At 39.2% G+C, this 57,671-nt stretch carries 47 protein-coding genes (1 of these 47 running past the window's edge); 31 read left to right on the top strand and 16 right to left on the bottom strand.

Annotated features, from left to right (window positions below):
• The 3 genes from der to ACHWSC_RS07370 form a co-directional block, all read left to right on the top strand.
• On the top strand, nt 1–1,051 hold the 3' portion of the coding sequence (der, locus tag ACHWSC_RS07380; RefSeq protein WP_070569188.1) for a ribosome biogenesis GTPase Der. It extends 251 nt beyond the left edge of the window; the window shows 1,051 of its 1,302 coding nt (coding positions 252–1,302); its start codon lies off the left edge, out of view; it ends in the stop codon at nt 1,049–1,051.
• Between the two features lie 21 nt (nt 1,052–1,072).
• Complete coding sequence (gene cysS / locus ACHWSC_RS07375) at nt 1,073–2,539, top strand: cysteine--tRNA ligase (RefSeq protein ID WP_120333619.1); 1,467 nt, start codon at nt 1,073–1,075, stop codon at nt 2,537–2,539.
• A 121-nt stretch (nt 2,540–2,660) separates the two neighbouring features.
• Complete coding sequence (locus ACHWSC_RS07370; RefSeq protein WP_070569123.1) at nt 2,661–3,545, top strand: DUF4440 domain-containing protein; 885 nt, start codon at nt 2,661–2,663, stop codon at nt 3,543–3,545.
• A gap of 78 nt (nt 3,546–3,623) precedes the next feature.
• On the opposite strand, the gene ACHWSC_RS07365 is transcribed toward ACHWSC_RS07370, so the two are convergent.
• Nucleotides 3,624–4,973, bottom strand: a complete 1,350-nt coding sequence (locus ACHWSC_RS07365; protein ID WP_145329853.1) for a peptidylprolyl isomerase — start codon at nt 4,971–4,973, stop codon at nt 3,624–3,626.
• A gap of 482 nt (nt 4,974–5,455) precedes the next feature.
• On the opposite strand from ACHWSC_RS07365, the gene ACHWSC_RS07360 reads away from it, so the two are divergent.
• The gene (locus tag ACHWSC_RS07360) at nt 5,456–6,547 is read left to right on the top strand and encodes a lactonase family protein (RefSeq protein WP_394676332.1); all 1,092 of its coding nucleotides are present in this window, start codon (nt 5,456–5,458) and stop codon (nt 6,545–6,547) included.
• A 61-nt stretch (nt 6,548–6,608) separates the two neighbouring features.
• Here the strand turns inward: ACHWSC_RS07360 and mnhG are convergent, their stop codons facing one another.
• Genes mnhG through ACHWSC_RS07325 form a run of 7 tightly spaced genes read right to left on the bottom strand, consistent with a single transcriptional unit; the run spans nt 6,609 to nt 12,348 of the window.
• Nucleotides 6,609–6,959 carry a monovalent cation/H(+) antiporter subunit G gene (gene mnhG / locus ACHWSC_RS07355; protein ID WP_046671613.1) on the bottom strand — a complete coding sequence of 117 codons (351 nt, stop codon included), beginning with the start codon at nt 6,957–6,959 and terminating at the stop codon, nt 6,609–6,611.
• On the bottom strand, nt 6,952–7,227 hold the full coding sequence (locus tag ACHWSC_RS07350) for a monovalent cation/H+ antiporter complex subunit F (protein WP_046671612.1): 276 nt from the start codon (nt 7,225–7,227) through the stop codon (nt 6,952–6,954). The genes mnhG and ACHWSC_RS07350 overlap by 8 nt, the downstream gene beginning before the upstream one ends.
• Nucleotides 7,224–7,682, bottom strand: coding sequence for a Na+/H+ antiporter subunit E (locus ACHWSC_RS07345; protein ID WP_227550155.1), 459 nt, complete (start codon nt 7,680–7,682; stop codon nt 7,224–7,226). The genes ACHWSC_RS07350 and ACHWSC_RS07345 overlap by 4 nt, the downstream gene beginning before the upstream one ends.
• A 19-nt stretch (nt 7,683–7,701) precedes the next feature.
• Nucleotides 7,702–9,210 (bottom strand): proton-conducting transporter membrane subunit, encoded by a 1,509-nt coding sequence (locus ACHWSC_RS07340; protein WP_394676331.1) that lies wholly within the window; start codon nt 9,208–9,210, stop codon nt 7,702–7,704.
• A complete protein-coding gene (locus ACHWSC_RS07335; protein WP_046671609.1) occupies nt 9,207–9,563 on the bottom strand; it encodes a Na+/H+ antiporter subunit C in 357 nt (118 codons plus the stop codon). Before ACHWSC_RS07335 ends, ACHWSC_RS07340 begins: the two co-directional genes overlap by 4 nt.
• Complete coding sequence (locus ACHWSC_RS07330) at nt 9,563–9,982, bottom strand: Na+/H+ antiporter subunit B (RefSeq protein ID WP_343320672.1); 420 nt, start codon at nt 9,980–9,982, stop codon at nt 9,563–9,565. Before ACHWSC_RS07330 ends, ACHWSC_RS07335 begins: the two co-directional genes overlap by 1 nt.
• 56 nt (nt 9,983–10,038) lie before the next feature.
• A complete protein-coding gene (locus ACHWSC_RS07325; RefSeq protein ID WP_394676330.1) occupies nt 10,039–12,348 on the bottom strand; it encodes a putative monovalent cation/H+ antiporter subunit A in 2,310 nt (769 codons plus the stop codon).
• Nucleotides 12,349–12,759: 411 nt separating this feature from the next.
• Here ACHWSC_RS07325 and ACHWSC_RS07320 point away from each other — a divergent pair, with 411 nt between their 5' ends.
• From ACHWSC_RS07320 to ACHWSC_RS07220, 21 genes are all read left to right on the top strand, one after another.
• A complete protein-coding gene (locus ACHWSC_RS07320; RefSeq protein WP_112374928.1) occupies nt 12,760–13,281 on the top strand; it encodes an RNA polymerase sigma-70 factor in 522 nt (173 codons plus the stop codon).
• Between the two features lie 52 nt (nt 13,282–13,333).
• Nucleotides 13,334–14,485 carry a FecR family protein gene (locus tag ACHWSC_RS07315; protein ID WP_112374927.1) on the top strand — a complete coding sequence of 384 codons (1,152 nt, stop codon included), beginning with the start codon at nt 13,334–13,336 and terminating at the stop codon, nt 14,483–14,485.
• A 233-nt stretch (nt 14,486–14,718) separates the two neighbouring features.
• Nucleotides 14,719–18,339 carry a SusC/RagA family TonB-linked outer membrane protein gene (locus ACHWSC_RS07310; protein ID WP_172462405.1) on the top strand — a complete coding sequence of 1,207 codons (3,621 nt, stop codon included), beginning with the start codon at nt 14,719–14,721 and terminating at the stop codon, nt 18,337–18,339.
• An 11-nt stretch (nt 18,340–18,350) separates the two neighbouring features.
• Nucleotides 18,351–19,823, top strand: coding sequence for a RagB/SusD family nutrient uptake outer membrane protein (locus ACHWSC_RS07305; RefSeq protein ID WP_286802946.1), 1,473 nt, complete (start codon nt 18,351–18,353; stop codon nt 19,821–19,823).
• 4 nt (nt 19,824–19,827) lie between these two features.
• Complete coding sequence (locus tag ACHWSC_RS07300; protein WP_394676329.1) at nt 19,828–21,198, top strand: substrate import-associated zinc metallohydrolase lipoprotein; 1,371 nt, start codon at nt 19,828–19,830, stop codon at nt 21,196–21,198.
• 3 nt (nt 21,199–21,201) lie between these two features.
• Nucleotides 21,202–22,533, top strand: a complete 1,332-nt coding sequence (locus ACHWSC_RS07295; RefSeq protein WP_394676328.1) for a DUF4302 domain-containing protein — start codon at nt 21,202–21,204, stop codon at nt 22,531–22,533.
• 70 nt (nt 22,534–22,603) lie between these two features.
• Nucleotides 22,604–23,647: a hypothetical protein gene (locus ACHWSC_RS07290; protein WP_394676327.1), complete on the top strand. Its 1,044-nt coding sequence runs from the start codon at nt 22,604–22,606 to the stop codon at nt 23,645–23,647.
• A gap of 102 nt (nt 23,648–23,749) precedes the next feature.
• Nucleotides 23,750–24,490, top strand: a complete 741-nt coding sequence (locus ACHWSC_RS07285; protein ID WP_394676326.1) for a hypothetical protein — start codon at nt 23,750–23,752, stop codon at nt 24,488–24,490.
• A 29-nt stretch (nt 24,491–24,519) separates the two neighbouring features.
• Entirely contained in the window at nt 24,520–24,960 is a 441-nt protein-coding gene (locus tag ACHWSC_RS07280; protein WP_394676325.1) for a PH domain-containing protein, read from the top strand.
• Nucleotides 24,961–25,430: 470 nt separating this feature from the next.
• Nucleotides 25,431–25,958 (top strand): RNA polymerase sigma factor, encoded by a 528-nt coding sequence (locus ACHWSC_RS07275; RefSeq protein WP_394676324.1) that lies wholly within the window; start codon nt 25,431–25,433, stop codon nt 25,956–25,958.
• Between the two features lie 46 nt (nt 25,959–26,004).
• Nucleotides 26,005–27,156 carry a FecR family protein gene (locus tag ACHWSC_RS07270; protein WP_394676323.1) on the top strand — a complete coding sequence of 384 codons (1,152 nt, stop codon included), beginning with the start codon at nt 26,005–26,007 and terminating at the stop codon, nt 27,154–27,156.
• A 258-nt stretch (nt 27,157–27,414) separates the two neighbouring features.
• Nucleotides 27,415–30,993 carry a SusC/RagA family TonB-linked outer membrane protein gene (locus tag ACHWSC_RS07265; protein ID WP_394676322.1) on the top strand — a complete coding sequence of 1,193 codons (3,579 nt, stop codon included), beginning with the start codon at nt 27,415–27,417 and terminating at the stop codon, nt 30,991–30,993.
• A gap of 3 nt (nt 30,994–30,996) precedes the next feature.
• Nucleotides 30,997–32,595: a RagB/SusD family nutrient uptake outer membrane protein gene (locus ACHWSC_RS07260; protein WP_394676321.1), complete on the top strand. Its 1,599-nt coding sequence runs from the start codon at nt 30,997–30,999 to the stop codon at nt 32,593–32,595.
• A gap of 1 nt (nt 32,596) precedes the next feature.
• Nucleotides 32,597–33,511, top strand: a complete 915-nt coding sequence (locus ACHWSC_RS07255; RefSeq protein ID WP_227550153.1) for a putative zinc-binding metallopeptidase — start codon at nt 32,597–32,599, stop codon at nt 33,509–33,511.
• 5 nt (nt 33,512–33,516) lie between these two features.
• Nucleotides 33,517–34,380 (top strand): DUF4302 domain-containing protein, encoded by an 864-nt coding sequence (locus ACHWSC_RS07250; protein WP_394676320.1) that lies wholly within the window; start codon nt 33,517–33,519, stop codon nt 34,378–34,380.
• A 196-nt stretch (nt 34,381–34,576) separates the two neighbouring features.
• On the top strand, nt 34,577–35,239 hold the full coding sequence (locus tag ACHWSC_RS07245) for a hypothetical protein (RefSeq protein ID WP_394676319.1): 663 nt from the start codon (nt 34,577–34,579) through the stop codon (nt 35,237–35,239).
• A gap of 246 nt (nt 35,240–35,485) precedes the next feature.
• Nucleotides 35,486–36,496, top strand: coding sequence for a hypothetical protein (locus tag ACHWSC_RS07240; protein WP_394676318.1), 1,011 nt, complete (start codon nt 35,486–35,488; stop codon nt 36,494–36,496).
• A gap of 684 nt (nt 36,497–37,180) precedes the next feature.
• Nucleotides 37,181–37,963 carry a hypothetical protein gene (locus ACHWSC_RS07235; RefSeq protein ID WP_394676317.1) on the top strand — a complete coding sequence of 261 codons (783 nt, stop codon included), beginning with the start codon at nt 37,181–37,183 and terminating at the stop codon, nt 37,961–37,963.
• A 232-nt stretch (nt 37,964–38,195) separates the two neighbouring features.
• On the top strand, nt 38,196–38,627 hold the full coding sequence (locus ACHWSC_RS07230) for a nuclear transport factor 2 family protein (protein WP_394676316.1): 432 nt from the start codon (nt 38,196–38,198) through the stop codon (nt 38,625–38,627).
• Nucleotides 38,628–39,059: 432 nt separating this feature from the next.
• Complete coding sequence (locus tag ACHWSC_RS07225; RefSeq protein ID WP_394676315.1) at nt 39,060–39,878, top strand: energy transducer TonB; 819 nt, start codon at nt 39,060–39,062, stop codon at nt 39,876–39,878.
• A gap of 258 nt (nt 39,879–40,136) precedes the next feature.
• Nucleotides 40,137–41,129 carry an energy transducer TonB gene (locus ACHWSC_RS07220; RefSeq protein ID WP_394676314.1) on the top strand — a complete coding sequence of 331 codons (993 nt, stop codon included), beginning with the start codon at nt 40,137–40,139 and terminating at the stop codon, nt 41,127–41,129.
• A gap of 150 nt (nt 41,130–41,279) precedes the next feature.
• On the opposite strand, the gene acs is transcribed toward ACHWSC_RS07220, so the two are convergent.
• Nucleotides 41,280–43,196: an acetate--CoA ligase gene (acs, locus tag ACHWSC_RS07215; RefSeq protein ID WP_394676313.1), complete on the bottom strand. Its 1,917-nt coding sequence runs from the start codon at nt 43,194–43,196 to the stop codon at nt 41,280–41,282.
• 184 nt (nt 43,197–43,380) lie between these two features.
• Between acs and ACHWSC_RS07210 the strand changes: the two genes are divergently transcribed.
• Entirely contained in the window at nt 43,381–44,259 is an 879-nt protein-coding gene (locus ACHWSC_RS07210) for a hypothetical protein (RefSeq protein WP_145329921.1), read from the top strand.
• A gap of 174 nt (nt 44,260–44,433) precedes the next feature.
• Here ACHWSC_RS07210 and ACHWSC_RS07205 read toward each other — a convergent pair whose 3' ends face one another.
• From ACHWSC_RS07205 to rsmA, 3 genes are read right to left on the bottom strand one after another with little or no spacing between them, the layout of a single operon-like run.
• Complete coding sequence (locus tag ACHWSC_RS07205) at nt 44,434–45,366, bottom strand: NAD(P)-dependent oxidoreductase (protein WP_394676312.1); 933 nt, start codon at nt 45,364–45,366, stop codon at nt 44,434–44,436.
• A gap of 59 nt (nt 45,367–45,425) precedes the next feature.
• On the bottom strand, nt 45,426–46,610 hold the full coding sequence (locus ACHWSC_RS07200; RefSeq protein ID WP_394676311.1) for an FAD-dependent monooxygenase: 1,185 nt from the start codon (nt 46,608–46,610) through the stop codon (nt 45,426–45,428).
• A 1-nt stretch (nt 46,611) separates the two neighbouring features.
• Nucleotides 46,612–47,391, bottom strand: a complete 780-nt coding sequence (rsmA, locus tag ACHWSC_RS07195; protein ID WP_394676310.1) for a 16S rRNA (adenine(1518)-N(6)/adenine(1519)-N(6))-dimethyltransferase RsmA — start codon at nt 47,389–47,391, stop codon at nt 46,612–46,614.
• Nucleotides 47,392–47,472: 81 nt separating this feature from the next.
• On the opposite strand from rsmA, the gene pdxA reads away from it, so the two are divergent.
• From pdxA to miaA, 4 genes are read left to right on the top strand one after another with little or no spacing between them, the layout of a single operon-like run.
• The gene (gene pdxA, locus ACHWSC_RS07190; protein WP_070560760.1) at nt 47,473–48,528 is read left to right on the top strand and encodes a 4-hydroxythreonine-4-phosphate dehydrogenase PdxA; all 1,056 of its coding nucleotides are present in this window, start codon (nt 47,473–47,475) and stop codon (nt 48,526–48,528) included.
• Between the two features lie 55 nt (nt 48,529–48,583).
• Entirely contained in the window at nt 48,584–50,017 is a 1,434-nt protein-coding gene (locus ACHWSC_RS07185) for a CCA tRNA nucleotidyltransferase (protein ID WP_394676309.1), read from the top strand.
• A gap of 45 nt (nt 50,018–50,062) precedes the next feature.
• Nucleotides 50,063–50,656: a hypothetical protein gene (locus ACHWSC_RS07180; protein WP_070560757.1), complete on the top strand. Its 594-nt coding sequence runs from the start codon at nt 50,063–50,065 to the stop codon at nt 50,654–50,656.
• A 46-nt stretch (nt 50,657–50,702) separates the two neighbouring features.
• A complete protein-coding gene (gene miaA, locus ACHWSC_RS07175; protein ID WP_394676308.1) occupies nt 50,703–51,623 on the top strand; it encodes a tRNA (adenosine(37)-N6)-dimethylallyltransferase MiaA in 921 nt (306 codons plus the stop codon).
• A gap of 154 nt (nt 51,624–51,777) precedes the next feature.
• On the opposite strand, the gene ACHWSC_RS07170 is transcribed toward miaA, so the two are convergent.
• Complete coding sequence (locus tag ACHWSC_RS07170) at nt 51,778–52,848, bottom strand: branched-chain amino acid aminotransferase (protein ID WP_046672808.1); 1,071 nt, start codon at nt 52,846–52,848, stop codon at nt 51,778–51,780.
• Nucleotides 52,849–53,172: 324 nt separating this feature from the next.
• Between ACHWSC_RS07170 and ACHWSC_RS07165 the strand changes: the two genes are divergently transcribed.
• A complete protein-coding gene (locus ACHWSC_RS07165) occupies nt 53,173–53,331 on the top strand; it encodes a hypothetical protein (protein WP_157698580.1) in 159 nt (52 codons plus the stop codon).
• 192 nt (nt 53,332–53,523) lie between these two features.
• Here the strand turns inward: ACHWSC_RS07165 and ACHWSC_RS07160 are convergent, their stop codons facing one another.
• From ACHWSC_RS07160 to recJ, 3 genes are all read right to left on the bottom strand, one after another.
• Nucleotides 53,524–55,038: a GH3 auxin-responsive promoter family protein gene (locus tag ACHWSC_RS07160; RefSeq protein WP_394676307.1), complete on the bottom strand. Its 1,515-nt coding sequence runs from the start codon at nt 55,036–55,038 to the stop codon at nt 53,524–53,526.
• Between the two features lie 22 nt (nt 55,039–55,060).
• Nucleotides 55,061–55,795, bottom strand: coding sequence for an LPS export ABC transporter ATP-binding protein (lptB, locus tag ACHWSC_RS07155; protein WP_028072074.1), 735 nt, complete (start codon nt 55,793–55,795; stop codon nt 55,061–55,063).
• A 155-nt stretch (nt 55,796–55,950) separates the two neighbouring features.
• Nucleotides 55,951–57,651, bottom strand: coding sequence for a single-stranded-DNA-specific exonuclease RecJ (gene recJ / locus ACHWSC_RS07150; RefSeq protein ID WP_070560747.1), 1,701 nt, complete (start codon nt 57,649–57,651; stop codon nt 55,951–55,953).
• Between the last annotated feature and the right edge of the window lie 20 nt (nt 57,652–57,671).

Raw genomic sequence — 57,671 nt, 5'->3', positions numbered from 1 at the left:
AGTAGTTATATTCATGGTGGATGTCACAACTGGTATTACCGACTTGGATGACGAAATCGCTGATATTCTGAGAAGAAGCTCCAAACCTGTGTATGTAGTGGCCAATAAAGTCGATCACGCGAAATTGCATCATGAATCGGCAGAGTTTTATGCCTTTGGTTTAGGAGAGGTCTTCAATATCTCGTCGGCTACAGGATCGGGTACAGGTGAACTGTTGGATGCTGTGGTTTCTCATTTCGAAGTGGAGGAGGAAGAAGAAGAATCCTTACCTAAATATACCATCGTAGGCCGCCCGAATGTGGGTAAATCTTCTTTGACAAATGCTTTGATTGGCAAAGATCGCAACATTGTAACGCCAATGGCAGGGACAACACGTGATTCAATCCGTATACATTACAATCAATATGGACATAACTTTTTATTGATCGATACTGCAGGTCTTCGTCGTAAGTCCAAAGTAAATGAAGATATTGAGTTTTATTCGGTGATGCGTACCATCAAAGCCTTGGAAGATTCTGATGTGACGATTTTAATGTTGGACGCACAGGATGGATTAGAAGCGCAGGATGTTAATATTTTCAACCTGGCAGAGAAGAACCGTAAAGGTATCGTAATTGTTGTCAATAAGTGGGATTTGATCGAAAAGGACAACAAAACAATGAAGGCTTTTGAAGATCGCATCAAAGAGAAAATAGCACCATTTACAGATGTGCCTATTATCTTTACTTCCGTAACCGAAAAACAACGTGTTCTTAAGGTGTTGGAAGTTGCCGACAAGGTATATGCCAACAAAACCAAAAAGATCCCTACTTCCAAATTGAATGAAGTGATGTTGGATATTATCGAGAATTATCCACCGCCATCCTTAAAAGGTAAATATATCAAAATTAAATATGCAACACAGTTGCCAGGACGGACACCGATGTTTGCATTCTTCTGTAATCTGCCACAATACATCAAAGATCCGTACAAACGTTTTATTGAAAACAAATTGCGTGAGAACTTTGACTTTACAGGTGTGCCAATTCAAATATATTTCAGACAAAAATAGATTTCCAAGCAGCGATTAAACATGGACCATAATCTCTATTTATACAATACGCTTTCGCGAACAAAAGAAAAATTCGAACCTATTCATCCCAACCTTGTTGGTATGTATGTATGTGGACCCACAGTGTACAGTGATGTGCATTTGGGGAACTGTCGGACGTTTGTGTCTTTTGATTTGATTTTTAGATACTTGCGTCACCTTGGTTATAAAGTGCGTTATGTGCGCAATATTACCGATGCGGGGCACTTGGAAGGCGATCGTGATGAAGGGGATGACAAATTTGCAAAAAAAGCAAAATTGGAACAATTGGAACCGATGGAAATCGTTCAAAAGTATACGATAGGTTTTCATGACGTATTGCGTCTTTTCAATACGTTGCCGCCCAGTATTGAGCCTACTGCGACAGGACATATTTCCGAGCAGATTGAAATGATCGAACAGATTATAGAGAATGGCTATGCCTATGAGCGGAACGGTACAGTCTATTTTGATGTTGAAAAATACGTTGAAACATACGATTATACGATATTGACCAATCGTAAATTGGAGGATATGCTCAATAATACCCGTGAATTGAGCGGTCAGGATGAGAAAAAGGGGCGTTTGGATTTTGCCTTATGGATCAAAGCAAAACCTGAAACGATTATGCGTTGGCCTGCACCTTGGAGTGTTGGCTTCCCAGGTTGGCATATTGAATGCTCGGCCATGAGCAGAAAGTACTTAGGTGATCAGTTTGATATTCATGGCGGTGGAATGGATTTGGCAGCTACACATCATACCAATGAAATTGCACAGTCTGAAGCATGTAACCATACGAGCCCTGCCAAATATTGGATGCACACGAATATGTTGACTGTAAATGGTGCGCGTATGTCCAAATCTGCAGGAAATGGATTTTTACCGGGCGAACTATTTACTGGAAATCATCCCTTATTGAATAGAGGTTATTCGCCGATGGCCGTACGCTTCTTTATGTTACAGGCGCATTATAGAAGTACGTTGGATTTCTCCAATGAGGCATTGGATGCGGCCGACAAGGGGTATAAAAGACTCATGACTGCAATCAGTCTTTTAGACAAATTGAAGGTGTCGAAAGGTGCTGATTCATTCAATTTAGCTGAAATCCGCCGCAAGTGTTACGCAGCTATGGATGACGATTTTAATAGTCCTGTACTCATTGCCGAATTGTTTGAAATTGTCCGTATCATCAACTCGATTTATGATGGTAAAGCGAAAGTAACCGCTGAAGGATTGGAAGGTCTTCAAGTATTCATGAAAGAATTTGTTGAGGATATCCTAGGGCTTAGAAACGATCAGACTTCAGCATCCGATGATATCGATGACGTCATGAATCTGGTCATTAAACTACGTAATGAAGCCAAAGCAAATAAAGACTTCGTCACCTCTGACCGTATTCGTGATGAGCTTAATTCTATTGGAATTCAATTGAAAGATAGCAAAGAAGGAACACTTTGGAATAAGATTTGATAGATAAGAAATCGAATTTATAAAAAAGGAATAAAATGGAATATTACTATTGGGAAAACACATTATCCGTGGAAACCAAAGGATATTCCATATAACCTTTAAAAGAAAGATCAATTTGCATATGAATTTTTGGAATAGGCTATCCGTCGTCGCATTCATGAGTGTTGCTGGTACAACACTATATGCGCAGATACCTGAGAAAGTTGGAAGCCTATTGCAGGCCGATAAGGATGCTGCCGCATTGGCTAAAGCGTCTACTCCGCATCAAGCGTTTCTTTCGATCATTGATAAGGAATCTACGTTTTACGTCCCATCGGCAGTAAATGCTTATAACTATCTTAATAATAGACCAAATATTCCCGATGTTTTAAATTGGCAGCCTACGTTTGCGTTGATTGCTAAAAGTCAGGAGTTTGGTGTGACTTCGGGATCTATGGACTTTCAGAAAGTAGGTGCAAGATTGCGTCATGGAGAATACTTGACTGTCTGGAAACGCAACAAAAAGGGTAAGTGGCTGGTCGATATTCGGGCCGAAGTTGAAAACAACGGGAAGGATGGGGAATTTGATCTTGAATATATCGAACCTACCGATTCGTGGTATCTGAAGCATCGCTCTAAAGTGCGATTGAATCAACGTGAAGATATTGTCCTGGAGACAGACAAATTGATGTCAACAGTTCTGAAGGCCGATAACCCAACCGCATATAAGGAGTTCTTAAGTGAGGATGTCCGCTTTTTGTTCCCTTGGACCAGTCCTATGGAGGGAAAGGCCACAATGATGGCTTACCTCAAAAAACAACGGATGACGATAGAAACAGTGCCCGAAGAAGTAAAACGTTCGTATAGTGGCGATTTTGCCTATACCAAGGGAACTGCAACGGTACGACAAAAGGATAAGGTGGTGAAGTATAATTATATTCGTATCTGGCAACTGAGCGAATTGGCGAAGGATGATGTTAAGAAAGCGAACTGGAATATTCTGATCGAGATGATGTTTGAGAAATAATAGGACGATTACCAAATAAAAAAAGGGCTTGAATATATACTATTCAAGCCCTTTTTTTATAGGATAAGTGTTGCACACTTATTGTTTTTTCCATTTTTTCAATTCATCGCATGAACCAAACTCGTCACTGATATTGATAAATGTTGTTTTCGATTTATCATCGAACCATTTACTTAGATTGCGATTGATTTTATCTTGTCTGGCAGCCTCTTTGATTTTGGTGAAATCCTCGTCCAAATTTGCTTTGTGCGGCGGAATACGTGTTTTCAAGTAATTGAAACGGTAACCAACATCTCCCATTTTGTCTGTAAATTGCTCTGGTTTGGAGTATTCTCCTGGTTTTAGTGGATCAATTGCAGTAAATACTGATTTTTCCAAGCCATCCATAGGAATTACGGTTGTGCGGCTTGAGCCTTCTTGATTTAGGATCATACCCCCATTGAATTTACTTTCCTCTGCATCTGAATAATTTGTAGCAGCGTGATAAAAGTCCATTTTTTTGTCAACTACCAGTTTATAGATACTGTCCAATTTATTTTTGGTTCGTTCCAACGCTGCCGCACCAGGATTGATCTTCATGAGGATATGGCGTGTATGCACCTCTTCGCCTCGTCTTTCCAACACCTGAATGATATGAAAGCCAAATTTGGATTCTACAATTGGTGAAATTTCTCCCGGTTTTAATTTAAAAGCCATCGCGGAGAATTCCTTTACGTAGTTGTCACGTGTTCCGAAACCTAAATCACCTCCATAAGGAGCAGATCCGGGATCTTGCGAGTATATACGAGCCATTGTACCAAAGTCCGATCCATCTACAATCTGCTTGCGGATACCTTCAATCTTATCTCGCTGCTCTTTTTTTTCTGCATCTGTCAATTTGGGCATCATCACAATCTCACCAATTTCTACCTCGGTATTGAAGTAAGGCAGACTGTCTTTATTTAATCCTTCAAAATAACGCTTTACTTCCAATGGTGTTACGTCTACTTTTTGAACAATGTTTTGCTGCATTTTGTTAGCTTTCAATTGCTCAAAAACACTTGAACGCATTTCTTCTTTGTATTGCAATAAAGAGCGGTTGAGGAATTTTTCAAGACGTTCTTGCCCTCCTGCCTGTTGTGACATATGACGTAGGCGGGAGTTAAGGTTATCGTCAACTTCGGTTTCCGTTACATCTATAGAGTCAATTACTGCCTGTTGGGAAAGCAGCTTCTGAATGATTAACTGCTCAAGTACGCCGCATTTAAAATTTTCATTAGGTTTATTCCCTTGCGCTAACCATTGAGAATATTGCATATCCACGTCGGACTGTAAGATAATGCCCGATCCAACCGTTGCTACAACGCGATCAATAACTTGACGTTGCGCAAGACTGGCCTGAATTGATGCAAACAGCAATAAAAACAATATATAAATGTTTTTTTTCATCCGTATAAATTATTTATGATATTTATGAGTGATCTTCATTTGTATAAATGAACTCGTTTCACTCGGTTATTTGTTCATCATTTATTTTTTTGTCACAAGCATTCACGCTGCCTTCGGCAGTATGCGTAGTAATTGTGTTCAATATATACTTTTTTGAACAACAGCACAAAATTATCAGATTATATGAATTATTCGTACTTTTATTTAACAATATTTTTGTATTCCCAATATTTTAAATGGGTGATTTTAGAATTGTTAAAATTGATGTGCTAAAATACGCATTTGCCTATTAGAAAGGACGGTTTTAACCAAATTTAACAAGTCTATTGACGATATTTACGCCTGTAAAATGGAGGGGGTTTAGATCCTCACACGGAGGAATGAATGGGAAAATTTAATTGGGTTCCCGTATAATTTAGCAACAAACTTGATGTAACGGTCTCATTCAACAAATGAGTAGCTACATCTATAAAATAATTTCAATGAAAAAAGCATTTATTTATTTGATGACAATTTTACCTCTGGCTAGTTTTGCGCAACAGATTCCCATGTTTGTGGGCACATATACGAGCAAAACCGCGAGCAAAGGCATCTATATTTATAATTTTGATGTTAAAACTGGTGAAACAACCTTGTCGAGCACGCAAGAAAGTAAAGATCCATCCTTTTTAGCGCGAAATAATAACTTTATTTATGCTGTTAATGAGGTTCCAAATCAAGAGGGGACTGTTTCTGCCTATTCTTTTAAGGACGGTCATTTAACTTTTCTAAACTCACTTCCTTCCGGAGGGGAGTCGCCTTGTTTTGTTGAAGTACATCCTAAGGGTAGCTTGCTCGCTGTGGCAAATTATACAGGCGGCTCTGCAGCGCTGTTTGATTTAGAAAGTAATGGTGTTTTAAGCAAAAGAGCACGATTAATACAACATGAGGGCAAGGGGGTAGATCCCGTACGCCAAGAAAAGCCACACGTACATTCTACTTTTTTCTCCAATAAAGGGGATAAGTTGTACGTCCAAGATCTTGGTTTGGATGAGATTTCTATTTATCCGGTGAATAAAACTGGAAATGCCTATAGTCTTGCAGATGAATCAGAAAATATCTTTACACCAGCAGGAGGGGGACCACGTCATATCGTGTTTGATAAGAAAGAGAAATTCCTGTATGTCGTATTGGAAATGACCGGCCAAATTGCATCGTATAAGAAAGATGGTGATGCATGGATGTATCAAAGTACCTTTGATATCAACCCCGAAGGTTTTAAAGGAAGTAACGGCGGTGCTGATATGAAGATCTCTGCTGATGGAAAATTCCTGTATGCGACCAACCGTGGCGATGCCAATACGATAGCTACTTTTTCGGTAGAGAAGGATGGGGAATTGAAGAAAATAGCGAATCTTTCAGTAAAAGGTAAAGGTCCGCGTAATTTTAACCTTTCTCCGGATGGGAAATATCTTTTGGTCGCCAATCAATATACCAACAACATTGTTTTGTTTAGCCGGGATGCTAAAACGGGTTTGTTGACAGATACTGGAAAAGAAATTGCTGTACCAGCGCCAGTTTGCATTATCTTCTAATCCAAAAAAGAAGTTCGAATAAGAAAAGAAGATTTTTAGGAAAAAGCGCATACGGTTTTTCTTAAAAATCTTCTTTTCTACAATCTAATTTACCTTCCTTTTCAAGGTCATTTAAGGTGGTTCCCTTCCATGTTTTTACCCGCTGTATATAGGCAGCTCTGCCAATCATGTGTGCTGCAACCGGAGCCGTGAGGATAAGAAAAAATCCAATAGCTATAGCCTTGGTCGTTACGGAGACATCCGGGAAGGTCATTGCCGCACAGATAAGTAAAAGTCCCACACCCAGCGTTGCCGCCTTTACCGTAACCGAAAGACGTAAATAAAAATCGGGCATCCGCAAGATGCCAATAGACGCAAAAAGTATGGCCAATGCCCCGATGGTACTGAGAATGGCTAAAGTAATATCAATCATCTTTGCTTTGTTTTTCTAAATAAAATGAAAATGCGATCGTACCAAGAAATGCGATAAGCGCCAAGATCATGGCAATGTCTAAAAACACTTCCTGCGAAGTTCGTATACTATAAACGGTAATAATGCCAATTCCGATGGTGATAATGAGATCTAGGGCAATAACACGATCAAATATCTGGGGACCTTTATACAGACGAATAAAAGCCAGTATGACTGAGATAGTCAAGATCGGAAGGATCACATAATCAAAATAGCTATTTAAAGTCATCTTAAGAGTTCTAAAAGTCTTCGTTCAACATTATTTTTAAGGGTAGAAACAAACTGTTCCTTGCTTTTCATGTACATGACGTGAATAAAGAGCGTTTTTTTATCTTCACTTACGTCGAGGATAAGTGTGCCAGGTGTCAACGAGATAAAGGTTGAAAGCAGGTTAATTTCCAAATCGGTTTTTGCATCCATGGGATACTTGACAATCGCAGGTTTGATAAAAAACTTGGGGGTTATCACGTCGTAGGCAACCTGCACATTGGCGACAATCATTTCCCACAGGAAAAAAAGAATAAAACTCAATGTTTTGGGGACCCGATAAAAGTAGCGTTGATCCACCTCATTCCTGTTCATAAGCCAAAGGATGCCAAATCCCAGCATAAAGCCGAAAAGGAAGTTGGTGTAATACATCGATCCCGTCAATGCGACCCAGATAAAGGATAACATGAGGTTCATTAAAAACTGTTTTATCATATCATTTCTGCCCTCCTAATACAGCGTTTATGTAAGGTGATGTGTCCAATAATTGTGTAGCGATCTGATCCGCGACATGGATAATCGCTTCGGCATTGAGTCCGATATACAGGGACGCAGATGCTAAAATAATGACAGGGAGTATGAGCATTGTTCTTTTATAGCCGATCATACCCGCAAATTTGTCCTCAATGATTTCCGGATCAGGTGCATCTTTCCAGAATACTTGCGCCCACATTTTGGCGATGACAAACAAGGTGATAAAGCTGCCAATAATCAGGGCTCCCGCGAAAGCATACTTCTCTAAGTGGAAGGCATCTTTGAATAGATAGATTTTAGGCCAGAAGCCCGAGAGAGGCGGGATGCCCACCAGTGAAAAAAGAACAATGGCAAAAAGTAATGAAATCTTTGGGTATTGGGCATAAAGTCCACCCAGTTTAGTCATATCCATGGTGCCGCGGAGTTGCCGTATAACACCGGCTATGAGGAATAAATTCGTTTTGACCATGATATCATGGATCAGATAGAATACTGCGCCCAATAAAGCCCATTTGCTATACAGGCCCAATCCGCCAATCATAAAACCAATATGACAAACGATCAAATAGGAAAACAACCTCCGGATATTGGTTTTGATCAATGCACCAAAGGCGCCCGTCAGAATTGTCAATATGGCTAGTACGATAAGGAGTTCTTTGGTAAAATGATTGGGAATAAATAGTAAGGAAAATACCCTGAACAAGGCGTAAATCCCAACCTTGGTCAATAAGCCTCCAAATGTCGCTGCTACGGCCGAAGGTGGCGTATGGTAAGAGGACGGTAACCAAAAATAGAGTGGAAATACGGCGGATTTAATCCCAAAACCGATCAGGAAAAATGTTGCTGTAATTTCTACTAAAGCCTGATTTTGTATTTTAGGAATACGCAGGGCCAGGTCGGCCATGTTTAACGAGCCTGAAATACCATAAAGTATACCTATTCCGGTTAGGAAAAATGTGGAAGCCAGGATATTCATGGCCATATATTTTACTGCTCCTTCCAACTGGGATTTTCTACCCCCCAAGGTCATGAGTACAAAAGACGAAATAATAATGACTTCAAACCATACGTACAGGTTGAAGATGTCACCTGTCAGAAAGGCGCCGTTAAGTCCCATCATCAAGAAGTGAAAGATCGGGAAATAGCCATAGAGGATGCGCTGACGCCCCACACCGACACAGGAAAAGATGGAGACCGCCAGACCTGCTATAGAAGTCAGGAGAACAAGGGTACTGCTGAATAGATCGGCAACAAAAACGATCCCAAAAGGAGCTTTCCAATTGGCTGCATTCATGGTCAAAATACCATCATCATAAACTTTGAAGAACAGTTTAAAGGCAAGAATGAGTGCGAGCAAGCTTCCGCCAACGCTCAGAAAACGTTGTGCAGTGGATTTGCGCCACAACATCAGTTGGACAATAGCAATAAATAAATGCACGATGATCGTGGCAATAATGTGGTTGTCTATCATATATCTTCTTCCTCAGGCGTGTTCAAATCATCCAGATCATCTGTACCCAGCAATGCATATACACGCTTGAGTAAAACGATGGCAAAGGAGGTTAGGCCAAAGCTGATCACGATGGCCGTTAAAATAAGTGCTTGCGGAATCGGGTCCGCATAAATATCGGTGAATACCTTCAGATCGGGGCCAATGATGGGTGGTTTACCTTTAATAATGTTTCCCAATAAGAAGATCAATATATTGGTACCATTGCCCAGTAACATAATCCCCAGCAACAATTTCACCATGCTTCGACGCAAGATGAGGTATATTCCGGCCGCATAAAGGATGCCGATCAATAACACGAGTATCAGTTCCATTATTCTTCTTCAGTAGTTAAAGCAATTGTAAATAAAATCGTCAGGACGACACCGATGACAACAAAGTATACACCAAGGTCAAAAAATAAGGCGGTTCCTATCATCCCGATAACGGGAATTTTCTCTTCCAGCCAAAGCCCGGTCATGACGGGATAGCCAAAAAATGTAGGTAAGAACATGCTTATGGCCGAAATCCCCAATCCTATGGGAATAAGTGACAAGGGTTTGTACTGAATCAGTTTCATGGTATTTTGAGGGCCAAAGGCAAAACTATGCAGCACAAAGGCAATCGAAGCAACTAAGCCGCCAACGAAACCTCCGCCGGGGTAATAATGCCCCCTGAGTAGAAGGAACACCGAGAAAAGTAAGAGTATCGGTAATAAATACCGCGTAGCGGTCTGTAATATTGTACTGTTCATTTGTTACTATTTAGCAAGGAGTTATCAGCTCATTTGTGCATAACCTTTATCTATCATTATTCTTTATCAGAGGATTTTAAACGTAATTTTAGTAAGCTATATACCCCTAATGCAGCAATACTCAATACTACAATTTCAAACATGGTGTCAAAACCTCTGAAATCCACAAGTATTACATTGACGACATTTTTTCCTTTAGCAAGCACATAAGCATAATCGCCATAGAAATCACTGATATTGGTTGTTGTTGGTTCATGGAGTACACGGAGTGCGACCATGGATAGCAAAATTCCAAAAACGATAGCGACCACGGCGTCGCGAATGATGGTGCGTCGGTTGGCCAAATTCAGAAAAGAAGGGAGCTTAAAGAGTACTAATACGAAGAGTACCACCGTGAGTGTATCAATGGTGAATTGCGTCATCGCTAGATCTGGGGCACTGTAAAACACGAAAATAAGACATATGGCATAGCCTACAACACTGGTGGCTACTACGGCTGTTAAACGGGATGAGGTGCGGATGGTGAGTACAATGGCGCCGATCAAAATGCAGACTGTGGTGACTTCGTAGAAACTCACTGGAGATAAGGTTTCCCATTTAATATGGAGTGGCCCGCCCAAGTATAACTGGTAGGCGATCAATAATTCGGCAAATAAGATAATTTTCAACAGATACGAACGCAAATAGCCGTTGTGCATTTTGTTGGTGAAGAAAGTAGAGAACAAAACAATTTCCTGCGCACATAATTGAATGATATATTCAGGAGAAATCTTATTGAAATTTGCAATCCAAGCCAATTTTTTCTCGTTGGGCCTGTTTGTGAAATAAAGTAACGTACCAGCGGCAATTGTAATAGTGCTTAATAGCAGGATTAAATTAAATCCATGCCAGATTTTCAGCTGAAATGTTTCGGGTTTTGCGAGTATACTTGCTGCGGTAGGTCCAGCAATCCATTCGCCGACAAGTCCTGGGATGCACCCAAAGACAACTCCTGATATCGCTAAAAGCAGAGGTGGGATCCACATGGCTTTATAGGGCAGGTGGATTGTATTAAATTGCTCGGGTAGCTTACCCATAAAAGGTTTGATGCCGGCCATAAATCCAGCAGAGACCAAGAGTATATTTGTTACTACTGCAGCGATGGTCAAATAAAGAAATAAATCGGGTGTGGCATGTAGTGTTGCCTCGTAAATCAGATCCTTTCCAATAAATCCAAATGTAAGTGGAATACCTGCACTGGAAAGTGCCGCTAGGAAACCTGCGATAGCGACAGGCATTAATACCTTGCGTAGCCCCCGCAAGACTGTCAGATCCCGCGTTCCCGTTTCATGGTCTATAATCCCCGTAATCAAGAATAATGCGGCTTTATATAGGGCATGTACGAGTATAAAGACACTTGCAGCGATAATGGCATCCTTGGTACCGAGACCCAATAAGAAAACCAAAATACCGAGGGCGGATATGGTTGAATAAGCGAGTACTCCTTTGAGGTCTGTTCTGAAAAGCGAATGGAATGCGGCATAAAGCATCGTGAGGCCACCAATGGCCATGAGGGAATACATCCAGATCGGGTTGCCCCCAAGTATCGGTGAAAAACGGGCCAAAAGGTAGATTCCTGCCTTTACCATAGTTGCCGAATGTAAGTAGGCCGACACAGGTGTTGGCGCCTTCATGGCGCCAGGTAACCAAAAATGGAAAGGGAATTGTGCTGATTTCGTAATCGCTCCAAGTGCTACGAGGCCAAAGACCAGGGGAAAGAGTGGATGTTGCTGAATGATTGATACTTTGCCGATGAGTGCTGTAATATGGTAAGTACCAGCAATATTACCCAGCAAAATAAAACCTGCCAGTAGAAAAAAACCACCCAACCCAGTAATGGATAGTGCAGTCAGTGCGCTTTTGCGTGAATCATTTTTGTCATTGTTAAATCCAATGAGAAAAAATGAGCTGATCGAGGTCAGTTCCCAGAAGATAAACAATAGTAACATGTTGTCCGATAGGACAAGCCCCAGCATAGCCGACATAAAAAGGCAGAGGTAGCCAAAGAATCGATCGATATATCGATGACCTTTGAGATAGGCATTCGCGTAAAAGAATATACAGGAGCCGATCCCAGTAATCAATAAGGCAAAAAGTAGTGACAGTCCATCTAATTTAAAATCCAGATTGATGCCTAAGGAGGGCACCCACGACGTTGATTGTACGAAATAGGAGCCTTGACCAATAGGTACAATATATTGAGCAAAGTATAGAAATAGAAGTACCGGTAAGAATGCGAGAATAAAACCCCATTTGGTTTTTAGGAATCGACCAAATGGAACAATAAGGCTCGATGATATTAGTCCTGACAGAACAGTAAATAGCATTTAGTCTTTGTTTTAATTTTTTATTGAAGTGTTTGTTTTATTTGTCAATAAGAACCTTCTATATTTCATCGTTGCCAACGCTTATATGGCGATGAAGGTTTTTTGAAAGTTTACAATATAGTAAAAAAAAGCGAAAAAATGCTAGTTTTTAACGGTTTTCTCTCTCTATAAATAATAAAAGCAGGGATTTTGTTTTGAATTCGGGGGAAAAATCAAGGTTAAAAATTCTTAAAAAAATGAATGAAAAAACACTAATTTATTGAGAAATATGATTTTTACGCGATGATATTCATATTTTATGTAATAAAAATGTTAAATCTTGTTAAACAAAATTTAAAAATTCTATCTTTAGAGTAGTTAATCAGCCGCCAAGGACTGTTTCTAATCAATTTTGTTATACCCGTTGGAATTATGGGCCCTGAAGAGAAGTTATTTAGAACGCATTATAAAAGCTTGTGTCATTTTGCATGGAAATTTGTAGGAGAATCTGCTATTGCAGAAGATTTGGTTCAAGAGGCATTTATTACATTCTTTAGAGAGCAGCAACGAATGGATGAATCCGAAACTTTTGTACGGAACTATTTATATACTGCGGTGCGGTTTTCTTGTCTGAAGCATTTAAGGCATGAAAAAGTAAAGGAAAAGTATTGGACCCGAGTAAAGTTCATTGAGGAAGATGCGCATTCAGTTGAGCTTTCTATGATTCATACTGAAGTGATCAATGAAGTCTATCGAATTATTGCTGAAATGCCAGTTGCTTGTCAGAAAATTTTTAAGATGGGTTATTTGGAAGGATTGTCGAATCTTGAAATTACTGAAAAACTTCAGATCAGCGTAAATACAGTGAAAACGCAAAAACAGCGTGGTATGAAGATTTTATTAGATAAGCTACACCCCGAATTTTTACCCTTTATTATTTTTTTATTAAAATAATTTTAATTTCCTGTCACCCTTGACGAATCTATAGGGTTTCTAACCTATAGATATGAAAGCTAATACCAATTACATAGCCAAACTCATCAATAAGTTGCTTCGTGGTCAAGAAACCATGACGGATCGGGATGCTATTGAGCAATGGCGGAAATCGGACAAAAGTAACGATGATTTGCTTGAAAGCTTTCGAGACGCAAAAAATATTGAGGAGGATCTTATCTTTTTGGACAATTTGGATGAAGATGGTGCTTGGCATAAAATTCAACATGTTTCCGCTAAAGCAAAGAGAAATTATAGACCACTTCTTCATGCGGCAGCCATTCTCGTGATATTGCTGGGAACATCGCTCTTTTATATCCTTCAGCAGAAAGGTAAAGTTTTAGAGAAAGTAGCAATTGTACATCCTGTAAAAGGGGATATTTCACCGGCGAAATCTGGAGCTTTACTCGTCCTGGCGGATGGATCGATCATGCCTTTGGAGAAATCTAACAAAGCTGTTGACCCGAAAATAGTTGCCTTAACGAATAAAGACAGTGTTGATCAACTGAATAATCCGAAAGCAGAGACTCGAATACAATTTAATACGCTGGTTGTTCCTAAGGGTAATTTTTATAAATTAAATTTAGAAGATGGCACCCAGGTTTGGGTAAATGCCAACTCTCAGCTTAAATTTCCTGTAAAATTTAAAGAAAATGAGCGTCGTGTCATTTTGGAGGGAGAGGCTTACTTTGAGGTCGCTCATGAAGCTAAGCGTCCTTTTGTTGTGGAATCTAGAGGAAGCGAAGTGAAGGTGCTGGGGACACATTTCAATGTTAACGCTTATAGTAGTAATGTCCGTACGACATTATCCTCGGGAAGAGTTCAAGTTAGCCATTCAGGAAATATTATTGTTCTTGAGCCCGGAGAGTATGCGAATCTCAAAGGTGAACTTCTCAGCAAAGGGAAGGCAGACTTAGATCACGATCTTTCCTGGCATAATAATCAGTTTTATTTTAAGAAAGAAACGATTGTAGAGATTGCCTCTACACTATCTAAATGGTACGATGTTCAGGTTCGATTTAAGAAAGATGTGGCGCTGGATAAGGTGTATAACGGTAATTTTAAACGCGATGTTAAGCTGTCCGAAGTTTTGGAAATGTTGACTTACGTCTGTGATTTGAAATTTGAGCTTCAAGGAAAAGAATTAATTGTCGAAAACAAATAAAAAGGAGTGCTTATGTAAGAGAAATAATACCTAACCTAAAGGTCTTACATGCAAAGTAGAACAGGAATGTTGCAGCATCCCTGTTCCGAAATGATCAAAAGGCCTAGAAATTTTTAAAGCGAATTAAGTAAACCCAATTAACCACAAAGAGTAAATGTATGAATAACTTACCATTTGGCAAAACGTGGCGACTGATACCTCATGACCCACGGTTTTGTAAACCTTTACGTATTATGAAAATTAGTACCTGCCTTCTTTTCGCCTTTGTGACCGGAGTTCAAGCCAATGGCCTTGCACAGAAAGTTACTTTGAAGATGAAAAATGCAAGGATTGAAGAAGCATTGAATGCGATTTCCAAACAATCCAATTTGCAATTATTTTATGGGGAGAATATTGATTCTAAGGTGAGGGTCAATGTGAACTTAAAAAATGCTTCAGTAGAAGAAGCATTGAATTCTGTCCTACGCAACAATCATATAGACTATAAGATTATAGCAAATACGATTTCAGTTAATGGCGAGGAAGGCAGTCGTTCGGATCGAAATGCGCTGCAACAGGGTATCTCTGGAACTGTTAAGAGTCAGGATGGAAAAGGGTTGAGCGGTGCAACAGTAACCGTAAAAGGAACCTCTATTTCAACACAGACTGACGACTTGGGCCATTTTAAAATCAATGCTTCTACATCGGCTGTTTTGGTTGTTCGGTATGTAGGATTTGGCACCCGGGAAGTCTCAATGGACGGTAAGTCAACCGTAAATATTACACTGACGGCTAATGATTTAAAATTAGACGAAGTCAACGTCGTTGCGACCGGATATCAGAATCTTGATCGTAAGTTTTTCACGGGGGCATCCACGAAAATTGATGCGAAAGAAGCCGAACGAGCTGGGGTTCCTGATGTTTCCCGGATGCTGGAAGGCCAAGCAGCGGGTGTCTCTGTTCAAAACGTATCTGGGACATTTGGTGCAGCACCAAAAATTCGGGTACGGGGCGCAACCTCATTAACTGGGGATAATAAACCCTTATGGGTAATTGATGGTGTTATCCTGGATGAGGCCGTCAATATCTCCAACGAAGCATTATCTACAGGAGATGCTAATACATTATTAGGGTCTTCTGTAGCAGGGCTAAACCCCGACGACATCGAATCGATTACTGTGTTGAAAGATGCTGCCGCAACTGCGATGTATGGTGCTGCTGCGATGAATGGAGTGGTCGTCGTGAATACAAAAAAAGGTAAAAATACAGATGGGCAGGTACATTTTAATTATTCTGGAAACTTTACGACCTATATTAAACCCAACTATAATCAATTCGATATCATGAATTCTGCTGAGCAGATGCAGTTGGTAATTGATATGGAAAACAAAGGTTATCTCAATCACTCTCAGGTTTCGAGAGCTGGAACAGGAGGAGTATTTACCAAAATGTATAACCTTATGTATGAGTATGACCCTAGCACTGATTCTTTCAAACTCAGAAATGATGCACCTTCTCGTTATAATTTCTTACAACGTTATGCAAATGTAAATACAGATTGGTTTGACCTATTGTTTAGAAACAGTTTTGTACATGACCATTCGTTAAGTATGAGTACCGGAACTGCAAAGGCACAGACCTATGCTTCAACGAGTTTTATGAATGATCCAGGTTATACGCTTGGCAATCAGGCAAAACGTTTTACGGCGAATATTCGTAACAACTATAAGATCAATGATAAATTGAGTACAGAGTTTATTTTTCAGGGAAATATCCGTGATCAACGTACGCCTGGAACTCTAAATCGTAACTCCGATGCAGTTTATGGTAGTTATTCCCGGGATTTTGACATTAACCCATATTCCTATGCGCTCAATACCAGTCGTATAATTACACCATACGATGAAAATGGTGATCTGGAGTATTTTACGCGAGATTATGCGCCATTTAATATCTTCAATGAACTCGATAACAATTACATCAAACTAAAATTGATGGATATTAAAGTTCAGGCGGGTTTAACGTATAAGATTTTGCCCTCCTTGACCTATTCAGCAACCGGAATGTATCGTTATTATAATTCCGAAAGGCAACATATGATCACTGAGAATGCCAACCTTTCTAAAGCCTATCGGGCAAACCAAGACCAAACTGTCAATAGCGGAAATCGCTTTCTTTACGCTGACCCCGATTTTCCAAATACCGATAAATATGTTATTCTTCCCAATGGAGGATTTTTTAATGTCGCCAATAACAATATGATCAGTTATTATATGCGGCACAATTTGGAATTCAACAAAAAGTGGAATGACCATACCATGAACTTGTTTGGAACCTATGAACTCCAATATGCAGATAAGCAGAGCCACGATTTTAATGGACCGGGAATCGAATATGGAAATGGCAATCTGGTTTTACCTGCCTATAGGTATTATAAAAAGCAGATTGAATCTGGCGATTCACCATTTGCGATGAATTATACCTACGACCGTAAACTCGCTTATGCATTGCGCGGTGCTTATAATTATAAAGATAAATACTCATTTAACTTTACAACCCGTTATGACGGGGCCAATAAAATGGGCCGTACGAATGTCGCAAGGTGGTTACCTACATGGAACGTATCTGGAGCATGGGATATCGATCAAGAGAATTTCTTTAATAGAGATAATAAGATCTTGTCACGCGCTAGGTTAAGGGGAACTTATGGTCTGGTTGCTAATATGGGGAATGCTTCTAATTCTTCGGCTGTTTTCTATAATGCTATTACTTATAGACCTTACGACGGAGAAAAAGAAGGCAAGATTAGCATAAATGGCCTGGAAAATTCCGAGCTAACCTGGGAGAAAATGTACGAACTTAATATTGGTACAGATTTAGGATTTTTGAACGATCGAATCGATCTGAATTTTGATTATTATAGGCGTAATATATTTGATTTAATTGGGCCAATTCGTACTTCAGGGATTGGTGGACAATTTGAGAAATTAGCAAACTACGCTGATATGAAAGGTCATGGGGTTGATATTCAGCTTGGCGGATATCCATTTAAAGACCCGAATGGTTTTACCTGGCGTACACAGCTTACACTTGGTTTTAACAAAACGAAAATTACCAAATTAAATGTAACCCGCAATATCTGGGATCTGATTTCAGGCGAAGGTGGAGCAATGGTCGGCAAACCCCATAGAGGTTTGTATTCTCTGGACTTTGATAAATTGGCAGCCAATGGAGGTTATCCGACCTATATCGGTACGGATGGTACTCCTGGTGAAACTTATTTCTGGTTTCAGGACAATCAAACGGAATTTCTTAAATATGAAGGACCTGTGGATCCGACGCTTGCCGGAGGCTATTACAACCGATTGGAATATAAAAATTTTAGTTTTTCCTTTTTGTTGAAGTTTGGTTTGGGCAATATGGTTCGTCTACAGCCTAACTATTCTCCTGTGTATCTAGATATGTATAATGTATCAAGGGAACTGATCAATCGTTTTATTTACAAAGGCGACGAATATTTAACAGTAATTCCTTCTACACTCGATGGGCTAACTGCAGAATTTGATGTCCAGAATGCTGCTGGTGACCGTACGGCATCTGTTTATTCTTATAATGCTTACAATTATTCATCAGAACGTGTAGCAAAAGGTGATTATCTACGTTTATCGCAAATTTCCGTGGGATATAATATTCCCAAATCTGTTGTCAGTAAAATTAAATTTAGAACTGCGCAAGTAAATTTGGTGGGTAATAACCTCTGGCTGATTTATTCCGATAAAAAATTAAATGGAGTCGATCCTGAGTTCTATAACAATGGAGGGGTAGCCTTACCCGTTCCGAAGCAAGTAACTCTATCTGTAAAATTGGGATTTTAAACGACTAAATTATGAAACTTACAAATCTTAAATATTTATTCATTTCTTCTACGCTGCTACTCAGCAGTTGTAACAAATATCTGGATCAGCAACCAGATATGCGCGCCGAGATCAATACGGTTGATAAAGTCAAAAGACTGATTACGTCAGCTTACCCTTTTGGTAATTATCTTGCTATGGCCGAAACCTATTCAGATAATGTGGAAGATAAAGGGGTAGGCGGTCTATACCAGCCAGTTCCTTTCTTATATTTTTGGCAAGACATCAACAACAATGATACAGACAGCCCCAATAGCTACTGGAATAATTGTTACGCAGCAATTGCAGCTGCAAACCATGCTTTGGCAGCAATTGAAACGAATAACTTCGGAAAAGAGATTGCAGCGTTCAAAGGCGAGGCTCTAGTTGCAAGGGCGTATGCACATTTTATGCTCGTCAATTTCTTTGCAAAAGTCTACGACTATAAAAATCCGGAGGCTAATACTTCACCTGGTATTCCATATGTTACTGAACCGGAGACAGTTGTAATTAAGAAGTATGATCGTGGAACGGTGAAATCTGTTTATGATAATATTCGGAAGGATCTGGAAGAGGGATTAGCACTTTTAGACGGGAATCCAGCAGAATGGAATGTGCCAAAATACCATTTTACACCAGCTGCTGCGCATGCCTTTGCATCTCGATTCTATTTGTTTACAGGCGAATGGCAAAAAGTGGTTGACAATGCCAACAAAATTTTTGCAGGAGGAAATTTTGCAGGAAAATTAATCCCCTATAATTCCACATTCAAGAAAATGACCTTCGAGGAGGTGCATACGGTCTTTTCCAAAGCCGATCAACCTTATAGCTTGCTGATTAACGAAACTTACAGTGGTTATCAACGCTGGTGGAATAATCGTTATGCTATGGGTATCAATGTGTTTCAAAAGATTTATAATGGTACTACGGCTGCAGGAGCGAAGTTTTATAATTTCGGTGTCTCCTATGGTGCTCCACACTATACTACTTATATCTGGAAGGAATTTTGGTACGTAACAAATGCAACCGCAAATACAGGATTTCCTATGCTTATGGTCCCGGTATTAATTACAGATGAGGCACTAATGAATCGAGCAGAGGCCTATTTGGAATTGGGAAATAATGCAGCTGGTATTGCCGATATGAATTTAATGGCAAGCAATCGAATAGATGGTTACAATCCTACAAACCATGCTGTAACGGCTGCAAAATCCAAAGCATTTTTTGGTGTTCAAGATGATAAGGAAGCACTTATTCAGACGGTTCTACAATTTAAACAAGTTGGATTTATGTCGATGGGTTTACGTTGGTTCGATATTATTCGTAAAGGCATAACAGTAAGACATCTTGTTATTGCCAACGATGAGAGTGAGTCTTATATCGAATTAAAGCCTGAGGATCCAAGACGTGTTTTCCAGATCCCACAAGAAGCGAAGTTGTCAGGTGTTGAACAAAATCCAAGGTAATTTTATGAAAACGATAACAAAAACATGTATAATAGTCGGTCTGTTCGCCAGTTTATATTCCTGTGTAAAAGAGGAGAAGCTGAATACTAAAATTGAAAATTACGACACCTTTGTTCCAGGAACTATTGACGAATGGATTACAAAGAATTTGACCGATCCCTATAATATTGAAGTAGTCTATCGGTATCAGCGAAATATGCATGATATCAATAAAAATATAGCACCGGCAGACGAATCCAAGGTTATTCCACAAATGGATGTGGTAATTAATGGTTTTTTGGATGTTTATAAGAAAATTGGGGGAGTACCCTTTATAAAAACATACACACCCAAACAGTTTGCTTTATTTGGATCAGGTGACTACGATGTGGATGGTTCAGTAAAAGGAGGAACTGCAGACGGAGGTAGACGGATCACATTGTATGGGGTTAATAATTTTGACATCGCGAATTCAAATTCTGTAACCGGTAACCTTCAGGTTATTCACCATGAATTTACCCATATCTTAAATCAGATGAGATTTATCCCTGCTGAGTTCGGAAAAATCTGTGCAGGTGATTATTATTCGAATTGGACTGCACAGGAGAATGACCAGGCAAAAGCAAGATCATTGGGCTTCATTACACCTTATTCGAGAAAGTCGATAGGAGAAGATTTTGCTGAAGTCTTATCACATTTAATCGTCGCTGGTCAATTGTATTATGACGATTTTGCTTACGATAGTGGAAAGGATGCTTACCCCAAGTTTAAACAAAAAGAAGCGATTGTACGGGATTATATGATGCAGAATTTTAACATCGATGTAACGCAATTGCAGATTGAATTTCAGCGCGTCATGGCGGAAAAATATAAATCTAGCCGGTACTCCGCCACAACAGCATTGAGCAATGACTATGTTGGTTCGTTGGACTGGGATATCCGAAACACCTGGGGATTAGAAAACACGATTTCCAGCAAGCAAAGATCACTATTTATGGCAATTTTGGATGAGCTTGGTGGGTGGACCACCAAATCTATGACCTTCCAGTTTATCTCAGCCACAAAGGCAACATTAAATATCGGTTTTGGCGATAATAGTGTAACCTACACGGCATCCTACGATTTTGATATTGTAAAAAACGCAGACAATACATTTAAAATCGCTAAGTCGGCGACCCAAGGGACAGGCAATAATTATGGTAATGGTAACATTGACTGGGTATTAAGAGATACGAAACCCCTGATCGATTATTTGGGCAGTACTAGTTTTTCGGCCGACTGGAAACAAGTTGATTTGTCGGTCAATCCGAGCGATTATCTGCAATTTTTGATCTTAAAAGATACAAAGGATCCAAATGCAACATTTATGGGCAAAGTAAATTTGAGGAAGTATTAGATTATGAAAAAGATATTTTATTTAATGTTTTTGGTCCTATTGGCTTTCAGTTGTAGCAAACCAAAAGAAATGGATCCCATATTCGGTAATCCCGATGATAGGATTTCCGATACATTATTGTATGTTAAAAAGACATTGGTAGATGCACCATATGGATGGAAAGCTTATACAACCACGGAGATATCCAAAGGGGGATATGGCTTCTATATGCAGTTTGGTGAAAATGATCGATTAAAGATGGTTGCGGATTTGAACGAGACTACGTCTTCCGTAATAAAAGAGTCCACCTATCGCATACGTCAGATAATGTATGCTACGCTTTCTTTTGACACGTATAACTATATTACTATGTTGCAAGATCCAGATCCTAGTGTTTTTGGTGGAACAGCTGGGAAGGGACATGGTAGTGACAATGAATACGATTACGTGAAGACTCATGGCGATACCTTGTTCTTTCAGGGACGGAAGTTTATTAAACCGCTTATTCTGGTTAAAGCAAAAGAAGATGAAGCAAAAAAATATACTTCGAAGGGCTATCTTGATGTAATTAATAAAAACAAAGCATTTTTTAAGAAAAACCCCTTGACCTCCATTGTTGTGGGCAATGTGGAAGCAGAATTGGCATTTGGTTTTCGAACCAAAAGAATGTCTATTATTACAGCCAATTCTGATGGAAGCTTTTCTTCTTCTTTTGTTGAATTCTGTAATACAATTGACGGCATTGAAATCGTTGGCGGCGTGCTGATAAATAATGTTCAACTACAGCGTTTCATATGGAAGGATGAGAACTCTCTTGTTGGTCTTGACAAAGATGGTAAGGAATATCCGTTGAAAATTAATTCTTCTTCTGTGGTTCCATATCTTACAGCATTAGGGGCAAGTTTCTCTGTGATTACAATTCCGGATGTGACGACGTATAATGGCTGGAGTACAAATTTTGCAACACGTAAAGCGCAAGCAAAAGCAGGAATTAATAGATGGGCATTCGACGGGGTTAATTTCTTTATTTTAAGGACTATAGATTTTAAGTTCCAATCGGTTAATAAAAGGATGTCTATTGTGTTTAATACGACATACGAAGGTTCGAAGACATTCAACCTAACCTATAACTATACCTATACAGTTGAAAATGGTAAATTTAAATTTACATTAAGTGGGACACCTACGGGAAATGATGGAGCACTTTACAACGATGTTCGCTATTTACTGCAGGAGCGGATTAATGTTGACACGTTTGAACTGGGGTACTTTGTGAATTCCGAAACCGGAGAAGTCATGTCTCAATTTAAGAGCGTTGAGCATCCTGATTTTTATTTTACAGGTCAAAATAATTAATGTTTTATTTCAGTATCGATCGGGCGGAGGTCGGGTCGATACTGATATTTCTATTTATAATGATGTTGCTATGAAAGAATTTTATAAAAGTATTTTAATTCTTGGATTACTGTTTATTGGGGGATGTGGTAAAAATTCATTAGACCCAAATAGGTCGCAAAAATTTGCTGCTAGTAAAGACAACGAGTTTATTGAGAAGGTAGTTGTTTCAGCTACAGAATTTAATTCTTGTGCAGAAAAATACAATGATTCTACGATGCGATATATGAGATATGCTGGTACACATGACGTGTCAAATTACGACTTTGCAACGAAAATGTCGCAGCTGATTCAATCAGGTTTGGCATGCTCAGCTTCAACATCACCGAATACACCTGTTGGACCTCAGCCATGGACTCCCAAGCCAATCGACGTGAATATAGATTATACTCCTGATGTAATTTATACTTATTTAGATAATCCTTCGCATTATATCGGTTCTTCCAATTTGACGACAATGAAATGTTTGATTTCTTCGTACAAATCTCTCATAGCTCAGAACCTGATTGTAAGTGATATCAATGAAAGAACTTTGTTGTTTTCTAAGCAGGTCGTAAATGATGGCTATGAGAATGTCTATATTAATCCTTTACCACATTATGATCCTTGGAGTGGATTTTATCTTTTAGCAGCGATACAGACCTTGGTAGGAACAAGAGACATTAATGAACAGATCTATAATCAATATTTTGCTGGTAATTCAAATGAAACCATTGTTTATCCTGTTGTTCAAAATATTGGTTGGATATATATAGGTAACACTGGCGGGCCGAACCAAGAAAATATTCTTCCTGAGGTTCCAAAAACTGTACAGATAAATTATAATTCTAGCTTCGCTTTATATGCACCAACTTGGGAAAAGATTTATCAAGATCCGCGAATAGAGCCTATGCCTAGTACTAGCATATATTTTAATGGTTTTAACAATAAACTGTACTCCAATAGTAGCTTTACCCAATATGTACCAGATGGCTTATATAGATTACCAGCAGAGCATCAAAGTTTGTATGAGAAGAATCATTTTATTGTTGAAATAAAAAATGGTGAGATCTATAAGCAGTTTGGAAAATCCTAGATAATATGGCTAAGTCAAGTGAGCAAGATTATGATAAAAATTCTTAACCTACTTATCTTTTTTTTAGTTCTTATTTTTTGTGCTTGTCATAGGCATACTCATGTGATAAAGACTGAAATTATAGGAAAGCTTCCCGTATCAGCTCCCTTCTATATCGATTTATATAGTTTCGAGACAGGTGAAAAGATGATGTCTGATACATTAGATCAAGAAGATTTTGTTTTAACTAGTAAATCGTTTCCAAAGGGGATTTATCAATTAGTTTTTTCGTGGGAGCGGAATGTGGTGAAGCCGCAGGAGATTGAGCGATTTGCCCGTCAGCCTGAACTTGGTACACCAAAGTATTATATTTCAACTACATTTTGGCTCGATCCCAATGAGTCCGTAAAATATAAGTTCTTGCTTGAAAGTCCTGGTAAACAAGCGGAGTTAGAAAAACTACTGTTGGCTAAAAATGGAAGCGAATCTATTAAAATGGCGGTTGTATCAGGTGGAAAAAACAACAAGTTATATATTGAATACTTAACATTAGTGGATCGTTATAAGGATAAAAACAGACATCAAAAAGATAGTCTTCAGCAAGTAGCAGTACGTTATAGTGATCATAGATTCTTGCAAGAAGAAGGTCGAATACAAAAGCTCTTATCAAAAGACTGGTTGGTTGATGTGAAGAACGAACTGTTAACTGAAGAAATCGATTTTATGAAAGAGAATATTGACAATGAGGTCATTCATCGTATTTATCAAATTCAGTTAAACAATAAAGAAGATGTCGAACGGTATCGTGAAATATATAACTTGTTTCCATTTAACGTGAGACAGAATTTGGCCAATAATAATTAAAATAATAGACCTATTAAAAATCATTAGTTATGAGAGAAGTCTTTAAAACACAGATAAACTTCGGTAGTTATATCTGGGGAGCTGCGATGATTATATTTATCGTGATGCTATCTTATGGAGGTCTTGAAAAAGGACTGTATCTAGGCACACTATTGTTATTTGGCGTATTCGCGATAACTTGGTATTTTACATTCTTTTATAAAAGGTATTGGATTGAGGGCGATAAGCTTTTTATTAAGACAGTCTCGGGTACAAAGTCTGTAGATATTACTTCTATACGTAAATTAGAAACTGATAAGGTAGACTGGTTTGGTACGATGAGACTTACAATTTTAAGGCCTTATAGAAAAGGAATGGTACTGCACTATAATAAGATCGACGATATATTCGTCGATCCAGAAAATCCTACCGAATTTATTGATAAATTAAAACAGATTGCACCGAATATCGATGTCATAGTAGGTAAATAGTTTACCGTTTTGAGTCACTTATATCGAACCAAATCTGTTGGTAGATCCTAAAGTTACTTGTGCTAAACGACTCTGGCTTCCTGCTAATTGGAGATCCTGTGATATAGTCGATAATCGCCATAAATAGAGCGTTCTGTATAGTAAATTGTCCTTAGGAATATAAGCTGAAAAGGATAACAGTACAATTCTTGTTACAATACAAATTGGCTTTTTGGGAACAAACTCATTTTGTGTGTTATTCTTTGTTTTTACTTCCTTTTAAGCAATTATCTTTTATTTTTCATTGCCGATTTTCTAAGTTCATAAGGAAAAAAGAGAGTATGAAATTCTGCTTGGTAACTTTTTTGTGTGAATAGTAAAAAATATTTAGCACTTTTACCAAACAATTATTAAGCACTTACATGTAAGTGCACATACATGTCCTAAAATATCCGCTACGAAGTACAATTTGTAGTCACGGAATCTTAACGATGCAGAAGGAAGAAGTATTATTTAAAACACACTATAACGGATTGTGCCACTTTGCTTGGAAAATTGTTGGTGATTTAGCTGTGGCTGAAGACCTGGTTCAAGACTCATTTGTCGCTTATTTTAAAAATACTGAGCAGGTCAGTGACAATGAGATTGCTGTTAAAAATTACTTGTATAGTTCGGTTCGTTTCGCCTGTTACAATCATATTCGCCACGAAAAAGTACAACAAAGATATTGGAATGTTGTCGGTTTTACAGAAGAGGATAATATAGCCCTTGAATTGAACATGATTCATAGCGAGGCTATCCAGGAAATTTACAGAATTATCGAACAGATGCCAACCTCTTGTCAACAAGTCTTTCGCCTTGGCTATTTAGATGGCTTGTCTAATCTTGAAATAACCCGGGAATTGAAAATTAGCATCAATACCGTAAAAACCCAAAAACAACGCGGTATGAAAATGTTGTTAAAACGGCTAAATCCTGAGTTTTTACCCCTTATTATATTTTTGTTAAAAAATATTTAAATTCTTGTCACCCCTTTGCTAGCCTTAAGTTTCTTTACTGTACAATATGGAAGAAAACTCAGGGCATATCTCCCAGCTGCTTCAAAAATTTTTATTTGGTCAATTGACCGAAATAGAACAAAAACAATTTGATGAGTGGCTACAAGCTAGTGACCAAAACAGACGGCTTCTAGAATCATTTCGAAAAGCAAAGAATATTGAACAAGATTTAGCTATTGTCAAGCAATTGGATGCAAATAGAGCTTGGGAAAAGCTTAACAACAAGAATAATAAATCTAATTATAAGTGGTTTATCGGCATTGCGGCATCGTTACTTCTATTGGCCACTTTTTTCTATCTATGGCAGAGCAGTTATTTGAAGACAGATGAAGATGCTGTACATAATCTAACTTTGAATTTGGAGCAGGATGTCGAACCCGCACAGAGTGGGGCTATTTTACAGTTGTCCAATGGTGAAAAAGTTGTGCTTAATAACAAGACGCCCAAAACCTACAATACAAACAAGACATTTGTTGGGAATGGTGCGGAATTAATCGTTAAAAACGATAAAAACCAGCAAGTATCTCGTTTGAATTCGCTCATAGTGCCACGTGCAAGTTATTATAAAATCACTTTGAGCGATGGTACCAAAGTCTGGGTTAACGCACAGTCGAAATTAAATTTTCCGGCGCAATTTTCAGCAGATGAAAGAAGGGTGAGTTTAGAGGGGGAGGCCTATTTTGAAGTGGCGCATGACGCTAAAAAGCCTTTTTACGTTGATTCAAAAGCTGGAGAAATCAAGGTTTTGGGCACGCATTTCAATGTATTCGCCTACCACGATGACATCCGAGCAACGCTAGTCGAAGGCAAAGTAGAGGTGCGACAAAAGGAAAATAAATTAGAACTGAATCCAGGTGAATTTGCTTCCCTTTCGAAAACTAATATGATAAAGGGGAATGCTGATATTCAGCAAGATTTGGCTTGGCATAACAATGAATTTTACTTTAAAAAGGAAACGATTGTAAATATTGCCCATCAATTGTCCCGATGGTACGATTTAGAGGTAAAATTTAGAGGCAATGTACAACTCAGCAAAGAATATAGCGGTAGTATACAGCGCGATGTAAAACTTTCTCAAGTGTTGGAGATGTTATCGTATGTCAGTGACCTTCGATTTGAAGTTCACGGTAAGGAATTGATCATTGAGAACAAAAGCTAACTTATTTTAAAATATAAAACTAATTCAGCAAGGCTTATGATATAATATTACTATCCAATCATTAAAGTGCCCCAAAAAAAGAGAACAGGAATGTTGGCGCATCCCTGTTCAGAAATGTGATCAAAGGGCTCATAACTTAAAAGTGAACTATTAATTACCTAATTAACCACAAAATGTAAATGTATGAATAACTTACCATTTAGCAAAGCCTGGTCCTTGTTACCCCAAGATCATAGGTTTTGCAAACCCTTACGTATTATGAAAATTAGTACATGCCTTTTATTCGCATTTGTAACCGGTGTTCATGCTAAAGGAACAGCCCAAAAAGTTACCTTGAAAATGAGGAATGCACGGATTGAGGAAGCGCTTTCTGCGATTTCTAAACAATCCAACTTGCGTGTTCTCTATAGCGAAAACTTAAACGCTAAATCTCGCGTTACAATCAATCTGAAAAATGCTTCAGTAGAAGAAGCATTAAACTCGATTCTAAGCGATAAAAATATTGAGTATAAGATTATTGCAAATACAATTTCTGTCAATAGCAATGTAAAGAGCGAAGTGGTTTTCGAGAGTATCCAACAGTCGATCAGCGGAACGGTTAAAAATGCTGATGGAAATCCGTTGGCTGGTGCTACAATCACGGTCAAAGGAACCTCTATTTCTACTCAAACTGATGCAAATGGACATTTTAAGATAAATGCTGGGGGAAATGCGGTATTGGTTGTGCGATATGTTGGATTTAACAACACTGAGGTTGCTGTCAACAATAGAAGTACAATCACTATCGTATTGGATTCTAACCAAAATCAAATTGACGAAGTTGTTGTGACAGGTCTTGGAGCTAAAATTGACAAGAGAACATTTACCGGAGCTACCGCTAAAGTCGATATGAAAGATATAGAATTGGGAGGGCTTCCTGATCCTTCTAGAGCTTTGGAAGGACGTGTAGCCGGTGTATCGGTTCAAAATACAACTGGAACATTTGGATCCGCACCGAAAATTAGAGTTCGTGGAGCAACATCAATTTATGGTAGTTCAAAACCACTTTGGGTAGTGGACGGTATTATTATAGAGGATGTGGCAAATGTTTCTTCAGATGATCTTTCTTCAGGGGATGCATTGACGCTAATCAGTTCTGCCGTAGCTGGATTAAATGCGAATGACATCGAGTCGTTTACCGTGCTAAAAGATGGTTCTGCGACTTCAATATATGGAGCTCGGGCGATGGGGGGTGTTATAGTTATTACAACTAAAAAAGGAACTGCAGGTAGAAATTCTGCAAGCTATGTAGGAGAGTTTACTTCCAGAGCTATCCCTTCTTATAATAATTTTAATATCATGAACTCCCAAGAGCAGATGGCGTTTTATCAAACTCTTGAACAAAGAGGGTGGCTAACAATGGCTGATGTTGCTAATAGGTCCGAATCGGGAGTTTACGGAAAAATGTATCAGTTGATCAAAGCGGGACAATTAGAAAATACACAGGAGGCAAGAAATGCTTATTTAAGGCAAGCTGAATACCGTAATACAGACTGGTTCAAACAATTGTTCAGCCGAACGATTATGCAAAATCATTCGGTCAGTCTTTCTTCAGGTACAGACCGAGCACAGTATTATACATCCATCAGTGGAGTTTTTGATAACGGGTGGACGCGTAAATCTGATGTGAAGCGTTACACCGGTATGTTTAACGCGTCCTACAATTTGTTTGATAATCTAAAATTAGATCTAAGAACAAATGGTTCCTATAGGGATCAAAGAGCTCCAGGTACAATAGGTTCATCTGTGGATCGAGTCTCCATGGAAATTAAGCGAGACTTTGATATCAATCCATATACATATGCGTTAAGAAATTCCAGAACACTCGATCCTAACGAGTTCTATACCCGGAATTATGCTCCTTTTAATATCCTGCATGAGTTGGATAACAATTACATGGATATCAATGCTGCTGATATAAAATTCCAGGGTGAACTAAAGTGGAAGCCTATTAAAGCCCTTGAATTGGGTGTATTAGCTGCTACACGCTATCAGCAAACTTCGCAACAGCATTATATCAAAGATCAGTCGAATCAGGCACTAGCCTACCGTTGGATGCCGACAACATTTATCCGTGACGCGAATCCTTTCTTATATACTGATCCGAGTGATCCTTATGCTGTTCCTGTTTCTGTCTTACCTGCTGGTGGTATATACAATCGTACCGACAACAAGATGTTTACGCGAGATTTACGTTTTACCGCAGCTTTTGATAAGACATTCAATGACATCCATAAATTATATGTATTTACTGGAGCCGAATCCAATTCCGTGAATCGTAATCAAAATTGGTTTAGAGGCTGGGGCTTACAATACGATCTAGGAGAGATCCCATATATTGATTACACCTTATTTAAAAAAAATCAAGAGGAAAATGCTGATTACTATTCTATAGATCGCAAAAAAAACGGTGATGTTGCTCCTGCGCGCAATAGACAAGTTGCTTTTTATGGTACCGCAAACTATACATTTGATAATAGGTATACGATCAATGGAACATTCCGTTATGAAGGTACAAATCGTTTAGGACGTACAACCTCTGCACGTTGGATGCCGACATGGAACGTTTCAGGAATGTGGAATGTAATGGAAGAGGATTTCTTCAAGAAATTGGAGACACCTTTTTCAAACCTGAGTTTTAAGGGTTCTTATAGTTTGACTGCTGATAGAGGTCCCGACTTTGTAACCAATTCGAAGATTATCATTCAAAGTTATAATCCATGGAGACCAAGTACAGCTGATAAAGAAACCGGTCTTTCTATTTCGGATCTGGAAAACTCTGAGCTGACCTATGAGAAAAAACACGAACTGAATATTGGTACCTCAATCGGTTTGTTCCGAAACCGTATTGCATTAGATGTCGATTATTATAAACGTAATAACTACGATCTTATAGGTATTGTCAATACACAGGGGCTAGGAGGAGAAATCTCGAAGTACGGTAACGTTGCGGATATGGAATCGCATGGTATAGAGCTTAGTTTATCTGCAACGATCCTGAAAAAAGAGAATTTCTCTTGGGTATCTAATTTTATCTATTCAAAAGCGAAGAATAAAATTACTGCCTTGGAAAACAACAGTAGAATTTCTGATCTAATTGCGGCAGGCGGCTACGGTGTAGAAGGTTATCCTGTGCGCCCCTTGTTCTCTATTCCGTTCAACCGTATTATTGAAAATGGATTGCCACTTTATAATTATATAGATGGTACGCAGACAACTACTGGTGTTTATTTTCAGGAGCGAAATAATATAGCTTTCTTGAAATATGAAGGTCCTACTGAGCCAACAGATATGGGAAGCTTTGGAAACATATTTTCTTATAAGAATTTTAAACTCAATGTATTCATTACCTATTCTTTTGGAAATGTGGTACGATTAGATCCTGCTTACACAACAGGCTATACAGATTTAGATGCCATGCCGAAAGAGTTCGCAGATGCCTGGACAGTTCCAGGTGAAGAAGCATTCACAAATATACCTGTCATTTTGGATTCCCGTTTTATTCGGAACAATAGTCAGTATAGGTATGCATACAATGCCTACAACTATTCTACGGAAACTGTTGCAAAAGGTGATTTTATTCGCTTGAAAGATATCTCATTAGCGTATGAATTGCCGAAGAGTGTTGTTAAGTCCTTAAAGATGTCTAATCTAGGTGTACGTTTCAATATGGTAAATCCATGGTTGATCTATGCAGATAAGCGTCTAAATGGGCAAGATCCAGAATTTGTTAATTCAGGAGGTGTAGCTCTACCAATTGCAAAGCAATATACATTAACCTTAAAAATGGGATTTTAGCATATGAAAAATAGACTATCATACATATTGATTTTGGCCGGCTTATCGGCAATGGGCTTATCGTCTTGTAAAAAGTATCTTGATGAATTGCCAGACAACAGGGCCGAGTTGAATACTACCGACAAAATAGGTAAAATGCTAGTTGGGGCATATCCTAGCAGCGCTTATGTTGTGGTTACAGAATTGTCTTCAGACAATGTAGATGATGTAGGTCCGGTATATTTAAACTATCCAAGATTTATAGAAGAAATCTACAAATGGCAAGATATATCGGAGACGAATAACGATGGTATTGAACGTATTTGGGGAGCATGCTATAGTGCAATAGCCAGCGCCAATGCGGCGTTACAAGCAATCGAAGAGCAAGGAAATCCTACAAACCTCAGTGCTCAAAAAGGAGAGGCATTGTTGGCCCGCGCCTATAATCATTGGATACTCGTCAATGTTTTTGCGCAGAATTATTCAAAAACACATGGCACAACTGACCTTGGTATAACCTACATGACAAAGGGAGAGACCACCCTAAATCCCAAGTATGAGCGCAATACTGTTGCTGAGGTTTACGATTATATTAAGAAAGATGTTGAAGAGGGATTACCATTAATAAATGATGCTTCTTATGCGAATTCAAGTGTTGCGAAATACCATTTTAATCGTGCAGCAGCCTATACCTTTGCATCACGCGTTGCATTGTTTATGGAAGATTGGTCGAAGGTAGTCGAGTATGCTACATTAGCCCTAGGTGAAAATCCGAGTATAACGTTGAGAGATTATAAGACTATTGCACCTTTCTCGGCTACTTATGCAAACTTTACGCGTGAGTACAATGCAAGTTCTGTAAAAGCAAATTTTCTGATTTCCACCGCATCATCTTCTATGGGGCAGACGTTTGGTAATTACTCAACAAATAATAGGCTTGCTCACGGAGGTAGTATTGCAACGACAGAAACCATCTTTGCCAAACAACCTTTTGGACAGGCCAAGGTGAGTACAGATTACAGAATTAAGGCAACAATTTACTCAAGTACTACAACAAATAAGGTTATTTTTCCACATGTAGCGCGCATGTTTGAATACACCGATCAGGTTGCGGGTATAGGGTACACAAAAGGTGTATTTGCGCCAATTGTATCGGAGGAGGCTCTGCTTAATCGGGCAGAAGCAAATATTCATTTAAAAAATTATAGCGCAGCTCTTTCCGATATGCAGATCCACATTGACAATAATACAATTAATGTTCCTGCTACAGTTAGTGAAGCTTCTATTAATACATGGGCAAATTCATTTGAATATTTTACACCAACAGCACCTACACCAAAGAAAAAGCTGAATCCAGAGTTTTCAATTGAGTCTGGTACCCAAGAGAATATGCTTCACGCCGTATTGTCTTTAAAACGACTGAAATTTTTGCAAACCGGTATGCGATGGTTTGATGTTAAGCGCTATGGAATAGAAATTACGAGAAGGGAGGCACCAGCAGTGTATGGTGGTAATTTGACATATACTGTTACAGATAATACACTTACCAAGCGTGATAAAAGACGTGCGATCCAGTTGCCGCAAGATGTTATTAATGCAGGCTTAACCCCTAATCCTAGATAATATGAAAAACAACAATCTATTAATATCAATATTAGTGTCCTGTGGAGTGATGTTCTCTGCCTGTAATAAGGAGGATAAACTTGATTCTAAAAGTGTTTTTGTGGATTCAGAAATCCCCAAAAATGCATTAGATAACTATTTGTACAACAACTATACAAAGCCATATAACGTAGAAATACTTTATAAATATGTTGATAAGGAATCCAATATGACCTATCGATTGGTGCCAGCTCCATATGACGCTTCGATTCGTTTGTCGAAACTGATGTTGTTTTTGGTGATGGATCCGTATAGTGAAGTAACTGGAAGTACACAGTTTTTAAGAAATAATTTTCCAAAGATCATTACTTACACAGGTTCTGTACCAGTACAGACAAATGGTGTTATTATTCTTGGTACAGCTGAATCTGGTACAAAAGTTTCTTTATACAATTTACTGGAGCTCAATGAAGCTAATGGTAAAAATCCTCAATTCTTGACCAACGGATTCTTCAAGACGGTACACCATGAATTTCAGCATATCTTAAATCAAAATAAACCCTATCCGAGCAATTTTAGAGAAATTTCGGGTAGCAACTATATTGAAGATGAATGGAATACCAAGTATCCAAACACCCCAGTTGGAATTGGGACCGCTATAGCAGCCGGCTTCATATCGCCATATGCTTCTAAGGCCGATACTGAAGATTTTGCTGAACTGTATTCGTTCTATGTTACGCGAAGTCAAGCTGATTTTGATGCCATGTTGAATGTAGAAAATTCGACAGCAGCGGGAAGGGCATTGATACTATCAAAATTGGCTATTGTAAAAAGCTATATGAAGTCCGAATGGGGAATCGATATGGACATTTTACGTGCTAATATTATTGCCCGTTATCCTCGACTCAGTACGTTTGATCAAACAACTTTAAATTAAGAAAAATGAAAATAAAACTATTTATACTCGCAATAGCCATTTTATCTTTGAGCGTAAGTTGTGAAAAGAAAATGGATCGGATTTTTGATGAGAGCCCGACTGATCGGTTGAATGCAAGTGTGTCCAATGTATATTCAACATTGCAGTCTAATAAAGATGGTTGGATAATAAAATACTATCCAAGTAGCGCATTAGAGTTTGGTGGTTATACATTATTTGCAAAATTTACAAACGGAGTTGATGTTACTGTAGAAGGCGATATGACGACTCTGGCAGCACAGACAAGTACATACACAATCGTACCGGGTGCAGGACCTATTTTGACATTTGACACCTATAATCGCCTTTTTCATTATTTTGCATTGCCAGGGTATTTCAATAAAACAAGTGCTTATCAATTACCTGGTTTCCTAACTGCACAAATAGGTTCCGTTAATGAGGGAATGAAAGGCGAAAATGATTTCTTGGTAACAAAAGCATCAGCTGATTCCATTGTTATGGAAGGTAGAAAGTCGTACAATAAGGTTGTGATGGTCCCGATTAAATCTTCAGAGGCTTCTACAATTATAGCGACCTACCGCGCTGCGCTTACAAAATTCCATGCATTTTCAAATTACAAATTTGAAGTTGGGACAGAATCCTTCGCAGCAACATTTTCAACCGCAGCAACGAAACGAGCATTATTGATTGCAGGTAATACTAAACCATATGCTTATCGTTATACGCCTACTGGACTCGAATTTTACACAGAATATGAAGTAAATGGAGTGAAGTTTAGAGAATTGAAGTATGTAGAACCAACAGGAGCGTATACCAAAGGGTATTTTACCAACGATGCGGGTACGATCAAGTTAGTTCCACAAAGTTAAAAGCAATTTTCTCCCTACGGAATCAGGGAGAAAGTTTCATATGTTTATTTAATGGCCCCTTCAGAATATTTTTTGGAGGGGCTTTTTTGTAAATATTTTTTTCCATGTAATGAATTTATTGATTTAGTTGTCATAATTAAAAGGTGTAGGCCTTACCTTAATTAGTTTAATTGAAATAAACCAAAATGTGAATTTTATGAAGTATTTTTTTAGTGCCCTTTTATTTGTTTTTGCAGCTCAGTTATTTGCGCAACAAAAAACCAGTCAGACTAAACATCTGCCATTTGAGACGATCTATTTTGCCGGTGTTCAATTTAACAATGCAAGCAATTTGAATAGGATTTTGAAAGATTATGATTCCGGAAAGGTACCTGGGTTTGGCTGGAATGCTGGAGCTGGACTTGCATACAGGATGAAACAAACCCTTATTGGCGTGAATTTTAGCTTGTCGACAAGCAGTAAAAACGACAATACGATGAACACAGGAGATTTTACGGTTTATGTATCTACCAATGCGATACGTACAGGCAGATTGATCTTTAGTCCGCAGCTGGGAGTCGGTACACAGTCTACTACTTTTACGGTTCAAAAGAAAAATCTGAATGGAGAATTTGGAGACTTTTTGACCACGCAGTCCAATCAAACTAAAATGGAGCATGATGCTGCTATTGTCGATTTAAGTATTACGTTGAAAACATCCAATTCCGAACGCACTAGCTTTCGCCCGGAATGTAGAATAGGTTATAAATCGTCTATTGCACAGAATGAATGGAAAGTAGTGAATGCTGCAGTTTCGAATGTTCCGAAGGATAGACTGGGCCATTTCTATCTGCAATTGGCTTGGGGTATTGGACGATAAAAGCAAAACAAGGAATAGCGGATGCAGTTATAAATTTAATCTAATGTTCGGACGTTTTAGTTAGCACCATTACCGCATAAGTTAACTTATCGTTATACTTTTTTGAATGCCCTACTTGAATTTGCTGTAAAACATATAGATGGTGAATAGGAGAGAAAGTGTATGATCCATAAAGAAGTATAGGTGTTGCAGAAAAGCAAATAATGCGATAACTTAGCGAAACCTATTTTCTGAAATTTAATTACCATGAAACGGATTATTTTCCTCCTATTCATTATTCTTATAAAGGCTGTTGCAGTGCAAGCGCAACAAAAGACCAGAGCGTTTCTATTTACGAAACCACATAAGATCGTCGAGAACGCTAAGTATGGCAAAATAAATCTATACGACGCAAGAGAGATAAAAGATAATCTCGGCGTCATACAGGTCGGTATGATGAACGCAAACCGGTTGTTGGTGGCGGAGCCATCATTGGAAAAACAGTTGCAGAGCCAATTGGAACAAATAACCGGTCGTAACGGCAATGGTGAATTGCTGATGCGGTTGGAAAAATTCTGCATAGCGGAATTGACGGGAGCTTTTTCTGAAAAGGGATTTTTGGATTTTAGAGCAATCTTATTCTCAAAAGAGGCTAATGGAGAATATTTACAGCTGGCCCGAGTTGATACAGCTATCGTCGTTAAAGGGATGGATGTAACGAAAGCGACTTTGGCACGCGCCAGCGAGGTGGTCAATAACCTGATTTTTGACGCTTTAACCAAAAGCGGCGACACGACAAAAAGCTACAGTTTCAGCGAAATCGAACATTACGACGATATTCAAAAGAAACAATTGGCACTTTATAACACGGAAACATATAAAGATGGGTTATATCTGACCTACGAAGAATTTGCCCTTCAAACACCATCAGGAGGGCAGGCCCAATTAAGAGAGGGCGATTTAAACTTAGGCTTCTTTAAGGAGAATGAAAAAGGGAAACTGAAAAAGGTAAACCCGAAAGATTATTATGCAGTAGTGCATGCTGGTAATCCTTTTATTTCAAGTCAGGATCAGTTTTATGCTTTAATCAAGGAAGATGATGATTTTATTTTTGTAGGCCCCGTTGTGGAAACTGCATCTGCAACCAATGTTGTTGTAGCTTCGGTGTTGCTAGGTGCAATAGGAGGTGTGTTGGTAGCAGGCCCTGAAACAAACTACTATACGCAGAAACTCGACTATGCAAATGGTAGCTTTATTCGAATGCTGAATAAACAATAATATGTATCTCTTATTTACATCGTAAAAAACTTTTGGTCGAATCTAGTATATCGTCTTATATTTTGTTTAAAATTTGATGCGTTCGCAGTTTTCCACAAATTGTTAACAACATTATGGAAAACGTTATCAATCCAGAGTTGCTAAATAGGTTTCTTTTTATCGAAATGGATTAATTGTATAAATTAAATAAATTTCTCTTTGGATATTAAATGTTTTTGTATATTAAGTTGTACTATATTAACCCTTGACCAATGAAAAGCAAATTTATACTTGTTTTAATATTGTCCTTCATCGTCTGCTTTTCAATAGCAGCTGCTGTATACTATTTCCTAGATGAGAAATCGTCCATTCCCGATTCCTTGTTCGTGGGGGCTATATCAAGCTCTATCGTGATTACATTATTCTCAAAGTTTAACACAGTCGCTCGACGCAAATAATCATATTTTCTTGGCACCAACTCTACACCAACCTGCGATCAACTCCGTACTGTAACCACCTTGTGTGCACAGTGAGTCCACGTTGAGTCCACCTTTTAAGGGTGCTTTCACTGTACAGACATCCTGTTTGCATCTTGCTTGCAATTAGAAGGTGGTTAGGAGTTGGTTATAACTAATCCCCAAAAAGGTATCACTAAATTTTCAAATTTATAATTGCTATTTGCTGCAGCTTCCGAAATCCTTAAAAATGAACAAGATACTTGACATAGGGTCGTTTTGGTGGTATATTTATTGTATGGGAATAAATGATAATGGCTATATCCGTGGACTGGTTGGCCCACTGGTAAGCAGAAAGGTAGGAACAAAGAACTACATTCAAGGTAAACCACACCGTGTAAAACAAAACGTCGACACGAAGAATGCTGGTAAAGATTTTGGACAGGCAAGTCGCGCAGGCGCTGCAATTAGGCAGGCTTTTGGCTTAGTGCATCAGGCACTGCATGATGGACAAATGGGCAATCGCTTGAATAGACAGATTTATAGGGCAATGAAGACAAATATCAATGACGATAGGGGAACACTTTGCCTAAACAACTGTAAGCTCGACAGATTGGTGAATTTCCAATTCAATGAAAATTTCCATATGCAGGATGCACTGAATATCGATCCAACAGTTAGCCTAACCGATGAGAATCAGATCGAAATATCATTTCCAATATTTCACATTAACCGAGCATTGCTGATACCCAAAGATTGTAATGCTATCGCCTTTAAATTCCATACCTTTTCTTTCAATTTCAAAGAAAGGGAGTTCACTGAGGTAAAGGATGAAGAATGGGAAATTGATATCGTCTATGGACAGGATCCAATTCCGGCCAAGATGATCAGCATTCCATGCAACGAATTTGTTGGTACACCCATCCTGGTTGGATTTACGATCATATATCTTTATAAAGATGGCCGACGGTGCAATGTGCTCAATGAAGTTGATTGTACGCCTGCAACTATTCTAGCTGCTTTCCAGTTATAAAAGTGATATTAATCTTTACGTATATTTTTTCCTACCGGAGCGGATATCCATTTACCGCTCCTTTACCTCCATTTACCGACTTTTTTATTCCGTTGATCTAAATGTAATAAAATGGGATGCCGCGTTGTCTTACTTTTGAATCAGAATCTTAAAGGAAATGATGCAACAAAATCAATATCCTTGCGACAATAAGAAAAGAGATAAAAAACTAACAATATAAAGTATAGCAATTATGAAAACTTTAGTAAAGACATTCGCAGCAGCAGCATTGATTACACTATCAACTTTCGCAATGGCAGCAGCTGACCCTGGTAAAGCATTGAACCTTTCCACAGCCGATTTGGCCATCGATAGCTATGTATCGGTAATGACAGAAGGCGCATCTCAGGGTGTAGAAAAATTGTTCGCATCCGAATTCAATCAAAAAGTTCAGGGAAAAGCTGCACGCACCAATAGCCGTTCAGAAGTCATTTCGTTCCTGAAAAAGCAAAAAGGTGAAAAATTGAATTGCAGCACAAGTACTGAAGTACTCGAGGAATCTGAAAACTATATGGTGGCACGTATCACTATGAATTTTGAGGATTTCACGAAAACAGATTTGGTTACATTGATCAATGAATCGGGAACCTGGAAGGTTGCAAGTTCTGTAAACTCCTATAAATAGAAACTGTTTAATTAAATTCATATGTTTATTTTAGCCACGTCGGGATGATGTGGCTTTTTTTGTTTCACAATCTCTTAGCGAATCTGAAATGGCTTTATTACTTACATGAGTAACGTTTTTAAGTTATCAACAGAGTTATTAACATTATGTTGATAACCTAGTTTCCTCAATTGCAGCGATAGTTGTAATAAGTAATAATTAATTAACCTGCTTATTTCTTGTTTGGCTGCTCCATTTGTTATTATTGCAATACTATTAACAAATTTTATGAAATCCAACTTGTATTTAGCGGCAAAGCTGATTTGTTATTTGCTATTCAATCTATTTATATTTAATGCTAGTGCTCAGGTTGAGAGAACAGCATACTATACAAAGGCAGGGCGAGAAACCAAACTAAAGGATTCAGCCTTTTTTTCCAGAACCATAGTTCATATGACAGATCAGCCTATGTCATACTTTAAGATCGTAGAGCATTATTTACCGAATAATACCATTAAGCTAAATGGAACAGTGCAGGATACAGGTATTATTTTAAAATTCTTTGGGAGGCTGGAGGAGTTTTATTTCAATGGTGAAAAGCGAAGTCTAGAAAATTTTAATTCAGAAAATGTACGTGTTGATTCAGCATTTTACTGGTATCCGAATGGGAAGTTAAGAACAATTTCACATTACCCATTTAACGATAAAATAAAGGGCGGTGTCGCATATTATATCGCACATTACGATTCGTTAGGCAATAAGACTCTTGAAAATGGAAACGGTTTTATTCGCATTGAGTATGATCATGACGATTACCTACAGGGAGAAATGGAAAATTACCGACGTGAAGGTAAATGGGAGGGTATAATGTCTAAGCTGCCAATTACCGAGGTCTTTGCGCGAGGCAAGCTGCTCTTTGGTGTCAAAACCAAAGAAAATGGAACGACCATTAGCTATGATTCAACGACCTATTGGGTTGATCCCGTTTACCCAAGAGGAATGCCAAAATTGATGAACTTTGTTTCTAGACATTATAAATGGCCTAAAGAAGCTAAACGAAATAATGTTAAGGGAGTATTGGAAATTAGTTTTGTTGTGAATAAGGAAGGATATTTAGAAGATATTGTTGTGAAAAAAGACTTGGGCTTTGGTACGGGCGAGGAGGGTATTCGTGTGTTAAAAATGGCCGAAAGATGGAAACCGGGAATACAGCGTGGAGAGCCTATCGGTGTAATGTTCACGATGCCAATTCGGTTAGATGCCAATCCTTGATTGATGGTCCGCTCAAAAAGACTGATTGTGTTTTTGGAGTGTAGTTGTTCTTCCGTTCCTATAGTGAAGACTAAAATGAAGTTCTGTGAATAAATGAAGTCCTCAATTTTGGTGACAAGTTGGGTTATTAACAATCTTATTAACATCATGTGGAAAACTTGATTTTACAGCATGATGTTGACCATAAATAGAAATAAGTATTATTTAATCGATTAATTTTTTATTTAACCAGGATATTTGTTATTATTATCAATTATTATGAAGTATTATTTACATTTTTGGGGCTCAACCGTCTGTTTTTTGTTATTCAATTTTTTCTTATCAAATCTTTATGCTCAGGTTTCTTTTACAAGTTATCATAAGAAAGATGGCGATGAAACAAAACAAGCGGATTCGGCCTATTATATGCGGACAATTCATGTTGATGCATCGGGAAAGGATAAAGTTTATCGTGTAGAGGAGTTTTACACGCGCAATGATTCGATCAAACTCAGTGGCATCAGTACAAATGCGCTTTATCCATTTAAATTTCGCGGGCGAAAGTACGAATTTTATGAACAGGGAACGTTAAAAAGCTTAGAAAACTACAGCGACGAAAGTGCTCTTATAGATTCTGCTTTTTATCTGTATCCAGGGAATAAATTGGAGAAGATTGTTTTTTATCCGAGTAGTCTCGATAAAAAAGGAAAACTGAAAATAGAAGATCCCATTTATGTTCTGTACTATGATTCTTTTAACAACAAAACGTTGGAAAATGGGAACGGATTTATTCGGCTAAATTATGGGTGGAGTTATGAAGAGGGACAAATGAAAAATAATTTGCGCGAAGGTGAATGGAAAGGAAAGATGGGAAAGGATAGCTTTGTTGAAACGTACTCGAATAATCAATTAGTGTCAGGGACTAAAACAAAGGTTGACGGAGAGGTTTTTAAATATGATTCGTCTAACTTTATGAGTCCGCCTGATTACCCCGGTGGAATTTCTAGACTGATGGGCTTTATAGCGAGCAATTATGTCTACCCAAAGGACGCGATTAGTAATCAGGTGTCTGGTGTGGTCATGATAGCGTTTGTGATAGACAAAGATGGTAACATAAAAGATCCGGTAGTAAGGAAAGATTTAGGTTTTGGAACAGGGGAGGAAGGAATCCGTGTTATAAAAAAAGCAGGCAAATGGAAGCCCGGAATACAACGTGGAGAGAAACTAAATGTGAAGTATTCGCTCCCAATCCGCTTGAACACATCGCGATAGAACTGTTTAGATAGCATTAAATAAGGAGATATTAAATGTAATCTCTCGCATATTTGAAATGAAATTCTAGCGGGATAATGGTAAAATATCTAAAAAGGGCTTTCCAATTTTTTGGAAAGCCCTTTTTAGATATAAAATATTTAAGATAGACTATTTTCTCAAAGCCGCAGCGCCTTTGATGATTCCTTCTACAACGGCAGGATCCTGAAGTGTTGAAGTATCTCCTACATTGGCGATATCGTCTTCGGCAATCTTGCGTAAGATACGACGCATGATCTTTCCTGAACGTGTTTTTGGTAGATCATCAACAAATTGGATAATGTCTGGTTTAGCAATTGGACCGATAATACGTGAAACGGTTTCCATGATATCCTTTCTGGTTGCTTCTGCATCGGTATGGTGATTCGCAATGACATAAGCATAGATACCCTGGCCTTTTACTGGGTGCGGATATCCGACAATGGCAGATTCAACAACGTCAGCGTGCATATTGATGGCATTTTCCACTTCTGCTGTACCAATGCGGTGACCTGAAACGTTCAATACATCATCTACACGGCCTGTGATTTTATAATAGCCTTCTGGACTACGGAAACACCCGTCGCCTGTAAAATACATATCCTTATAGGTCGAGAAATAGGTTTGACGACATCTGTCATGATCCCCCCATGTCGTACGTAGCATACCTGGCCAAGGGAACTTGATACATAGGTTTCCTGTGACATCATTGCCTTCGATTTCTTTTCCATTCTCATCCATCAAAGCGGGTTGAATGCCCGGCATCGGGAACATCGCATAACTTGCTTTTTCCGGTGTTACTCCCGCCAATGAAGTGATCAAGTGGCCTCCATTTTCTGTCTGCCAATAGGTATCAACAACAGGACAATTCTTTTTACCAACTTTCTCATTAAACCAGTTCCAGGCTTCTTCGTTGATTGGCTCACCTACAGATCCCAAAACACGCAAAGAGGAAAGGTTGTTCTTGTCGACAAATTCGTCACCAAAAGCCATCAATGAGCGCAATGCAGTAGGGGATGTATAGATAATATTGACGTTGAACTTATCAACAATGTCCCAATAACGGCTCGCATCCGGGAAGGTTGGAATACCCTCAAACATTAAAGAAGTAGCTCCTTGTGATAATGGCCCGTAGACGATATAACTGTGTCCTGTAATCCAGCCAATATCTGCTGTACAGAAAAATACATCGTTTGGCTTATATTGGAACGTATTCATAAAGGTATAGCCTGTATACACCATATAACCGCCACAGGTATGTACTACACCTTTAGGCTTACCTGTGGATCCCGATGTATAAAGGATGAATAAGTTGTCTTCCGCATCCATCTCTTCTGCTGGACATGCTGGATTTCCTTGTGTTTCTACTTTTTTGATCTCATCTTCCCACCATACATCGCGTCCTTTGATCATCGATACCGGTGTACGTGTACGTGTTAAGACAATTACTTTTTCAACAGTGTCACATTGCATTAAAGCATCATCCACAATGTTTTTTAAACCAATGGTTTTATTACCACGGTAACTACCATCTGAAGTAACGATCAGTTTGCATTCCGCATCGACGATACGATCCGCGATCGAACGCGCTGAAAAGCCTCCAAACACCACCGAGTGGATAGCGCCGATACGGGCACAGGCTAATACAGCGATAACCAATTCAGGAACCATTGGTAAGTAAATACATACCCGGTCTCCTTTTTTGATGTTATTATTTTTAAGTACGTTGGCAAATTGCTCTACCTTTTGTAGTAATTGCTTATAGGAAAGAATGCGGTGCGCTTCATTTGGATCGTTAGGTTCCCAGATGATGGCTGGTTTATCACCATTAGCATAAATATGGCGATCAAGACAGTTTTCTGTAATATTTAATTTAGCACCCTCAAACCATTTGACATTGGGTTCCTCAAAGTTCCAGCTCAGCACTTTATTCCATTTTCTCTTCCAGAAAAAATGATCTGCAATGCTCGCCCAAAACTCCTCAGGTTGTTCTACACTTCGCTTATATTCACTTTGATATTCTTCAAATGATTTTATTTGTAGGCTCATCGTTATTAGGATTATTATGAATTATTTTAATTTATATTGTTATCGTTGCGAAATTGTTTTTGATATTTCGATTTCGGTGTACAATTTAGCGGTTTTTGCCCATTTTATCAAAAAATTGATGTTTAATATAATGTTAAACTACTTTTATCTATAAGATTGTTATCTTGCATCAAGATTTACCAAGATGTCTTTTCTAAGAAAGCTATTCTATATTACAATCTATACAAATCTTCTGATCGCCATGGCGGCCATGGCACAATGTGCGCTGACTTATATCATATTTGAACGACCTATCAATTGGTATATTGTTTTAGTGGAAGGAACAGCGACTTTGTTGCTTTATAATTTTAGCCTGTGGTGGTCCAAACCGAAGAACCCAAAAGAATCAAAATTCCCGCGGACACGCTGGATCTTTAATCATGAATGGGTCATGTGGTTAAACAATGGTATCGCTTTGCTTGTGCTCGGTTATTGCTTGTGGTATATTCATGTGTACTCTTTTTTGTTTTTGGGTTTTATTGGAATCCTGAGTTTGTTATACGGAATGCCCCTGTTTACCTTCCGTGACCGCAAAGTGGGCCTTCGACAGATACCCGGGGCCAAGATTTTTCATATTGCCCTAGTTTGGGTCTGCAGCAGTGTGGTGCTTCCCTATGTGGAACTGGCCAACGTCGGTGTCAAAATAGATCAGTGGGTTTTTATTGCGCTCTGCGGATTGAAGTTCATATTTTTGATTATCTGTACCCTGCCTTTTGATATTCGGGATATCCAACAGGATTCCTATTATCACCTGCGGACTTTGCCCAATATGCTGGGCGAACAAAAAGCTAAAAATCTAACTTATGGGCTGTTGGGCCTCCATTGTGTTTTGATCCTGACGGTACCTTATACGATACCTATTAAAATTGGATTGATTCTGACCAACGTGCTCATATTTGCTTTGCTAAAATTGGCCGTTTTCAAAACAAAAGATCATTATCACTATGCTTATCTACTTGACGGTAGCTTGGTGCTTCAGTTTCTGATTGTTGTTGTTATCGGTATCTTTAGTGCCGGAACCTGATTTTTTATACGTTTCAAGAGCAATAGGTTACTTTAACCTCCTAAGCGTGTATGGATAGGAGGAGATTGATTGATTGATTGATTGATTGATTGATTGATTGATTGATTGATTGATTGATTGATTGATTGATTGATTGATTGATTGGAGATTTTGGCAAATAGCTCTTTGTAAAAATTAAGTTGTCAGAAAGGCGATGATCTTATCGGCAGCCACTTCCGATAATTTATAATAACTTTCGAATGTCCATCCGGCAACATGTGGAGATAAGATCACATTGTCTCTACCGATAAGATCTGCATACCAGTTCTGTTCAGCGAGTTTTGGGAATTTTTCTACGGGCAATACATCAAATGCTGCTCCGATAATGGAACCTGAATCAAGGCCGCTAAGCACTGCGGGTACTTGTACAATACCGCCTCGTGCCCCCAGTAAAAAGAAAATAGGTTTTTCAAATTTAGCCAGATAATCCACATCAATCATCCCCTTTGTTTCATCCGTTAAGGGGATATGGAAACTGATCACATCGGCTTCTTTGCAGATCTTTTCCATGTCTGCTGCTGATGCATATTGATCGGCGTAGTCGATTCGATATTTATCATAGGCAAGCACCTGTACATCAAAACCGGATAGTTTTTTTGCCATAGCCATACCATTGTGCCCATAGCCGATCAAGCCTACAGTACGTCCCTTAAGTTCGTATCCACGATTGGCTTCACGCAACCACTGGCCAGATCGTATTTGTTGGTCACCCCGATTCAGATTGTTCATTAGACTGAGCAACATACCGATCATATGTTCACCTACAGCATCCCGATTGCCTTCATTGGCCGGAATTAACAGCACATCTCTTTGCGCAGCAACTGTATCGTCGATATTGTCCATACCTGCACCAGCACGGGCGATAAAGCGGAGGTTTGGTGCCAGGTCAAAAAAAGCCTTATCTACCTGAAATTTGGAACGGATAACCATCCCCGAGTAATTGCTGATAATTTTTTCAGCCGCTTCCCGACTGATATCCGGTTGATAATGGAACGCGATTCCTGCCTGTTCAAATTTCTCAAGCATGATTTCATGAATGTCGTCGACGATCAAAATGGTAGTTTTCATTCAGTTATTTTTTTATGTGGGACTGATCAGTGGATACTGTTGTGGTGTAGTACGATGATTTAGATCCCAGCGTCATGATTATGGTTGATCTGCATAAAATCTACAGATAATAATTTGTTTAATTGTTGTTGTTTCATGCGGTTAGGCATTATTTTCATGCCAAAATTTCGCATTCTTATCAGGAATGGATTCTCCCATTGTGCGATTTTTCCTATCCTCCAGGAAGTATTACAGATGTAATTTACCCGATCCAATCTTCTTTTTTCGAATCCTTGAAAAGCCAAATTAACGGAAGCTGCGGTCTGGAGTTCATCCACGAGAACAGCAACATCTTCAATAGCCTGACAGGCTCCCTGGCCCAAGTTGGGAGTCGTTGCATGTCCAGCGTCACCCAATAATAGAATATTGTCAAAAGCGAGTTGCTGAAGTGGTTCGATGTCAATGATGTCATTTGCAATTAGCTCGCTATCCTTTGTTTCCGAAAGAATCGTTGGAATAGTGGCATGATAATCTTTAAAATTTTCGAGGAGCTCCTTTGTTTTCCAGTTTTTTAAGACCGGATTTTGTGCCTCAGTATTGATGCATGCGTACCAATAGATGCGGTTATTGACAAGTGGGGTCATCCCAAACCGGCCTTTGCTGCCCCAGGTTTCTGTCCCTTTACTGAGCTGTATACTGCTATTATCGATGGTGGCCCGCCAACAGGTATAGCCTGAATAACGAGGTGCCGAGCCTGGTATGAGTTGTTGTCGTAATGCTGAGTGTACGCCATCGGCAATCAAAAGGGCTTGGCCGCGTACATGGCTTCCGTCTGCGAAATAAACTTGAATATCTTCTCCCTCTCGTTCAAAGGAAACGGCACGTTTGCCGAGATGAACTTGTCCATTGGGGATTTTGGATAAGAGAAACTGATGCAGATCTGCCCGATGGATAGCGAAATTGTCCTGTTGATATTTTTGACTGATTGACCTGGTGTCTGGTTCAACAAGAATATTTCCCTTTTGATCCAAGACATTATAAGATGCAAGGTAATGCCCAATCGGAACGATTTCATCCTTCAATCCGAGATGTTCCAAAGCTTGCATGGCGTTGGCTGCGAGCCCGAATCCAGCACCTATGCCTTTGAGTTCATTGGCGCTTTCATAGACATGTGCTTCAATACCTACTTTTGCAAGCCCTATTGCAGCACATAATCCAGCGATACCTCCGCCTACGATAATAAATGTGCTGTCCGTCGAATGCATATTAAAGGCTGTTTGCTATTTCGTTTGTTAAAACGACAAAATCATCTACTGTCAATCGTTCTGCGCGTAGCTCGTACAGTGGATTGTCGGACATTTTATCTTTGGGAACAACGCCCGAAAGTGAGTTACGGAGGGTTTTACGACGTTGATTGAAGCCCGCTTTAACAACACGCCAAAATAGTTTTTCATCACAATTCAATTGTTCACGGTCATTGCGCGTCATGCGGATAACGCCCGACAATACTTTTGGCGGTGGATTAAAAGCTCCTGCTTTTACAGTAAAAAGGTATTCTACTTTATAATAGGCCTGTAAAAAGACACTCAAGATACCATATTCCTTGCTGCCCGCCTTAGCTGTACAACGTTCGGCTACTTCTTTCTGGAACATACCCGTCATTTGAACGACACGTTGGCGTTCATCCAAAATTTTAAAGAGAATCTGGGAGGAGATGTTGTAAGGGAAATTGCCAATGACAGCCATTTTCTCACCAAAATACTGTGAAAAGTCAAGGTTCAGGAAATCACCGTGGATCAATCGCTTACCCAATTGGGGATATTTATCGTCCAAATAAGCAATGGATTCGTCATCCACATCGATCAAATAGGTTTCATATTCCTCTTTTTGCAAGAGAAAATCAGAAAGTACACCCATTCCTGGACCTACTTCAAGCACTTGGCTAAAACTCAGTTTAGGATCCAATGCTTCCACAATCTTTTGTGCAGCATTTTTATCGTTCAAGAAATGCTGTCCTAAATGTTTTTTTGCTCTTACTGTGCTCATGTTGCAAAAGTAAAAAATAAATAAGTGAAAAGTCATTCTAAGAAAAAAATCCCTATTTTTGAATCAAAGCATTTAAATAGAATGAGCGATAAATTAAAAATCGGAATTACCGTAGGCGATATTAACGGCATTGGACTTGAAGTCATCATTAAATCTTTGGTAGATCAGCGTATGTGCGATTTCTTTACGCCAGTGGTTTACGGAAATACAAAGGTTGCTTCTTTTCACCGTAAAGCGATCGGTGTAAATGATTTTAGTTTTAACGTGATCAATGATGCTGAGCAGGCGCATTCCAAAAGAGCAAATATGATCAATTGCTGGCAGGAAGACGTCAAGATTTCGTTGGGTGAAGAAAACGAAATTGGCGGTAAATATGCCTTCCTTTCGTTGGAGAAAGCTGTTGAGGACCTGAAAGCCGGCAAAATTGATGCTTTAGTGACTGCCCCAATTAATAAGCATAATATTCAACAGGAGGGATTTCAATTTCCGGGCCATACCGAATACCTGCAGGCCAAAGTAGAGGCTGATGATGTATTGATGTTTATGGTTTGTGATGAATTGCGTATTGGTGTGGTAACAGGTCATATTCCACTGCATGAGGTTGCGGCTAATATTACCGAAGAAGCTATTCTTAAAAAGCTAGCCCTGATGAATGACTCGTTGAAGAAAGATTTTTGGATTGAAAAGCCTAAGATCGCAGTTTTGGGACTAAATCCACATGCTGGCGATCATGGGATTATTGGCACCGAAGATGATCAGATCATTAGACCTACCGTAGAAAAAGCAAACGAACAGGGGATCTTCTGCTTTGGTCCATATCCTGCCGATGGATTCTTCGCAAAAGGTGCTTATGAGAAATTCGATGCGGTACTCGCGATGTACCATGACCAGGGGTTAATCCCTTTTAAGCATATTGCCAAAGGTGCCGGTGTAAACTTTACAGCTGGTTTACCTATCGTACGTACTTCGCCAGATCATGGTACAGGCTATGATATTGCTGGAAAAAACTTAGCTTCTGAAAGCTCTTTTGTAGAGGCAATTTTCTCGGCTTTACATATTGTAAAACGCCGTCGTGAACAAGCCGAATTACTTAAAAATCCACTTGCTTTCCGTAAGTTGTCCAAAGATAGGGATTAGGGAAAAAAATTGTTACTTTTGCAAACTGTTTGGTTTTTTACCTGCTGTTTTGACTATGTACGATAATTTACAACATCCAATCTTTTCAATCATTAAGGAACTCGCCGAGACAACAAATACAGAATGTTATGTCATTGGAGGGTATGTTCGCGACTATATTATGAAGCGGCCTTTTAAGAATGATGTGGATATTGTTGTCGTCGGCAGCGGCATTGAATTTGCGACTTTATTGGGTGAGAGGCTACATACTAAAGTTGCTGTCTATAAGAATTTTGGTACAGCAATGCTGGTTTATGAAGGACTCAATGTGGAGTTTGTCGGTGCCCGAAAGGAATCTTATCGTGCCAATTCACGTAAGCCTATTGTGGAAGACGGTACCTTATCCGATGATCAAAATCGACGTGATTTTACGATCAACGCGATGGCGTTTTCATTGAATAAAGCGGATTATGGTACTTTAGTGGATCCATTTGACGGCGTGCAAGATCTTGAACAGCGCGTTATTCGAACGCCTCTGGATCCGATAGAGACGTTTTCCGATGATCCACTGCGTATGATGCGGGCTATCCGTTTTGCGACACAGCTAAATTTTAAAATCACGATTGATGCGATCAAAGCGATTAGCGATACCAAAGAGCGAATAAAGATTATCTCGAAAGAACGTATTATCGATGAAATCAATAAGATTATTCTCTCACCTAAGCCGTCAGTCGGTTTTAAATATCTTTTTGATACTGGTCTCCTGGAATTGATATTTCCGGCCATGTATAATTTACACGGGGTTGATGTCATTGATGGCAAAGGCCATAAAGATAATTTCTACCATACGTTGGAAGTACTGGATAATGTATGTGAATTGTCTGAAGACCTTTGGTTACGTTGGGCGGCGATTATGCATGATATTGCTAAACCGGCAACAAAACGTTTCGATAAAAAGCTCGGCTGGACGTTTCATGGCCACGAAGATCGTGGAGCCCGTATGGTACCAAAGCTTTTTGCTGAATTGAAGCTGCCGCTCCATGAGAAAATGAAATTTGTTCAAAAACTGGTACAATTGCATCTTCGGCCTATTGTCTTGGCGCAGGATATCGTAACGGATTCTGCTGTACGTCGTCTCTTGTTTGAGGCGGGGGATGATATTGAAGCCCTTATGATGCTATGCCATGCGGATGTGACTACAAAAAATGAGTTTAAAAAGAAAAAATATCGTCAGAATTTTGAACTTGTCAAACAAAAATTGAAGGATGTCGAAGAGCGAGACAAGGTTCGAAACTGGCAGCCGCCGATCAGTGGAGAGGATATCATGGTCCTATTTGGCTTAGCGCCAGGGCGTACTGTAGGCCAGCTGAAAAATTTGATTCGTGAGGCTATTCTGGAGGGCGAGATTCCAAATTCCAGGGTAGAAGCTTATCAATTCTTGATAAAAAAAGCAGGGGAAATGAACCTGACGATCAAACAAGAAATCCCATTGGAAATTTCCGATTCTTAAAATATAGTATTAATTTTAGAGGGTTAAAAGAAGAAAATAGCAGAGATGGCAATTTATAGATTTAGAGTTACTTTTGAGGATTATGAAGATGTATATCGTGAGATCGACATGCCTTCTAAAAGTACATTTATAGACCTACATGAGGAAATCCATAAATCAACAGGTTATGCTGCGGATGCATCTTCCTCATTCTATGTGAGCAATGATCAGTGGAAAAAGGGAACGGAGATTGCATTCAAGCCTACACAACGTAAAAAAGATGCTGAGGTATTGTTGATGGAGAATATCCGTTTAAGTAAGTTTATTGATGATCCGCATCAGAAATTTTACTACGTTTACAATTTTGATCGTCCTTATGATTTCCAGGTTGAATTGATCAAGATCTTGAAGGAAGAGGATGGAAAGGACTATCCGGCGCTGTTTAAGTCTATGGGGCAGGTTCCCAAAACTATGACTGCGGCTAATTTTCCAGTGTCAGATTCGGTTGAAGAGGACGATTATGTGGAGGAAGACGATACGCAATATGGCGTCGATGATGAAGACGAATTGGATGGCTTCGACAGTGATGGTGACGATGAGGAAGAGGGCGAAGAAGGTGAAGAGCGTGAAGAATCCAACGGCTACGAAGACGAATATTAATTAAGAAGACTTTACAGGTTCTTTTCAGCCTGTGAAGTGCTATATTATGGCAAATAAAAAAACATTGATAGCCATTGTGGGGCCAACTGCTGTTGGTAAGACTACAATGGCTATTTCATTGGCGCAATATTTTAAAACAGCGATAATTTCTGCTGATTCTCGTCAGTTCTATCGGGAAATGTCTATTGGTACAGCTAAACCAGATTCAGCGGAACTTGCTGCTGCTCCTCATTATTTCATTGATTCACACTCCATCACGCAGGATTATTCTGCAGGCGATTTTGAACGTGAGGCCTTACTGAAACTAGAAGAACTATTTCAATTGCATGACGTCGTAATTATGGTAGGTGGATCGGGCCTGTTTGTACGGGCCCTGTGCGAAGGATTGGATGATCTGCCCAAGGCGGGGGATGAAGTGCGCGAGCGGCTTAATCATGAACTTGCAGTATTGGGATTGGAGGCCTTAAAAGATCGATTGAAAAGTATTGACCCTGCATATTTTGAAACGGCAGACATTGATAATCCGCAACGTGTCGTACGGGCGCTTGAAGTTTTTGAGGCGACTGGTAAACCGATGTCATTTTACCATAAGAAAGATGTCGAGAAAAGACCTTTTGATATCCTTACCATTGGCTTGAATATGGATCGGGCGAACTTGTATGAAAGGATCAATTTACGTGTAGATTTGATGATGAAAAATGGCTTACTGGACGAAGTGAAAGCTTTACTTCCTTTCAGAACGAAGCCTGCATTGCTCACTGTTGGTTACGCTGAGTTGTTTGATTATCTCGATGGCAAGCAGTCTTTGACAGAAGCGACCGAGAAAATCAAACAAAATTCGAGACGTTATGCCAAGCGACAGATTACATGGTTTAAAAAATATGGTAATACGCACTGGTTTCAATCCCAGGAGACATCCGCTATAATTGATTTTATTCAAAAGGAGCTGAATGGAGAGCATTCCTAAGGATCTAGCAGCAGTGAACTAGACATTATCCGCGAAGGTTCAAACGAGGGTTATAGACCGCTTTTCAAGGTATACATAACGTGCATAACGTATATAGGCCATAAAAAAAGCCTTTGTTATTAATAACAAAGGCTTTTTTATTTCATTTTGGAAATTACTTTACTAAATAGTTCCATCCGAATGGATCTTCTACTTTGCCATAGCGCAAGTCGTTGAGGTAATTCAAAACACGATTTGAAAACTCGCGGCCCTCTACCGGTGGCAAGTGGTAATCTTGTCCTTCAAAACCGATACGGCTGATATCCGTAATGGTGGCTGCAGTACCGGCAGCGAAAGCTTCAGTTACTGTACCGGCTTTAATACCGTCAATTAGTTCTTGAATAGATACCTTTCTCTGCTCGGCTTTATAACCCCATTTCTCCGCCAATTCCATAATTGTACGGCGTGTTACACCGTGTAAGATTGTATCACCATGTGGTGTAATAATCGTATCTCCAATGCGGAAAATAAGGTTTGCCGTACCTGCTTCTTCAATATATTTATGTTCAGAAGCATCTGTCCACATAATTTGGTCATAACCTTCGTCATTGGCCAATTGTGTAGGGTAAAGCGATAATGCATAGTTACCTGCATTTTTAGAAAAACCAACACCACCTTCTGCTGCACGCGTATAGTAGGTCTCAACTTTTAAGCTGATTGCTTTGCTATAATATGCGCCTACAGGGCCAGTGATAATGATAAATTTGTATGACTTTGAAGGGTGTACACCTAATGCTGCTTCTGTTGCGAACATAAAAGGACGGATGTACAATGATGAACCTTCTTTTGCCGGGATCCAGTTACGGTCAATGTCCAATAGTTTGCTTAGGCCATCCATAAAAATCTCCTCAGGTACCTCTGGCATTTGAAGACGTGCGGCAGATTTGTTGAATCTTTCCCAGTTTCTGTCCGGACGGAAGATACTCACTGTTCCGTCTGCAAATTTATAAGCTTTGATACCTTCAAAGATCGCTTGACCATAATGTAAAGCGGACATTGAAGGACTAATACTGATATCTCCATAAGGGACGATGCTGACATCTTTCCATTCACCGTCATCATAGTTTGCGACCAGCATGTGGTCGGATAAAATCTTTCCGAATTTTAGATTGTCGAAATCTACTTGCGAGAGTCTTGAATTTTGAGTTGGCTCTACGCGAATTGAATAGTTCTCTGTCGCGTTCATCTTATTTTTTAATTACTTAGGCTAAGTTAGGAAAAAAATGAAATATAAGTTGCACCTGTATCCGGATAATTTACCCGCTTCGATATGCCTTTTATTTCGGACAGTTGTTCCCTATTTTACTACACTTTTTTTGAAATGGAAGAATTTCACTTCATATTTCTTGGTTGGTCTGTATTAATAATTAAATGTGTTAATTATTGATTAATTAACACCGTGATTTCATATTATGGCATAAAGTTTGGCCATAAAGAATGCGGCCATATAGATGGGCTTTTTGGTCCGCAGTAACGCTATAAAATCACTTATCATAAAAATAAACTTAATATGGAATTGACTCACAGTCTTAACAAAAGTAGTGAAGTAACATCAGGCGATAATCGCTCAGTGTTACAGGGTGAAGTTGAAGTTCAGAAGAAAGGTATTTCTATGAATTTTATCCTTGGTTTTTTTGTTTTTTTATATAAAACGGCAATTAAACCTTAACAAACCTCCATTATAGTCTAAGCTTTCTTGAGCTTACCAATTAGACGAACTTACAGCAGTTCTTTAAAACAACAAAATTCAGCAATACGAGATTAGCCAAAATAAGGGAATCCAAAAATTTTGGCTAATCTCCAGCCGGAGACCGCCCCATTATTCGGTCAATGTGCGGAATTTTTCAGTCTGTACGCCGTATTATTCGGTTAGTATTTTCAACAGCGGGTCGAGATATTCGCGACTATTGCTCAATCTTGGAACCTTATTTTGTCCACCTAGCTTACCTCTTGATTTCATCCATTTATAGAACGTATTTTCGGGTGCATTGTGTACAATAGGTGGTCGTAGGGCCATATTCTTAAAACGTTTGGCGTCATAATCCGAATTGATTTCACGGAGTTTAGCATCCAATATTTCACAAAAACGCCTAAAATCATTGGGTTGTTGTTCAAATTCTATCACCCATTCATGTGCTCCGGCTTCGGCATCTTTAAAATACACAGGTCCAGCGGTATAATCTCTTATACGTGCCTGTGTCAACTTGCTCGCTTCGGCCAGGGCCTGTTCAGCGTTGTCAACAATAACCTCTTCGCCAAAGGTGTTAATGTATTGTTTGGTACGTCCGGAGATCTGAAAACGATAAGGAGATAATGACGTAAACTTGATGGTATCTCCGATCTTATAACGCCACAAACCAGCATTCGTTGAAATGATCAATGCATAGTTTTTGCCAAGCTCCACCTGATCCAAACGTAAGGTTGACGGATTTTCTTCGTGCATTCGCTCAGTAGGTAAGAATTCGTAATAAATGCCATAATCTAGCATAAGCAGAAGATCTTCCGAATCCGATTGATCTTGTAGACCAAAATATCCTTCTGAGGCATTATAATTCTCTAGATAATACATATTGTCAGAAGGGATCAATTTTTGGAATTGCTCGCGATAAGGTTTGAAGCTCACTCCGCCATGCCCATAAAACTCTAGATTTGGCCATACCTCCAAGAGGTTGTCTTTGCCTGTAATCTCAAGAATACGTTTGGCCATAACAATATTCCATGTCGGTACGCCAGCTAGGCTCGTTACGTTTTCTTTGAGGGTAATTTGTGCAATCTGCTCAATTTTCTCTTCAAAGTTTGGATTTAAAGTAACCTCCATATTGGGCGTTCGCTTAAATTCTGCCCAGAAAGGAAGGTTACGGATGAGGATTGATGAGAGATCGCCGTAGTAGGAGTCTGGACTGAAATTGTTGATTTGTGAAGAACCACCAATAACAACAGATTTTCCAGTAAATACGCGGTTTTCGGGTCTATTATGACAATAGATTGTAAGCATATCTTTACCGCCTTGGAAGTGACACTCTTCGAGTGCTTCCTCACTAACGGGAATAAATTTGCTACGGTCAGATGTGGTGCCTGAGGACTTGGCAAACCATTTGATATCAGAAGGCCACAGGATATTCTGTTCGCCTTTTATCATGCGGTCAACGTAACCCTTGATATCATCATAGTCTTGTATAGGGACGCGTTCTTTGAAGATTTCTGGCGTTAATATACTTGTATAATCGTATTTTTTTCCCCATTCTGTAGCTTCAGCAGTGGCAATTAAACTCTGGAACCATTCTTCTTGTACATCGTGTGGGTATTTCATGAAAAGTTCAATCTGGTGAATTCTTTTTTTCATGAACCAAGTAAAAATGGAGTTTAATAAGGCCATAGGGGGAGAGATTCTTTAATCTTTAAAATTTTTTCCTTCTTAATTCAAAATGTCGACCGAGATAAAATTTACGGGCAAGCTCATTATCTGCAATTTCCTCAGGTGTACCCGTCAGCATAATCTTTCCTTCGGTCAGGAGGTAGGCCCTGTCCGTAATAGATAGGGTTTCCTGTACGTTGTGGTCGGTAATTAAGATGCCGATATTACGGGTTTTGAGCTTGGCTACGATCGTCTGAATTTCTTCTACGGCGATTGGGTCAACCCCTGCAAAAGGTTCATCCAAAAGTATAAAAGATGGATTTGCAGCTAATGCTCGTGCAATTTCGGTACGTCGACGCTCACCACCGGATAACAAATCACCCCTGTTTTTGCGGACACGGTGTAGGCTGAATTCTGTGAGTAGTTCTTCCAGTTTTGCCAAACGTTCTTCTTTATTTGGATAGTGGATTTCTAATACAGCCAGGATGTTGTTTTCTACGGAGAGCTTCCGAAAGACCGATGCTTCTTGGGCTAGGTAACCTATCCCACGTTGGGCACGTTGGTACATCGCATCCTGCGTAATCTCCTGATCGTCGAGGAATACTTTGCCTTCATTGGGCTTGATAAGACCAACAATCATATAGAATGAGGTCGTTTTTCCTGCCCCATTGGGACCCAATAACCCGACAATCTCTCCTTGTTCCACATGGAAGGAAACATTGTTGACAACGGTGCGCTGCTTATATTTTTTTATGAGATGTTCTGCCTTTAAAATCATCTTCGTGGAGTGTCTTGTGTTATATGTATCTGTTCAATAGGACTACTTAAGAACCCTCACCGTTCTTTCATGCCTGGTATCTAATCCAGTATGAGGGTTTTATGCCTGACCAAATCTTGTGTAAATATATTTAATATCTTCTTACTATTGCAATACTAATACTTAATCCCTTTGATGTTTAGCTGTAAGTTTCTTTTGTTGCGCCACACATTCTCTTCAATGCTGTAACAGATGTCGAAACTTTGTCCGGAATTGATATGTGTGATATGTTCTGCCAGTCCAAAACCGATACAGTCAAATGAAGGAGAGTCTTCTTGAACAACGGTCATCTTGAGGTGATTGGTGCCTACAATAAAAGCTTGTCCTACTGCATTTACCTTTTTACTGAGGAAAATAGGAGATTCATTTTGGGGGCCGAAAGGTTCAAACTGCTGGAGAATACGGAAGAACTTAGCATCGATATCTTTCAACGCTAGCTTAGCATCGATCAAAATTTCTTGGGTCAGCATTTCAGGACTGATACGTCGCGATACCACTTCCTCAAAACGATCTTGGAATAGGGTGACATTATCTAAGGACATCGTTAATCCGGCAGCATATTTATGACCGCCAAATTGTTCCAATAGATCGGCGCATTCGCTTAAGGCTTCATACAAGTCAAAACCCAGTACCGAACGGCAGGAGCCTGCAATATGACCATTTGTTTCGGTCAATATAATCGTCGGACGGTAATATTTTTCGGTCAGGCGGGAAGCTACAATCCCAATGACACCTTTGTGCCAGTCGGCTTTATACAATACCGTGGATTTGCGGCTTTTAAGTAGGGCATTGTCCTCAATGAGTGCCAGCGCTTCTTCTGTTATTTTGAGATCAAAGTCTTTACGGACATTATTTTGATCGTCTATGCTCGAACTGAAGTCTTTGGCTTCTTGTAGCGATTTGGAAATCAAAAGCTTGACGGCGTCTTTGGCATGGTCTATTCTGCCCGCTGCATTAATGCGTGGGCCGATCTGGAACACGATGTCGTTAACTGTAAAGATCTTCGTTCGATTATTTGATAAGTCAATCAGTGCCTTTAGTCCGACGCAGGGATTCGTATTAAGTTTAATAAGGCCAAAGTGGCTGAGTATTCTATTTTCACCGGTAATCGGAACAATGTCCGAAGCGATACTCACGGCCACAAGATCCAGAAACTGATAGCAGGCATTGATATCCATGCCATTGGTCAATATAAAAGCCTGAATAATCTTAAAGCCGATTCCACAACCTGAAAGTTCTTTATAGGGATATTCACAGTCTGCACGCTTGGGATCTAATACGGCATAGGCTTTAGGAAGTTCTTCACCGGGAAGGTGGTGATCGCCAATGATAAAATCAATTCCTTTGCTATTTGCGTAATCTATTTTATCGACTGCTTTGATACCGCAGTCCAATGCAATAATTAAGCTGAAACCATTTGCTGCGGCATAGTCGATTCCTTGTGTAGAGATGCCATAACCTTCGGCATAGCGGTCTGGTATATAAAACTCCAGCTGGCTATGAAATTCCCTGAAAAAACTATAAACAACGGCTACCGCTGTGGTACCGTCTACGTCATAGTCTCCATAGATCAGAATTTTTTCTTTGTTGCCGATGGCTTGGATAATACGGGTGATGGCTTTCTCCATGTCCCGCATCAAAAATGGATCGTGCAAATCCGATAATTGAGGTCTAAAAAACTGCTTTGATTCGTCAAAAGTCTCAATTCCCCTGCTCACGAGCAACTCTGCCAATACAGTGTTGATGTTTAATTCCTCGCGCAGTTTGTTGGTTATTTTGACATCAGTTTTAGATTTTAGTACCCACCTTTTTTGCATATCTTTGCACAATATTTTAA

It is taken from the genome of uncultured Sphingobacterium sp., assembly GCF_964277905.1.
In the GTDB taxonomy this organism is placed as follows: Bacteria; Bacteroidota; Bacteroidia; order Sphingobacteriales; family Sphingobacteriaceae; genus Sphingobacterium; species Sphingobacterium siyangense.
This window is presented reverse-complemented; position numbering and strand designations above follow the sequence as displayed.

What these genes read in the sequence shown, in the direction of transcription:
- miaA (WP_394676308.1), top strand. Translation starts at nt 50,703, where the DNA reads ATGGCAAATAAAAAAACATTGATAGCCATTGTGGGGCCAACTGCTGTT.
- ACHWSC_RS07250 (WP_394676320.1), top strand. Translation starts at nt 33,517, where the DNA reads ATGAAAATAAAACTATTTATACTCGCAATAGCCATTTTATCTTTGAGC.
- ACHWSC_RS07305 (WP_286802946.1), top strand. Translation starts at nt 18,351, where the DNA reads ATGAAACTTACAAATCTTAAATATTTATTCATTTCTTCTACGCTGCTA.
- lptB (WP_028072074.1), bottom strand. Translation starts at nt 55,795, where the DNA reads ATGATTTTAAAGGCAGAACATCTCATAAAAAAATATAAGCAGCGCACC.
- ACHWSC_RS07220 (WP_394676314.1), top strand. Translation starts at nt 40,137, where the DNA reads ATGAAGTATTATTTACATTTTTGGGGCTCAACCGTCTGTTTTTTGTTA.
- ACHWSC_RS07240 (WP_394676318.1), top strand. Translation starts at nt 35,486, where the DNA reads ATGAAACGGATTATTTTCCTCCTATTCATTATTCTTATAAAGGCTGTT.
- ACHWSC_RS07325 (WP_394676330.1), bottom strand. Translation starts at nt 12,348, where the DNA reads ATGCTATTTACTGTTCTGTCAGGACTAATATCATCGAGCCTTATTGTT.
- ACHWSC_RS07360 (WP_394676332.1), top strand. Translation starts at nt 5,456, where the DNA reads ATGAAAAAAGCATTTATTTATTTGATGACAATTTTACCTCTGGCTAGT.
- ACHWSC_RS07310 (WP_172462405.1), top strand. Translation starts at nt 14,719, where the DNA reads ATGAAAATTAGTACCTGCCTTCTTTTCGCCTTTGTGACCGGAGTTCAA.
- ACHWSC_RS07300 (WP_394676329.1), top strand. Translation starts at nt 19,828, where the DNA reads ATGAAAACGATAACAAAAACATGTATAATAGTCGGTCTGTTCGCCAGT.
- ACHWSC_RS07255 (WP_227550153.1), top strand. Translation starts at nt 32,597, where the DNA reads ATGAAAAACAACAATCTATTAATATCAATATTAGTGTCCTGTGGAGTG.
- ACHWSC_RS07365 (WP_145329853.1), bottom strand. Translation starts at nt 4,973, where the DNA reads ATGAAAAAAAACATTTATATATTGTTTTTATTGCTGTTTGCATCAATT.
- ACHWSC_RS07235 (WP_394676317.1), top strand. Translation starts at nt 37,181, where the DNA reads ATGAACAAGATACTTGACATAGGGTCGTTTTGGTGGTATATTTATTGT.
- ACHWSC_RS07335 (WP_046671609.1), bottom strand. Translation starts at nt 9,563, where the DNA reads ATGGAACTGATACTCGTGTTATTGATCGGCATCCTTTATGCGGCCGGA.
- recJ (WP_070560747.1), bottom strand. Translation starts at nt 57,651, where the DNA reads ATGCAAAAAAGGTGGGTACTAAAATCTAAAACTGATGTCAAAATAACC.
- mnhG (WP_046671613.1), bottom strand. Translation starts at nt 6,959, where the DNA reads ATGATTGATATTACTTTAGCCATTCTCAGTACCATCGGGGCATTGGCC.
- ACHWSC_RS07160 (WP_394676307.1), bottom strand. Translation starts at nt 55,038, where the DNA reads ATGGCCTTATTAAACTCCATTTTTACTTGGTTCATGAAAAAAAGAATT.
- ACHWSC_RS07225 (WP_394676315.1), top strand. Translation starts at nt 39,060, where the DNA reads ATGACAGATCAGCCTATGTCATACTTTAAGATCGTAGAGCATTATTTA.
- ACHWSC_RS07280 (WP_394676325.1), top strand. Translation starts at nt 24,520, where the DNA reads ATGAGAGAAGTCTTTAAAACACAGATAAACTTCGGTAGTTATATCTGG.
- ACHWSC_RS07320 (WP_112374928.1), top strand. Translation starts at nt 12,760, where the DNA reads ATGGGCCCTGAAGAGAAGTTATTTAGAACGCATTATAAAAGCTTGTGT.
- ACHWSC_RS07270 (WP_394676323.1), top strand. Translation starts at nt 26,005, where the DNA reads ATGGAAGAAAACTCAGGGCATATCTCCCAGCTGCTTCAAAAATTTTTA.
- ACHWSC_RS07200 (WP_394676311.1), bottom strand. Translation starts at nt 46,610, where the DNA reads ATGCATTCGACGGACAGCACATTTATTATCGTAGGCGGAGGTATCGCT.
- ACHWSC_RS07330 (WP_343320672.1), bottom strand. Translation starts at nt 9,982, where the DNA reads ATGAACAGTACAATATTACAGACCGCTACGCGGTATTTATTACCGATA.
- ACHWSC_RS07185 (WP_394676309.1), top strand. Translation starts at nt 48,584, where the DNA reads ATGTACGATAATTTACAACATCCAATCTTTTCAATCATTAAGGAACTC.
- ACHWSC_RS07260 (WP_394676321.1), top strand. Translation starts at nt 30,997, where the DNA reads ATGAAAAATAGACTATCATACATATTGATTTTGGCCGGCTTATCGGCA.
- ACHWSC_RS07315 (WP_112374927.1), top strand. Translation starts at nt 13,334, where the DNA reads ATGAAAGCTAATACCAATTACATAGCCAAACTCATCAATAAGTTGCTT.
- ACHWSC_RS07295 (WP_394676328.1), top strand. Translation starts at nt 21,202, where the DNA reads ATGAAAAAGATATTTTATTTAATGTTTTTGGTCCTATTGGCTTTCAGT.
- ACHWSC_RS07275 (WP_394676324.1), top strand. Translation starts at nt 25,431, where the DNA reads ATGCAGAAGGAAGAAGTATTATTTAAAACACACTATAACGGATTGTGC.
- rsmA (WP_394676310.1), bottom strand. Translation starts at nt 47,391, where the DNA reads ATGAGCACAGTAAGAGCAAAAAAACATTTAGGACAGCATTTCTTGAAC.
- ACHWSC_RS07165 (WP_157698580.1), top strand. Translation starts at nt 53,173, where the DNA reads ATGGAATTGACTCACAGTCTTAACAAAAGTAGTGAAGTAACATCAGGC.
- ACHWSC_RS07210 (WP_145329921.1), top strand. Translation starts at nt 43,381, where the DNA reads ATGTCTTTTCTAAGAAAGCTATTCTATATTACAATCTATACAAATCTT.
- ACHWSC_RS07170 (WP_046672808.1), bottom strand. Translation starts at nt 52,848, where the DNA reads ATGAACGCGACAGAGAACTATTCAATTCGCGTAGAGCCAACTCAAAAT.
- ACHWSC_RS07205 (WP_394676312.1), bottom strand. Translation starts at nt 45,366, where the DNA reads ATGAAAACTACCATTTTGATCGTCGACGACATTCATGAAATCATGCTT.
- ACHWSC_RS07245 (WP_394676319.1), top strand. Translation starts at nt 34,577, where the DNA reads ATGAAGTATTTTTTTAGTGCCCTTTTATTTGTTTTTGCAGCTCAGTTA.
- ACHWSC_RS07350 (WP_046671612.1), bottom strand. Translation starts at nt 7,227, where the DNA reads ATGACTTTAAATAGCTATTTTGATTATGTGATCCTTCCGATCTTGACT.
- acs (WP_394676313.1), bottom strand. Translation starts at nt 43,196, where the DNA reads ATGAGCCTACAAATAAAATCATTTGAAGAATATCAAAGTGAATATAAG.
- ACHWSC_RS07340 (WP_394676331.1), bottom strand. Translation starts at nt 9,210, where the DNA reads ATGATAGACAACCACATTATTGCCACGATCATCGTGCATTTATTTATT.
- cysS (WP_120333619.1), top strand. Translation starts at nt 1,073, where the DNA reads ATGGACCATAATCTCTATTTATACAATACGCTTTCGCGAACAAAAGAA.
- ACHWSC_RS07345 (WP_227550155.1), bottom strand. Translation starts at nt 7,682, where the DNA reads ATGAACCTCATGTTATCCTTTATCTGGGTCGCATTGACGGGATCGATG.
- ACHWSC_RS07265 (WP_394676322.1), top strand. Translation starts at nt 27,415, where the DNA reads ATGAAAATTAGTACATGCCTTTTATTCGCATTTGTAACCGGTGTTCAT.
- pdxA (WP_070560760.1), top strand. Translation starts at nt 47,473, where the DNA reads ATGAGCGATAAATTAAAAATCGGAATTACCGTAGGCGATATTAACGGC.
- ACHWSC_RS07290 (WP_394676327.1), top strand. Translation starts at nt 22,604, where the DNA reads ATGAAAGAATTTTATAAAAGTATTTTAATTCTTGGATTACTGTTTATT.
- ACHWSC_RS07370 (WP_070569123.1), top strand. Translation starts at nt 2,661, where the DNA reads ATGAATTTTTGGAATAGGCTATCCGTCGTCGCATTCATGAGTGTTGCT.
- ACHWSC_RS07180 (WP_070560757.1), top strand. Translation starts at nt 50,063, where the DNA reads ATGGCAATTTATAGATTTAGAGTTACTTTTGAGGATTATGAAGATGTA.
- ACHWSC_RS07230 (WP_394676316.1), top strand. Translation starts at nt 38,196, where the DNA reads ATGAAAACTTTAGTAAAGACATTCGCAGCAGCAGCATTGATTACACTA.